This is a genomic window from Acetobacter sp. DmW_125128, assembly GCF_008704325.1.
Taxonomy (GTDB): Bacteria; Pseudomonadota; Alphaproteobacteria; order Acetobacterales; family Acetobacteraceae; genus Acetobacter; species Acetobacter oryzifermentans.
In genome coordinates this window covers 57,324-108,382 of the sequence record NZ_VHOP01000001.1, presented here as the reverse complement: position 1 = coordinate 108,382, position 51,059 = coordinate 57,324, and the positions used below count along the sequence as shown (strand labels likewise).

Here is a 51,059-nt window from a genome sequence, read left to right as displayed (position 1 = left end):
AACAGGGAGGTTACGCCATTGGTTGTGGCGTCCAGACCCGTCAGCAGGCCATCAGCAATCGTGGTCACGCCGCTTGTTGCAGCAGGAACCAGAGCATTAACCGTGCTGTTCACGCCGCCAAGAATGGTAGCCAGGCCAACATCCAGACCAGCCAGTGTGTCTGTCAGTGTGGTACCCAGAGCATCGCCCAGCGTACCGCCAGCAACCATAGCGATTTCGGAATCGTTCAGAGTTTTCATAGGTTTTCACCTTAGACCAAGAAAGTTGTGCCATTGCGGCAAACCTATATTCTGGCAAAATATATTTTCTGACAATAGTATAGTAAAGTAAATAACAGAAGAACACTTAAGAAATTAGACAAATAAAAAATTATATATTACACAATGCGTATTTATTTTGTTCACTAATACTTATCAAAAATAAATAATCAAATCAGGTATGTGATTTTTGCATTCATGAGCGCAGATAAAAAACTCTTACATTTTGATGTGTTTTCATGAAATTTATATGGTGATTCTCAGATGTCAGATTCAAATACTATAGAAATTACCTTACCAGATCAGGATGTCTCTCTTTCTGGTGCATCTGCAATGACGGGTTCTAATTATTATAAAATTAGCAATCCATCTGATTATCATTTTACATTAGATCTTTCGATTACCACATCTGATTTATACGCAACGTATGATCCAACAAATAAAGAAACAATTATCAGCACGGATCTTAACGCAGGTAGTGGTTATACAAACCAGAACCTTTACGTTGTGATACCAGATACAGCTACAGTTAGTAATCCGTTAAACATTACGCATAGCTTATCTGGGGCGTATCAAGTTACAAATATTACAACAGATGGGACGTATAGCGATACATTTGCGTGTTTTTTGAAAGATTCATTCATAAAAACAGAAAATGGATATGTGCCGGTGCAGGATATTGTCCCCGGTAGAATGATTTCTGTTTTTATGGATGGTAAAGAAGAACAAAAAGAAGTTGTATGGGCCGGAACAGCACGTGTTGTTGTTAATGGCAATTTGCCAGAAGATCAGGCCGGATATCCTGTACGTGTTTTAAAAAATTCTATTTCAGAAAACGTACCTTTTAAAGATATGTTGATAACATCTGAACATTGTCTGTTTGTGGAAGGAAAGTTTGTTCCTGCCCGTATGTTGGTAAATGGTCGATCCATTTATTATGATACAAGCGTGACATCTTATAATTACTACCATATTGAAACGGACAAACATTCCGTTATCATGGCAGATGGTATGCTGACTGAAAGCTATCTGGATACAGGAAATCGTCGTAACTTCCAGTCGGCTGGCAAAGTTATCAGAATTGGTGGCAAACAGAAAAACTGGCAGCAAGATGCCGCTGCGCCATTGGGTGTTCAGCGTGAGTTTGTTGAACCAATTTTTCAAAAAATTGAAGAAAGAGCAAAAAATCTGGGAATTGAAAATCGCGCAGAACCAAAGGTTCTTATTGAAGATCCAGATATTAAGCTCATTACAAATGCTGGGGCGACTATTTACCCTTTCAAAAAATCCGAGAACACTTACAGCTTCATGCTCCCAGCAGGGGTGGAAAGTGTGCGTGTGGTTTCTCGCTCCAGCCGTCCTTGTGATTCTATCGGCCCGTTTGTAGATGACCGTCGCCAAATGGGTGTTGCTGTTGGCAAAATCCATTTTGGTTCTATCCGGGCATCACAGCAGGTTACGGAGCATCTGGCGGCCTCTAAGCCAGAAGGGTGGCATGATATGGGGTGGCAAGATTGCGCATGGACAGATGGCAATGCCCTTTTGCCACTGCTTAACATTGCTACAAACAAAATGGGTATTCTCAGTTTAGAAATTCGAGCATCCGGCCCGTATGTTGTGTGTGTCGATCAGCAGGAAGATGTAGCGCTGTCAGCATAATTTCTGCGGCAAGGTTTTTGCCCGGCTTAACAAAAAAGCCCCAGCATCCTAAAAATGGATGCTGGGGCTCTAAATAAAACTTCGTTAGAAAAAGTGGAAGGCTTTAAGCTTCTAATCCACCATCTACCGGAATGGCCGCGCCTGTAATGTATTCAGCCTGTGGGCTGGCAAGAAAGGCAACTGTAGAGGCAATATCCGCCACCGTGCCATAAGCACCGGTCGCCACAAAGCTGCTGATCAGTTTTGCAACTTCGCCTTCAGCCGGGTTCATGTCCGTATCAATTGGGCCGGGTTCTACCACGTTGGCTGTAATGCCTTTTGGCCCAAGATCACGCGCAACAGCCTTGGCAAAACCGCGAAGCGCAGCTTTTGTTGTGGCGTAAAGAGAAATACCGGGGAAGGGCGCGCGTGCACCAAAAGCAGAACCTATAAAAATAAGGCGGCCACCTTTTTGCATGTGCTTTGCGGCTTCTGCTGTTTCAATCATAACAGCACGCACATTCAGGTTGAGAACTTTTTCAATATCTTCAACGCTGGTTTCATGAATTGGGCCGTAAGGGAACATGCCCGCATTGCACACAAGCGCATCAATACGGCCAAAATCTGCAATGGTTTTGGCAATAACAGCCTTGTTGCCTTCTACCGTGGCTCCGTTGGCTTTAATGGTGATTGCCTTGCGGCCCAGTGCACGCACCTTTTGGGCAATTTTTTCAGCAGCATCTGCACTGTTGGCGTAAGAGAGGGCAATATCGTAGCCATCTTTTGCCAGAGCCTCAACAATAGCGGCACCAATGCCTCGGCTTCCGCCGGTTACAAGCGCAACACGGTTGCTCATAGTTTTTAACCTTTCTTTTGTTTTGTGTGGGCAGGATCAGGGTGCGTTCAGGCCCAGCATCAGCCGGATGTTCTGTAACGCGGCACCAGATGCCCCTTTGCCCAGATTATCCAAACGGGCCGTAAGCAACGCCTGCCGGTTTTGGGTATTGGCATGCACGCGCAGTTCCATTCTGTCGCTTCCAGCAAGGGCTTCGGCAGAAAGTTTTGGCTCTGCGGCCAGCACACGCACATGGTCTTGCCTTGTGTAATGTTTTTCCAGAATGTTGTGCAGGTCTTCCCCGCTCACGTTTCCGTTCAGATCATCCAGATGCAGCGGAATGGAAACAATCATGCCGCGTGCAAAGTGCCCAACAGATGGCACAAAAACCGGCCTGCGCTTAAGCCCCGCGTGCTGGTGAATTTCGGGTACATGCTTATGCTCAAGCTTCAGGCCATACAGTTCAAATGCTGGGCCGCCATCGCGCTCATGTGCTTCAATCATGCTGCGGCCCCCGCCAGAGTATCCGCTAATGGCGTTAATGCACACGGGGTAACGTGCGTCCATAACGCCAGCATCAAGCAATGGGCGCAGCAGGGCAATGGCCCCTGTGGGGTAACAACCGGGGTTGGCAACGCGGGGGGCAATGGCAATGGCTTCAGCCTGTCCGACTTCTAGTTCGGGAAAACCATAAACCCAGCCGGGTGCTGTGCGGAAAGCTGTGCTGGCATCCAGAATGCGCGGCGCCGCATCGCCTAACTCGGCAGCCATTTCAACAGCCTCGCGCGATGCATCATCGGGCAGGCACAGCACAACCAGATCTGCGGCCTGCATGGCTTCCTTACGGGCGGCCGGGTCTTTCCGCTGTGCGTGATCTATGGAATGGAGTGTGACAGGCAAAGGGGCAAGGCGTTCGCGAATTTCAAGCCCTGTTGTGCCGGCTTCACCATCAATAAAGATTACGGGTTTCTGTGTCATGCCTTACCTCATTCTGGTTCTGGCGGCAGATTAGGCTTTCTGGCTGCTGCCGCATAGACGGCGCGGCTGTTTATGGCAAAATGCTATCATATCTTTTGCACCGGGCTGCGGTGTATGTATGCAAACCAAAGGCAGAAACAAGCATGGTCATTTCACCTACGCCAAGGCAACCGGCAAAAACTGCAAAACAGGGCAGCAGCCAACAGGCCGCATACGAACTGCAACGTCTGCTCGCCCTTATGGCCCGCTTGCGAGACCCCAAGGAAGGCTGCCCGTGGGATAGAGAGCAAACGCATGAAACCATAGCTCCCTATGCCATTGAAGAGGCGTATGAAGTGCTGGATGCCATACAAAAACAGGATTGGAATGCGTTTCCTGATGAACTGGGAGATCTGCTGTTACAGGTGGTGTATCAGGCCCAGCTTGCACAGGAAGAAGGGCAGTTTGATTTTGCAACCGTAGCACGCATGATTACGGAAAAGATGATCCGCCGCCACCCGCATGTGGTGTTTGGTGCCGATGTGCTGGAAGATCAAACCGTAACTGATTCTCCTAAGCCAAAACAGGATATTCCCGGCCAGTGGGAAATGCTAAAAGAGCAGGAACGCCGCCGCAATGCCGGGCAGAAGAATGGCAGAGGGGCAGCAGTGCCAGGAGCCTTGGCCGGTGTGCCGCCAGCATTGCCTGCATTATTGCGCGCTTCCAAATTGGCTGCGCGGGCCGCCCGTGTGGGGTTTGATTGGCCAGATATTTCTGGCGTAGTGGCCAAGGTTCATGAGGAAATTGAAGAGTTTTCTGTTGAACTGAAAGCTGGCAACCGTGAACGCATGCAGGATGAGCTTGGCGATGTTTTGTTTTCTATTGCCAGTTTGGCACGGCGGCTAAAGCTGGACCCGGAAGCCTGCTTGCGCCAAGCGTGTGACAAATTCACCCGTAGGTTTGAAGGGGTAGAGGCTGTTCTGGCAGAGCAGGGGCTTTCTATGTCTGACCAAAGCGTAGAAGTGCTTGATGATATTTGGGAAAGTGTCAAAAAATTAGAAGCAGAAAACAAAAAATAATGCCTGCCGCGGGTGGGCTTGGCATATCCCTCATGTGGGGCAGCCTGTTACGGCATGCCCCGTGCATTATAGAGTATTAGTCTGTCAGGCTTTGGCCTTTTTTTGTGAGGTCACTGCACAGCTTTACGCGCTTGGAAAGGTCAAGCGTGGCAATATCAAAGGGTTTGGAAGTGCTGTTTTGCAGTAGCCCTTGCCCGCCCAAAGAGTAACCTTGATCGTTTCGTACATCAGGCCGTTTGGAAAGATTGCGTGCAACGCTGCGTGGTGTGGTGCCAGAGGCATAATTTTTATGCACGCAATAGGAAAGCAGTCCCGCCACATTTCCGGTGCTTGCGTTTTCTATTGATGGCAGGCCGCCTTCTCCCAAAACGCCGGGAGTGGAGGTGGTAGAGGTGCCCGAGACATTGCCCACAACCTGCGCACCATTAGTAGGGGCAGAAGCCGGATGAGCTGGATCTGTTACCGGAAGGGAACCGGCAGGAGTGGCAGGAAATGTGGTGCCTGCTGGAAGATGAGAAGGCATGTCCTGTGCTTGTGTCATGCTTGCGGCGCTTAGCCCCAGAATACAGCTTGCAGCCATTATTGTTTTTTTAGTGGAGAACATTTAGATAGCCCTTTCAAAATTTTCCATACAACAGGTCTTATTCAAAAAGTGCCGCTATCTTTTTGTAATAAAAGCTCAATAGCGGGTTCTGCCTACTAGAATGCACCAGAGTGCGAAAAGTTCTTTTTGAGTGTCATCCACCAGATATTTCCGTGGCGTTGCTGTCATGATGTTTTTGAAAAGTTTGTGCTGTAAAAAGGAAAGGCCCGGCAGAACCGGGCCTTTCTGAAACATATAAATATTTTGTGAAGCCGGGCCTCAGGCTTTTGGGGCCTCAGGCTTTGCATCCTGTGCCAGATATTCCATCAGACGGCGAGAAAAGGCATTTACATCCTTGGGTGTCTCACCATTCTGGATACTGGCAACATCCAGCAGGATATGGGCCAGAGTATCTACTTTTTCCCCCGCTTTTACCTTTTGCGCCAGCGTGTGCACGATAGGATGAGCCGGGTTGAGTTCCAGAATGGGTGCAGCTTCTGGCATGCTCTGCCCACTGCGTTGCATGAGCTTGCGTAATTGTAGATCAGGCCCACCTTCTGGCGCACTCAACACCATTGCGCTGGAAACCAGACGGTCTGTGGCACATACGTCTGAAACATCTTGCCCTAGTGCGTCCTTCAGAGCTGGAATCAGAGTTTCCATATCTGCTTTTTCGGCTGCTGTTTCTTCTGGCGCGCCAAATTTTTCCAGATCAGTCATACCCTGTGCCACGTTGCGCAGGGTTTTGCCCTCATACGTGCCCAGACGATCCGGCCAGAAGGAATCCACTGGGTCAGACAACAGTAGCACTTCCACACCGCGCGCCTTGAAGCCTTCAATCTGAGGAGATGCTGCCAGCACTTCTGCGCTGTCACCCGTTACGTAGTAGATGGCATCCTGTTCTGGCTTCATGCGGCTGACATACTCATCCAGAGATGTCAGACCATCCACGGCGCTGGAACGGAAGCGGCTGAGTGCGGCAACTTCTGTACGGTGTGTGGGGTCATCCCACATGCCTTCTTTCAGAACTGGGCCAAAGTTTTCCCAAAATGCAGCGTAGCTTTCGGCATCTTTGGCGCGGGTTTTGAGTTCACCCATCACCTTGCTTGTAACAGCCTTGCGGATACGGGCCAGAACAGGTGTGGCCTGCAACATTTCGCGTGAGACGTTAAGCGGCAGATCTTCCGTATCTACAACACCCTGCACAAAGCGCAGCCATGGCGGCAGAATTTCGGCTTCATCGGTAATAAACATGCGGCGCACATGCAGGCGCAGCTTGCTTTCACGCGTTTGTTCCGCAAACTCAAAAGGCCGCATGGAAGGGATAAACAGCAGGGCTGCAAATTCAATGGTGCCTTCTGCGCGCCAATGCAACGTATCCCATGGTTTATCAAAATTATGGGTGAGATGGCGGTAGAATTCTTCTAGCTGTTCTTCTGTAATTTCACTTTTGGGTTTTAGCCAAAGGGCCTTGCCTTCGTTGGCTGTTTCTTCTTTGCCATCATGCAGAATGGTAACAGGCCATGCAATATTGTCCGACCATTTGCGGATAACAGTTTGCAGACGGGTAGGATCCAGAAACTCTTCAGCGTCAGACTTGATGTGCAGGGTAATATCTGTACCCGGCTTGTCCCGCGTGGCGGGTTCCAGTGTGTAAGATCCACGCCCATCAGAAGTCCAGCGCCATGCTTCATCAGATCCGGCACGGCGAGAAACCACATCCACTTTATCCGCCACCATAAAGGCCGCATAAAAGCCTACGCCAAACTGACCAATCAGGCTGGGGCGATCTTCCGGTTTTGCGTTTTCAAGCTGCTGGCCAAAAGCACGGGTGCCAGAGCGGGCAATGGTGCCAAGGTTGTTAATCAATTCTTCCTTGGTCATGCCCGAACCATCATCGGTAATGGTTAACAGGCGCGCATCTTTGTCAGGGTTAATGTGAATTTTGGCATCTTCTGGCAGGGCGCGGGCACCATCTGTCAGGGCTTCAAAGCGCCTGCGGTCTGTGGCGTCTGCCGCGTTGGCCACCAGTTCGCGCAGGAAAATTTCTCTTTCAGAATAGAGAGAGTGGACAACCAGATCCAGCATCCGCCCAACTTCTGCACTAAACTCCCGCGTTTCGGCATTGGGTGTGGTGTTCTGGGTTGTTTCTGTCATGTTTACGTCCTGTAATGCATTGTTTGCTTTTATGTGATTATCAGATGTGGTGGTTAAGCCGTATTTTCAATATCCACCCCGTGAGATAATGCGCATGCTTCTTTTCTATAAACCGTGAGATGCGGGAAAGAGCTTCAACAGTTTTTCTGTAACACGCGCCAATGCGTTGGAGAGCGGAGCAAAGCCTGCGTGGCAGATGTGGGTTTCTTCATTCATGTACAGGCTTCTACGCATTTCAATTTGCAGGGCATGCAGGTTTTGCTGCGGTCTGCCGTAATGGCGAGTGATATATCCGCCTGCATAAGGCTGGTTGCGCGTGGTACGAAAGCCTAAATTCTGCAAGGTTTGTTCGGCTGCGCTGATAATATCTGGGTGGCATGTAGTGCCGTGGGCATCGCCCAATACAAAGTCTGGGCAGGCAGTTTCTGGCATATCGGGCATGGAATGTAAGTCTAGCAGCAGGCAGATGCCGTGTTTTGCGCGTGTTTTTTCCAGCATATCGGCCAATGCTGCGTGGTAAGGCATCCAGTAATGGCGGATGCGCAAGGCGGCTTCCATAAAGGGTAGACGGTGCCAGTAAATGGGTTTTCTGTTACCTACGATGCGCGGAATGGAGCCAAAGCCAGCAAGACCACGCTCTGTAGGGCGCACAAAAGCGGGAATGGGGCCGTGAAACATGCGGGTATCCATATCCCACGCGCCACGATTTACATCGCAAAACACACGGGGGAAGGTAGCATGCAGCAAAGCGGGCCCTAGCGCGTGTGCCTGTTCTGCCAAAAGGTGAATATGGCTATCCTCTCCACTACGTAAGACAGAAAGTGGCTGACGGGCATTTTGCACAAAGGTTTCTGGATAAAACTGCCCGGAATGCGGAGATGCCAGCACAATAGGCGCGCCCACGGTACCTTGCACCTCAAACGGAGCAGGGGAGATGGCCCGGCCTGCCTGATCTGGCAAATCTGTCTGTGGTGCGTTTTCCAGCAAACGTGCCAAATGGCGAGGCAGCAGGGAGTGGGCAAGATTTTTCATGTTGCCGCTATTCTAAGGGGTTGCGTTTGCCACGCAAGAAGGATAAAAGGCGGCCCACGGTTACAGATGGGCGCATAGCTCAGCGGTAGAGCACTATCTTGACATGGTAGGGGTCACAGGTTCAATCCCTGTTGCGCCCACCATCTGTTCCCGGCAGTTTTCTGCGGATTTTTCAGAAAATCCATGCAACTCCTCCAATCCAAATTGGTACACAATAAACCGCTTTTGCGCATGTTATTTTACGGTGTGTGGTTACGCATTGGTTATTGGTTTTATGGGCTCGGAATGATGCGCGGGCCATCCCGCCACCACCTGATAATATCTTCCCGATACACTGGCGGCATGAGTTTGGCATATATCGTCACGGTATTGATGCTACTCCAGTCGCCGTCTGATTTCAGTAGCAGAAGATCCTTATGCACGCAGTAGTGCCATGACGCCCATGTGTGCCGCAGATCATGGGGTGTAAACTCCGGCACGAAGGCCCGCTTTGCCTTATTCTGCCCTTTTGGAGTCCATTCCCGAATTCGCCCAGGCAAACCGGCACGTTGGCAAGCTCCTGCCCATCCGTTTTTAATCTGGCCTCCATACTGGCGTCCAGAATCGTGGTAACGTTCCCCCGTTATGATCCCATGCACGGTTTTTTTCTCGGGCCTGAATACATAACCGTCCCGTAACTCTATAGATGATAGCCAGCAGATAACGGCTGGGCATAAATCAACATGTCTCTGCCGACCTTGCTTTTGCCAGACAATGGCACGTGCCCCGTGTAGGTTGACATCTTTCCATTGTAGATCCAGTGCCTCTGATAGACGGCACCCAGTCCCCAGCAAAAAAACGAATAATGGCTGCAAATGTGGTGCGGCATGCTGGACTAGCGCCGTTGCCTGCTCGGGCAACAGAAAACGCTTAATGGTGGTCGGTACGGAGATTGGCGCAAAGGCCGGTCGATCGCACCAGCCTTGTATTGCCCCAAACTCTAGGATTGCCTGTAATGGCGTTCTGACCGCTCGCTTCTTTGTGGATGGGGCTGACTTTTCTGCATCCTTCAATATTTTGGCATATGCGCCTCGAAGCGAGGCATTATTAATGCTGGAAAGTTTGGTATCTCCAAAGTATTCCACGAGCTTATCTACATAACGCCCTGTTGCTGCTGAACGTGGCGCATCTTTCATATATGCCGTGGCTGCATCGGCGAAAGTTATGACAGCGCGGGTTCCATAGAGTTTTTCCTGCCAGAACTCCGCCTCTCTTTTTGTCCGGTATTCTTCTGCGAGGCGGCGGTTTGTTGTGCCCGTACTTTCCAGTATTCGCTTACCCCCGACCGTCCCCCTGATAAAAAAGTTTTTCGCGTGGGAGAACGTGACGAGCTTGAGGGACATTCCATACTCTCGATAAGTCTTTGATAATCATCAGGGGAGAAAACAAACTTTTTCCCCCATCGTCTGTGCGTGGGGCCACCATTATATTCAGGGTGCTTCCGAAGATGCTCCAGAAGCCGAGTGCGACCAATTCTGCCGTTAAGGCGCGTCAGCACATCTTTGGTGGTCATAAGATCCGGCAGCGCTTCACCCATTCCCACCTCCTGTCGGTGGAGCGGGCAGGGGTTGCCATCCTACAAACCATTCATCAGGCATTCCCCCGTATCCGACAGGCGCAGCGACTGACCAACCCATATCAAATCCATCGTTAACGATACCTTCATGCCTAATCACTACGTACCTATCATTCCATCCAGATCTATTGTGAGCATCTGGGAAAATATCGGCTCGTGTTTTGGCCAGAATATCTGTTCTATTCCGTGGAGCCGTCTCAATCGGCCTCCAAGCCGCCGCGTCTGCTGCTGCGAGGGCGAGCGTAATCGCTTTGTGAAACTCTGCGGAAGCCTCTGGACTTTTGTTTTGATATTGGGGGAAAGATATGCCCTCTTTAAATTGGAATGTATTGCTCCACGCGGCTTCAACTGCCGCCTCAATCCGTGGGTCAGTCATTGTGATCCTCCAATGATAGGTAATGGCACAACCTCACCAGAATCAATGGACCGCAAAAGCGCCTCTGCCATTAGCCAATAATGCTCATCTCCGGGTAGGCCGTATTTCGTGTCTCTCAGCACTTCCGACCAAAGAAACCGTCGAACTACAGTCATACGCGGATCATTTTCGTAGTCCTTTCCCATCACCCCACCTCCCGCGCTGCGTCGATGGCTTGGCGGAAATGTTGACCTATGGCGCTCTTGACTTGGTCATACCCTTCAATGGCTTTTGGGTGCCATCCATTATCATCTGCCTCGCCTTCGCAATCTTCAAAGTGAGAGCACAAAGTAACTGCGAGATTATCACCTTTCATTAAAGGCGTTTCTAGTGACATGACGGTTTCGCAGGCTTTATCCACTCTCCGCCCGATCTCCGCCCGCACCCGCTGTTCTGCACGGCGCTCGGCTTCGAGTATGTAATTACGGGCTAAGGTGATGCACTCATCGATATCAATGTGCTGATTAAAGATGGCGCATGCTAACTGATAAATCTGCTCCTCTCTCGTTCTCATCGCGTATCTCCATCTAAAGCATCAGCCACCACAGCCCGAACTGCGTCCTGTAATGATGGGTATGGCCCCCACGGTTCGCGCAAAGATGTAGAGGCGTACCATCCATCTTCTTCTTCGACAAAACTGGGATGGTTCCTGACCTTTTCGATATCATCGAATAATTGGGTATCCGTCCTGCTCATGGCGCGTCTCCTAGGTTGCGAATTGCTTCAGCACATTCCTGCGCTGCACACATACGTTCGTCGGCATAAATTCGCTCATCGTCACTTTCTGCTTCTTCTCGATGAGCGTAGTAAGTATCGCTGACTTCGGTAGTCACCTTCACACACCTCTCCCGTTCCGCCGCCAACATCTCGTTTATCTGCGTGGGGGTAAGGACGGGACCAACGTATCGGTACCATTCTGGCGAGGTATTGAGGGCGCGCACTTGTTCTCCGCCGCCCCACTCTCTGCCATTCCAATGAGTGAGGGCGGTCTGGCCCGCTGCTCTACCCTCCATGACATGCCACCCATCCCGCTCAGGGTACATCGGCACGCCGGGGCGATTTGGGTCGGGCCAGTTTGTGGGGTCGGTCATAGCGCGTCCTCCATCAGATCAATAATGTCGGCAACGGTCATTCCTTTAATTTCGTCACTGTCTTCACACAGGTCTTCTAAAAACTCCTTTGTGATACGCAATCTATCTATGCTTACGTACGCGTCCTTATCGCGACCCGCATCATCTACCAGCATACAAAAATCGTTTGTATCCATTACGCTGTCTCTCCTGCGCGGGTGTTCCATGCGGTGATGGCCTCGCGCTCACTCTGGCAAGTTGGTCCTATTTCTAAACACTCGTCACATACGGCCCGATACCCAACGCATTCCATCGTTGCGGCTCTGCGCAATTTTACGACTGCGATGCAGCATACATCTGTACCTTCTGGGCAGCACTTTAATCCCTCGCTCATGCGTCCGGGCCTTTCAGGGCTTTGCGGGCGAGGTTTTCACGGTCGTACATTTCAGGTGTTGCTCCCAAAATACCAACCTGGTTAATTGCCTCGGATGCCTCGTAATACTCCCGAAACCGCGCAATCTCTGCATCACGCTGGGCGAGGGCGGCTTGGTGGTCTGTGTAAAACACAATCCCATCTGCCAATTTTAACGTGCCCTTGCCGAGATTAGGTGCCCCCGAAAACGACAAAATAAAATCATTATCTGTCGCAATTTTCCACTTGAGGCGTTCAGCATTTACATATGCGATAGGTTTCAGTTCATCGTCTGCAACAGGCGTGCCAATGGCGAGGAGAGCCCGTTCTTTCCCTTTCTTATATGGCTCTAAATCATGGATTTTTCGTTCATCTTCCCTACTCAACGGAAGCCGAATGAAAACGCCTGTGGGTTTCTGGTCGCTCATTCGCCCTCTCCCGGCAGCACTTCGCGGACGTGGATTGTTCTCACCCAATTCCAATGAGGTAATTCCTGACATTCACGCGCCGCCTCGCATTCTGTTTCGCGTGGGCGAGAAGCACCTATTGATCCATCTCCACGGCGATACTCATTAATCCAAAACTCCCGCGCTTCGGGGACTTCCTCGGCATTCATGAGGTCATCTGGCTTTGGCCTCACGATTGAAATAACAGAACCATCAGCTTCAAAACTTCCGGCTAAATCACAACCATCTATGATTGCGACAACGGGGTATTTCTCGCTGCCACCAGCCCGGGTTATTATCCGCACCGGCCTTCCATCCCGCGTGCAGAACGGCCCCTCATGATCTGGCGTGTAGGGGCCGAGAATTTTTAGTTTTTTGGTCATGCTGCGGCTCCTTCTACATCCCGCAGATGGAAGAACAGACGAGCGCAGGCTCGAACATCTACCATTGCATCATGTGCGCCTATCAGTTCTTCATTGAAGAAATGCTTGACGCACTCTTCCAGCTTCGGGGCCTTGGGTTTATTGATCCCTGCGGCAATCATGCGCTCTGTCGGTGGCAGATTTACCAGCGGAGCGGATGCATCCATTGTGCAGAACTTTTCACCTAGCAGGCACCAACCGCGCGGGACACGTGCAAACATAATATCAATGATCTGCACATCGAATTTGATATTGTGCGCGACAAGCAAGTCGGCCTTTTTAGTCAAATCATAGAAGGCAGCGGCAGCCACAGCCTCCCGCACACCGCAACGCTGCGCCATTTCCGTTGTGATGCCATGAACCGTTGCCGCCGCTTCCGGTATCGTCCACCCATCAGGGTGAACGATCAGGTTTAGGCTTGCGCGTTCCGTTCCATCATATTCTGTCAGCAGGGCTGCAAGCTGCACGCAATGCAGCTGCCGGTCGGAATTAAGGGGAGTGTGCCGGTCTGGAAGTCCAGTTGTCTCTGTATCAAAAAAGAGGATCATGCTGGCACTTCTTCTTTCGCGGTGCTGGTGCGAGACAGGGCGGATTGGAGGGCTGCATCAAGGGCATTAGCCGTATCGCTATCGCCGCGTTTGTCAGCCTCCTGAATTGCGTGTGATACCTGCGGCTCGATATCCTGCACCTGCTCCAGTGATTGCATCTGCGCGAGGCGTCCGATCAGATCAGGCGCGGCAATCTGCTGCGGTTCAACGCCGTGTGCAGCAGCGGCAAATTCATCGTCTGCGGCGATTTGGGGGGCATCTACATTGGCGCTGATATCAACTAGACTATCAATGCGTTCAATGGCAGATCGAAGCCTCTCCCCCTCTTTGTCTGTGGACATAGGAAGTCTCTTTGCAAGTCGGCGAATGACTGTTTTCCGAGCCATTTCATCTTCCCACGCCTTCCATGGTCCCCATTCCCATTTCTTGTTAGTATTTCTGATCTTTTCGATTTGTCCCCATGACATGATTTCACGGATTGGGTCAGAACCGTCCTTTAGGCGGGCGACAGCATAAGCTGCGACAATTTTTCCGCCCGTTTTCCCAAGATCGCGCTCATGCTCGATACGCTCCTCATCGCCAAGAACAACGCGAAAATGCTCTCCCTCGAATACGACTTGCGAAGAAATGCTGGCGATATCTCCACTATTGCGCGCCAGTTTCATTAGGCCAGCTACCATGGGCATCCATGACGCTTCGTTGCATGATTTTTTAGAACTCCAGCGTGATACGATTGCACCCTCCCGGCCATCTGGTAAAAGACCATCAGAAGCCGCCTGAATGCAGGCCATAAACAAAGATGCTGGCGAGCAGGTTAGTAGGTCAGGGTTTTTCCGAACAGCCAGCCTCACAACACGTTCGAATTTTTCAAATGTTACATGCGCAGGCAGCACAGATTTAACCTGGGGAATAATGGCCGCAAATTGCTCTGCGAATTCCTGAGGAGAGATTTTCTTTACGGCGGCTCTTGTATTTTGTTTCTGAGGGGCGTTCATCACGCAACTTCCTTCCGCTTAATTTCTGGTGGCTCGTAAGCGCCATGCTCGTTCTTGAATTCGTATTCTCTGACCAGCCATGCTGGTGGTGATGTGGTGAAAAAGCGCACCTTGCCATCAACTTCTGGCTGATATCCGGGCCAGCAGTTATTTCGGAGGCACCATGCAAAAATGCCCTTGGCCTGACGGTTAAGGGTGCGGCCGATTTCCAGAGACATTTCATCCATTTGGAAAAATGACAGCAGAAACGGGGCTGTTTTCTCCTGCACAACAAACCAGAACTCGCGTGGACGGTGGCCAGTAACGGCCTCATATCCATCCAGATACCACGCTGCCTGCTGGTGATATCCGCGATTGTAAATCTCTTTCATAAATGCATCTGGAGATCCGTTCGTGGCGGTCTTGTAGTCAAATATCCGAACAGCATTATTTGGTACGTAGTCGGGGCGCAGTCGGCACCAGATGCCGAACTCCTCATCCCGCCAGACTAATGACTGCTCTGCCTTACCCCCAGAGAACGCACGTGCGCCGAGACTGTCGCGCCAGACAACCGAGTGCATGGCGCGGATATCCTCAACCTCCCTAGATAGGAGTGGAATTCTCCCCTCTGCGTACGCGGCATCCCGCTCTTCCTTTGCCGCCTTTGTACGCCAGTCCGGGTGCTTGATCTCGCATACCTTCTGATCGAACAAATGCGGTTCTAAAACCATCAGGTGCCCTGCGCTCCCGATATCAAAGCAGCGCTTATTTTGTTGCGGCAACTGTTTTGCGGCTATGAATTTGGCAGGGCATGACGAGAGTAGATCACGAGCCCCAGAGCTTGAGAGGCTCATTTCTGGGCATGGATCGGCATGATACTGCTCGTTTGTTAGGTCATATATCCCAGATTTAGAAATAACCATCACGCAGCCTCCAACTCACGAAACGGATGCACACGCCGCACCGCCTCCACCGCATCGCGATGCTGCAATTCTAGGCGCACGTATTCGCGCGTCAGGTTGGAAAGCGCCCGCATTGCGATGTCGCGTTTTTCATGCGGGATATGTTGCAGGAGTAGTGAGTGCACGACTGCTTCGTGCTCATTCCACGCACTCATGCCGCGCACTCCGTAACTTTGCGCATGTCGTCATTATGCGACAGGGCGGCAGACTTAATGCTTTCCTTCCGCTTTTCGCGCAGTTCACGCACAGCACAGACCATATTATCGATAGCTTCTTCTGAGTATTCGATCATCGTGTCTGCAAAATCACGGTCTGAAAACTCATCCCGCTGCATACGCATGATGATCTGGCTATGTTGATCTATTGCTGCTTCATATTCGCGGATTTCACGCGCTACATGCGCCGGCACATCATCAGTATTAAACATGCCATCACGCACGGCGTTTGCGTACGTCTTGTTTGTGTAAGCCATTTTCTACTCCTAGCGTGGAGAAATATTCGGCCAATGCGGCCATGCAACCCGCTGCGGACAGCGGGAAACATTGCGGCATCAGTAGGGATAGGGCGCACCGAACAGGTTGCAGCCGATCATCACGACTAACTCGATCAGGTATTCAGCTATTTTGTGTCCGGGTTCTGTGAGGATAATGAGTGCAAACAGGCCGTAGAAAAACACAGCCAGACACACCAACTGCCCCAGCGCCGTAAACTGCAACCAGTCATATACATCCCGCGCACCGCTTCCGATGCGTTCGGGGATGCCGTCTTTGTGGATTGTTCCGGACATTATGCAGCCTCCTGTTCGACGTCCTGCCAAGAGGTTGCGCGCAACCGGATAAACTCAATGAGTAGCGCGTATTCTTTTCCAATTTGTGTATCGCCATGCCGCTTCTTTACGGCACTCTCAAATTCATCAAGCGTTCCGTCAAAACACACATGATCTGTATAAATCCCGCCATCCTTGGTGCGAAAATAGGTGAGAGTGCCGTTCTCGGAACCAACATTCGAGAACCAGCCAACATGAATACTCAAGGACACCCAAGCATCGCCGAACACCCGAGCATCGCCGTACACCCAAGCATTGCCGGACTGCTCTAGGTTGGTTTCTGTTTCGATAAAGCCGCCCAGATCACCTGCGGCCACGCCAATAGATGCGATGGCTACCAGCGCACGAATGCGGTGCAGCGTTCTGCCATCCCATGACGTTGTTGTTTCGTCTGTGAGTTCGTATTTCTTGGGAGCCGTCTGCTCGACTGTATCGGTCATTGCCCATCGCCTGTTCGGTTGTGATGGGTTATTATGTCGCTTATACCGACATGGCTTGTCAACAATAAATGTCGCAAATTACGACATAACCAGACAAAAAATATCCCGCCCAGTTACGAGCGGGATAAAAATGGGCCTGATTACCGTTGGGGAGCATAAGCCATCATGCGTTCTACACCAAACCACCTAGCCACAGAGAGGAGCGAGAAAGCCTGCCTAGTAATGTCGATCACGTAGTAAGAAATGCGTTTCATCTGACCTTACCCTCTTATTGGATAAGGGGAGGTTGGCAGGTGAGTGTGCCCGTGCTTGGGCGAGAAAAGGGCAGGGATTGGGCAGCTCAATATCGGTTAATGGGGTAGATTTTCCTCAACATCACGAGCCGAGATATTTAGTTTGTGAGCTATTTCATTAACTAACTGACTGCGCCTCTCTTTGGCCCAGATATCTTTGAAATCTATTATAGTTACCGCAAAAGGTGCATCAGCCCCAATTTTATTTCTCCAGACAAGCCCAAAACTGTCTTGATGAGAGACTGCTCTTTCTGGGTGCCCAACGGATAAATAGAGAACATCGGCAAATGGGTCGTATGATGTTTCAATTTTATTTGTCATCACCCCCTCCATCATCTTGTTCCCAGAGCATTTTTCCCGCGATAGGATCACTGGAATAAAAAGCCGTCTGCACGAAATTCCCGTCAGGCAACCCTGTTTTCACGGCAACACGAACGGGATGGTTTGTATCAGCCATAACGCGGCAGCCGACAAAAAGTAAGCCATTCTTTTTTGTTACATCTTGATGAACTGCCTTTGGATTTTGCACTGTATCGTAAACATCAGGGAAATCCACTTCGGAGTGTCTATCTTGAATATGCTCCCAAGTGGCTGTTCCCATAAATACAGATCCCTCTATATCTGGGTAGCCACAGGGAATTCGCATGAGATATCGTTTTTGGTCGGCCAAAACGTATCCTCACTCTTTATCCAAATCTAAAGTTGGGATTTCACCAAAATTTTTCTCATAATCTGACACAGCTTTAGATAATGCCTTCGCAAGTGATTTGGCTGCATTTGGGCTTAAATAAGCGAGGGATATAGGTTGCATTTGGGCATCAGGGCCAACTTCAGCATTATCCGTTCGAAGCATGGGGCGTGGACGAGCAAATAAGACCGTGAAGTCAAATGCCACAATCCCAACATACGATACGGAAGCATGGAAAGTATTTACAGTGGGAGGAAGTGGGGCGACCGGAATTTCTTCTTTCTTTTGTTCACTCATTTTTTGTCCTTTCAACATGATATTGCCGCCTTGCCGTTCCTGTTTCGTTCTGACATACTGCCCGAATGGCACGGGTAGGCAGAATCACTGGCGAGGGGTTAGGCGGCATCGGTATCGATGGCAGCCTGTATCAGGGCAAGCGCCATCCGCCTTTGCTTCTCGTTCATGTCTCGCCAGAGCCCGACCCAAGCAGCCTCCTCGGCATTATCGAGGGTTTGCGCAGGCGCGTGCGAAGAAGGAACGCCTCGATAAAGGTAGTCCATGCTAACCTGATAAAAATCAGCTAGAGCGCAAAATGTCTGAAATCCCGGCGCTTTCCCATTCTCAATTTCAGTCAGATGATTGCGGCTTATGCCAATGGCCTCTGCGGCAGCTGCCTGCACTAGCCCTTTTGCTCGCCGCATCGCCCTAAGGCGCTCGCCCATCGTTTTTGCGTGACTCATTAAAGCACCTTGGCACGTTATAAAAAATTATGAGTCGTCATGTGCGACGTTTTTTATTGACCAGAAATGTCGGTATGTGCGACATTATGCGCATGGAACCTAAAGAACTTTTCAAGAGAGCTGGCGGGTGCTCTGTGGTTGCCACGAAGCTCGGTTTACGCTCCCACTCAACTGTCCTTGGGTGGAAAAAAATACCTCCTCACCATTGTCCAGCTATTGAACGCGAATTTAGCATCCCCCGCGAAGAACTGCGGCCGGACCTGTTCAAGCGCGTCTCCACACAGGAGGCAGCCCAATGACTGCCGAGATCATTCCTTTCAAGATTGAGCGGCAGGCTGATGGTGAACTGCGCATCAGCGATGCTGAACTTGCCATGCGGCTGGGCTATACAGACCTTCGCGTGTTTCGTCGCCTTATCAAGAAACATAAGGAAAACCTAGAACAGCTTGGCGATGTGTTTTCAAAACGCACCGTTCCCTCTGGCGGCGGCAAAACCACAACAGCCTATCTTCTGGCGGAGCATCAAGCTCTGTTCATGGTCAGTCGCTCGGATATGCCTGTAGCAACGCAAATCATGATCGGCGTCTCGCGCGCCTTTGTCGAAATGCGCCGTGCTCATAGCCAGCAACCCATCACCAAAGACCTGCTTCGCCTGAACATCCTCTCGCCAGAAGTGCGGGTGTGGGAGAAGCGGTTTGAAAAGCCGTTTTTCGACAATCTGCACCGTGTCATGCATCTCAAAAAGCCCGGTCGGAATAATCATCCCAACTGCGGGCATTTTATCAATCGCTACGTTTACGAGTTCCTGTTTGGCAATCTCGGTCTTGAGGTTATCCGTGAGGCTAACCCGAATGCTCTGCGCACCAACAGCGTTGGCGAAAACGAATATCGCAGGGCCTACCGACATCACCAGATGCTCAAGGGCGAGCATATTCCAGCGTTCAAGCAGCATATTCGTACGCTGAATACTCTGCTTGGCGTTTCCACAAGCATTGGTCATTTCGATGACATCTTCAATGCAACATTCCCGAAACATCATACGCAGATTGGCTTCATGTTTAACGAATTACAGAAGCGCACCCCAGCACAGGAGGCGGGGCGATGAGCAGTTTTATCGGTTCATATCTAGCGCAAGCCATTCCCTGTGCTGGGGCTGCCTATAGAGAGGCGCAGCGCAATGCCGCATTTGGTCTAATAGGTATCCGCGCTGCCACGCTGGATTATGATGAAATGCCGGAACCTACCCGTGAGGCGGTAGCTCTTTGCCTTCGATCATATCAAGGACGCGCGTCATATTATCGTCTGAAAGAGCGCATTGCCGCCATTCTTGCCTTAGCCTTTCCTCTGCCAGCTTTGGTGCAGGAGTTGGTAATCCTTCGAGCAAGTCAGAAACTTTACGTGCGTATGACACAAGGTAAGAAATCTGGCGCTCAAGATCATTCCGCGAAAAATCGCTCATATCGAATCTCCATGGTGGTTGTGGCGATTGCCATGGTGATGGGGCTTCGGGTGCTGGTCAATCAGCGCTCGAAGCATGGCGGTACGGCATGAAGAGATCAGCAACACACGATGAAGCTCTGCGCTTGATAGACCTCAATGCGTTCCACAGGGCGCTCATTCGTAAGGCTTGTAATGTGAGTGATAGGGCCATTTCAGCATGGAAAGATGCCGAGCGGATTCCTAGTCCTTTCACAAAGTCTGTCGGACGCATCCTTGGTGTGGAGATTGTCTGATGGCGGGCAGCGTTAACAAGGTTATTCTGGTCGGCAATCTGGGCAAAGACCCAGATGTTCGTACCAGCCAGAGCGGTGCAAAGATTGTTTCCTTCTCTCTAGCCACTAGCGACACATGGAACGACCGCGCATCTGGTGAACGGCGTGAACGCACAGAATGGCATCGCGTAGTCATTTTTAATGAACGGCTGGCAGATGTGGCTGAACGTTTCCTGCGCAAAGGCCGCAAGGTTTATCTGGAAGGCTCCCTGCAAACCAGAAAATGGACAGGGCAGGACGGTAAGGAAAACTACACCACCGAAATCGTGCTTGCCGCTTATCGTGGCGAACTGGTGCTGCTGGATAGCCGCGACAGTGGCGATGCTCCACGCCAGCAGCAGGGCCGCAGCCAGAGCAACCAGAAGTCCGGCAGTTGGGATAGCCAGAAAAGCAATTCCCAACTGGACGATGACATCCCGTTCTGAGATCACCCAATGCAAGACGCATCAATCCCCAAACTTCTAGCTACATCCTGTAGCAAAAGTACGCGCTGCCCAACGGTAGCGTGGGGATTGAGCTGCGCCCAGATTATCGCACTGCGTACAATAGAGTTCCTGATGAATGGTATTCCATCTGGTGGCTCTGGATACGTGTCGCATTTGCGGGCTGGGGTATATTCCCAATACCCCGCCTGCCATTCCTTGAACTCCTTCTTCATCGTTTCTCCGATCTCCCGTTCTCACAAAACGGAGAATGGAGGAAAACGATGTGGAATGATCGGGCATTTAAGGGCCGAAATCGGTCCATTTTGGGCCGGGGCAAGTCTGTGATGAGCAGCGCATCGAGCCCGGTGAAAGAAACACTTCTTGCGATGATAGCGAGGGAATTCAAACCCTACCGCTTCGCGCAGGAAATGCTGGCACGTGCAGCGAACAAAACGCCACGCGCCGCTAAGAACTGGCTGTCAGGAACCAATGCGCCCGATGCTGAGGCGCTTATTGAGCTGATGGCCTCCTGTGACTCTATCGCTGACGAAGTGAATGCACTCGTTCAGCAGCGCCGCAAAGAGCGCGAAGGAGAGAAATGCCGTGGATTAAACTCAGGCTCTGCCGTTTCGCATGGTTCCGAACACACAGCGGACCACCTCCATCCGTCCACGTAACATGGGTTCATGTGTCTTGGTTTGATTGGGACACATGGGCGGACAAAATGGACCGCGCGTTGAAGGCGGCGAGGGAAGAGTTAAAGAAATGACCCCATTCCCAGTATCCGAAATCCGTAGCCGTTTAGCCGATGCGGTTGAACTGGCCGGTGGCCAAAGCGCGTGGTCACGTAAAACTGGTGTTTCCCGCTCAGTTGTTTCGGAAGTCCTGTCGCACAAACGCGACATACCAGAAAGCATTATCAACGCCCTTGGCTACATTGTTATGCCGATGTGTGTTCCTGCAAAAAGAGGAATGAACCGATGAACACAACAGAAATGGCAGGCCACAACAGCAATGACCCGGCAGTTGGTGGCATTGCCGCAGATCGGCTGCGCTCCATAATTGAACGCGTTGAGCGCATGGAAGAAGAGCGCAAGGCTTTGGCCGGAGACATTAAGGATATCTTTACAGAAGCAAAGTCCGCAGGCTTCAACGTGAAAGTTATCCGCCAGATAATCCGCCTTCGCAAGCAAGAGCCTGCGGATGTGGAGGAAGAAGAAACGCTGCTTGATATCTATCGCCGTGCATTAGGGATGTGATTATGAGGGCGTTTTCATTCGATCATCTTGCTGCCTTAGCCCCGCTAAATCGCACAGCCGCAGTGGTAGTGGGGCGAGGGACTGGGTGGGCTCCTGCAAAAAAGGTCATACATGATCATGATGCTTGGCAAGAAAACCCCCTTCCGGTCATCACGCCAGAGGGGGAGACTGCCCAAGCCATTGCCAAGGGGTTAATAGGCACCCGGCATGGGTATCTCACCGTTATTGGGTATGGTGGCAAACGGTCAAAATCCAAGTCTGCAAAAGCTGTATGGGTGGTTAGGTGCGACTGTGGCATGTACGGGCATCACAAGATGCGTGCCCTCAGTAACCCAGATAAATCGCGCATGATGTGCCCGAATTGTGACTACCTGCATGAGCTGAAGGCGGGGAATGTCCCATGAAACACGAAGAAGATAGGCTTCACACATTCATCTGGAAGGCCCTGCAGTTCATGCTGCCTGATGATGCCGTGGCGTGGAGCAATGAAAACCGCCAGTGTGGCCCGCGTGAAGGTTTTCGGCGCAAGCAGCGCGGCTGTGTGCCCGGTGTTCCAGATATGGTTGTGAACTGGAAGGGCAGGCCGCTCTATATCGAGATCAAGACACCCAAAGGCACGGTTTCGAAAGTGCAGCGGGATATGCACAAGCGCCTGAAAGCAGCCGGTGCAGCCGTGGCCATATGCCGGTCGCTAGAGGATGTTGTGTATTTTCTGGAAACACATGACGTGCCGCTGAAAGGGGCGGTGATGGCATGAGGAAATTTCCTGCATCCACAAGCATCTTTTCACCTGTGACCCCGTACCCAACGGGGCGCAACCCTGCTAATATGACGAAGGCCGCTGGTTCGGGGGAACCGGGCGGCCTTCTGACCAATTCTTGAAGGAAGCTCAAGACATGGCTGAAAGTTTCTGTACCATGCAAGAGCCGTTGACGCCAGAAGATTGCGATTTGAGAGGGTATGATTTCATGCCTCTTTATGGAAATCGTTACTTCAAGTCCTCTAGCTATATGCATGCAGCTTCTGAAAACCCCCGTGCCGGGATGGCCGCAATGAAGTTGTGGTGGGAGGCTTGGTATCAAGTTCCATGCGGAAGCTTACCCGATGATGATATTGAACTAGCAATGCTAGCAGATTTCGGGACAGACAAGCGTGGCTGGGCCAAAGCAAAAGAAATTGCCTTGCGTGGGTTTGTGAAATGCTCTGATGGCAGGCTTTATCATAAAGAGCTTTGCAAGATCGCGCTGGATAAATTTGACCTGCGCTTAAAGTCAGATGAAAAGCGTGAAGCTGATCGCGAACGCCTGAAAGCATGGCGTGCGAAACAGAAAGAGCGCGGTAATCAGCCAAATATCGAAACGCAGAATGAAACGCGGTCAGAAACTGTTTCTGAAACACATGATGAAACAACTAATGAAACGCACGGTGAAACAAATGACGAAACGCATTTCGTCGCAGGTAAGAGAGTAGAGAGTAGAGATATATCCTCACTACGTTCGGATACCCCCTGTAGTCCCCCTTCGGCGTCGAAACCTGATAGCCGTGGCTCTCGGATTGCTGATGGCTGGAAACCAACCGATGCCATGCGGGCCTTTGCACTCGGTCTGCACCTGAACCCAACGGACGTTGGCGAGCAGTTTCGGGATTATTGGATTTCCGTGCCGGGTGCTAAGGGCCGAAAGTCCGATTGGGAGGCGACTTGGCGGAACTGGTGTCGGAAAGAGGCTGAGCGCGCACCGAGGAAAATGATCGTCCATTCTCAGCAACCGTCACGCCAAGAGCGTGTTCGAGAGGCGTTTTCTGGGGCTCCGCGCTTGGAGGATTTGGGACTATGAGCGCCATAATCACAAAACCACTCGCTCCCGTTGAACCGTCCAGGGATTTCGTTGCGCTGGGTGAAGCGGTTATGCGTGGCGTTCCGATGTTGCGCCGAGACCTGACCCCTGAGCGTGTTGCCGAAGCCCATCGCATAGCCACGCAAGCCCTTGAGCCTGCTGGCCCTGTTTTGGTCACGGCATGGCTGAACAGCCTCTCTGAGGTGGTTGTGAATGCGCCAGACGTTGCTGGAATGGCTGGTGAAAAATGCAAGATCATTTGCGAAATATGCAGCGATTTACCCGCCGGTGTCTGGACGCGAGAGACGATGATGGCATGGGCCCGTTCTGGTGATCGCGGCAAGTTCTGGCCCGCACCGGCTGAGCTTTACGCCCACCTGCTGCCGTTCGCTGAGAAAATCCGTTGGCAGGTTCACGCAGCCCGCAAGGTGGTGAAGATGGCCGAGGCCGCCAAGGAAGCGCCACAGCGCCGCACGCCAGAGGAACGCGCCGCCGTTGAGCGTGCCGTCAACGCTTGGAAGGGTCGCCAGCCGGTGCAGCCCAAAGACGCCGTGCGGCGGATGCAGCCAGATCAGCCGAGCCTACGCCAACGCATCGCTGAGTGTCGCCGCCAGCTCGAAACGGCGGATGAGACGGCCCGTGCTTGGTTGGAGCCGTTCATCGCAAACCTAGAGGCACAGCATGCAGCGATATGCAGGAAAGAGCCACGAGGCTTCGCGCACAGCACGGTTTCATCTTAATTACGATAAATGACCGCATTGAATGTTTGAACACGCTCTGCGGGCAATGTGGGGGATTTTAGGGGTATGTCAAAAGTTAAGGATTTTCCGATGATAACCGTCAGGGTGCAGCCAAATAGAGGCCGATCTCACGTGTTGTGGACGGTTGAAACGATGGATGGAACGCGTGCAAATGGAGTTGCGTACAGCCCTGTTGACGCCATGAAAGACGCGACAGCATTTGTTGAGGCTATGTCTATGCCTCGGCTGGGTGGCCATTTCCGCAAGCGTGAATTGCGCGTTGTGGATGGTGGGAAGTGAAGTGCCAACTGGGTGCAGCAAAAATTCTGCTGGTAGGCGGCCCGCTGGACGGGGAATATCGGAGCCTGCCGTACGCATCAACCATATACGTTGTCAGGGTTAATCCTGCGATAGGGCCGCGCAAGAGGGGCATTTATGAGCTGGAGGTTGAGACGCTGGACGGCGGTGAGTTTTATTTTCAGGGGTGGGAGGATCTGAATGATAGGGATTGCAGGCGATAACCTAATCGGCTGGGACGAATGGTCGACAAACCGGCGTGCAGCCACACAGGAAACGCGCAACGATCTGCCGCCCATTCATGAGCCAGAGCCGGGGTTACTGGATGAAGAAATCCTGCCCCTGCGGGATGATTGGATGAGGGGGCCGAAAGGGTAAGTTTTCACTGTACTTTTTGAGCGGTTTGTGATTCTGTTGAGGCATGAAATGGCATGAAAACCTCCCAGATTTTCTCAAGCCCGGTAACGTAGAGATTTACACTCCGCCAATTAATTGGGACGTGGCTTGCGCGTTGCAGAATGTGCGGGCTGGCGTGCCGTTGACTGAGGCGCAACAGGAGTTGGTCAGAAATGCGAACAACTGACCGCACGCCACCTCGTATCGTGATAGGCCTGTGGCTGGCGCTGGCTGTTTTTGAAATTGTTGCAGGAATTGGTGGATAAAATGCAGACGGCAAAACCGCACTATATTATCCCGCGTGCACAGGATAACGGGCCCACGCCTGAGCGTGCAGCTAAATCCGTTTTCACACGTGGAAATCCACCGCGCGTGCTGACAACAGTGCAATCATTGCTCAATGCCGGGGATATCAGTCAGGACGACGCAAACGCAGGTGAGCGCTGGTATCGGGATTATATTTTTGCGTATGAAGGCATCATTGAGTTTCCGGAAAATCACGTGTCCGATACTACCGTAAAGCACGATGCAGTTTCGTGGCATGTTACACGGGCTGTAGCGCTAGATCGGATTTTAGACGTGCGTGATGCCCTCGGTGAGCGCGCTAACCAGATTCTGCGGATGATGCTCGTGGATGAGTTAAGTTTTCGGCAGATAGGAGAGACGTTTTTCCCGCGCCTGAACGCCACCGTGGCTCGCGGGAAAATGTCCGCACAATGCAGCATGCTGCTCCAGCAGCTTTCAGGATTTTATCAGATGCAAAAGCGGCGCAAAGAAAAGACTTGTACCCCGCATGCGGTTTATGTATAAACCTAATCACGATGCAATAATTGTATTAACAGCCGCCACAGTGCGGCTTTTTCTTTGCCCGGACAAATGCAGATACTCCAGCGTGGCGACATCGTGCGTTTCAAGCGCCGTGATGCTCTATGTGTGGGTATCGTGTCTGGGCTGTCGCTGATTTGCGACATCATGCCCGCAACAGAAAATATATGGCACCGCGCAGACTTGCCGCTGTCGATGCTGGAATGCGCAAACGCCGGGCTCCGTCCTGATGTGCGTATCAGGTGTTGGCCACGGTTTGGGTTGATGCGTGGGAATGTGTCTGGGCGGGCTTCCAATGCGCTGTTGATTGCAGTCGATGGACGGGTTCAGCGCGAGGCAATGTTGCAGCAGTTCGAAAACAGTTTCGGGGGCGGATATCCGGTAAAAACTGCATGGCGAACCTTACGCCAAAACAGCGGCGGTTCGTAGAAGAATACCTGTCGAACGGAGAAAATGCGACGGCAGCCTACCGTGCTGCATACAAGCCAAAGGGGTCTGCCAGCACTGTAGAGCGGAATGCTTATGCCGTTCTAAAAAACACCAAGGTTACACCAGTAATTCGAGAGGCACGCGCACGGGCTCAAGCGCGCATTGACAGGATTATGGAACGCTACGCAATCACGAAAGAAAATGTACTGCGTGAGTTTGCACGTATTGGTTTTTCAGACGTCACTGACATTGTTTCGGTGCAAGGTGGCCGGGTGCACGTAAAGAATACAGACGCTGTTCCTGAGGACGCGCGCCGCGCAATTTCTGAAATTAGCGAGTCCATCAATGAAAGCGGCGACCGCACCATCAAGGTAAAATCTCACAGTAAAATTGCGGCCCTTACTGCGCTGGCGAAACATCTAGGGTTAGATAAACCTGATCCACAGGATGATGATGCGATTGATGATATGGCGAATGATCAAGATCCAGAGCGAATAGACCGTGGTGAAAAAACTCCGGAAGGGTGAGCGCGCAAAACTTACAAACCCACAGTGGAATATTTATAAGCACGGCTGGCATCCTGATTGTCGTTTTCGGACAGCCGTTTGTGGCCGCCGGTTTGGTAAAACGTTTCTAGCTCAAGAAGAAATCCGGCGTGCTGTTCGGATGGCTGTCCAGAATGATGTGCATCCAGAAAATGAAATCTGGTTCGGTAGTCCGACGTTTAAGCAGGCAAAAAAAAATTTCTGGAACCGTCTGAAGCGGGCTATCCCTGAGAAGTGGTTACTCAAGCGCCCGAATGAAACCGAATGCAGTATGACCCTGAAATCGGGCCATATTATTCGCATTGTGGGTCTAGATAATTATGATGCGCTGCGCGGGTCTGGCCTGTATTTCTTTGTGGGCGATGAATGGGCTGACGTAAAGCTGGAAGCGTGGACAGAGACAATTCGGCCAATGCTTTCAACGGCTGGTGGCCACGCGTTATTCATTGGCACCCCCAAAGGATTTAATCATTTCCGTGATGAGTATTTGCGAGGCCAGCCGGGGCCACAGCACGAAAACGGTTGGTGGTCTTGTCTTTATACATCTCTTGCTGGGGGCAATATTCCGTCCGATGAAGTTCAAGCTGCTATGCGGGATATGGATATTCGGCAGTTCCGACAGGAATATGAGGCATCGTTTGAGACATATGCGGGGCGCGTACTATATGCCTTTAGCCGCGCTGGGAATGTAAGGTCATGCCCGCTTATTCTAGGCCAACCACTTTTGATAGGCATGGATTTTAATATCAATCCAATGTCGGCCACGGTCTGGCAAAAGTCAGGTGATGGCTGTTTGATGCAGGTAGACGAAATCGTGATGCCAACGTCAAATACAGATGAAATGGCGGATGAAATTATCCGGCGCTATAGACGTGATGGGCAGGTGTCACATATCACGATTTATCCTGACCCTGCGGGCGCTCAGCGGAAAACATCGGCGCAAGGGCGAACGGATATCAGCATCCTGCAAGCCAAGGGCTTTAATGTTTTGGCGTCTCCCTCTCATCCATTGGTGCGCGACCGGATTAACGTAACGAATGCGCTGTTCTGCACGGCAGATGATACCAAACGGGCGTTTGTAGATCCTAAATGCGTGAAATCGATTGAGGCGTATGAGCGCCAGACGTACCGCGATGGCACAAACGAACCAGATAAACGCAGTGGATATGACCACATTGTCGATGCCACGGGGTACCTTATGTGGGGTATTGAAAATCCACCTTCACCGGCTCGCTTCGTAACAAATAAACGGTTCTCACTGAGTAGATAATGGACTGGCAGGAACTACAGAAAACAATTCTGGTGCCGCAGCAGGTATCTGCGCGGGCTAAGAGGTTGCTGCGTCTGTCTGCTGTGCGTGATGGCACGATGTATGACGCGCTGCCATATCCATTTTCGGAAGAGTGGAATAACAATGAGTATATTCCACTCTCTCAGCGTAGGCCGTCTGTGCGTTCGCATCTGTGTGCGGTTGTAGTTGAGGATGCGGCCAGCCTGACATTTGGGGAAACACATTGGCCTACGCTGAAATGTGAGAATTCAGACACTGCCGATGCGCTCTCTAGAATTACGAGAGAATGTCAATTACCTGCGGTTCTGATGGAAGCTGTTCTTAAGGGATCGATTGGTTCAGTTGCGGTGCTAGTTGAGGCTGTTGGAGGCGCTTTATCGGTCTCTGTGCTGGATACGCCATATCTGGAACCTGAATGGGACGCTAAAGGCGATTTAGCGCGGGTTGTCAGCCAGTATCTCATTAAGGGGCATCAGGTGCGCGCTCTGGGGTATGACGTTCCAGACGGTAGTGATGGGATTGATTACTGGTATCGGCGGGAATGGACGCGAACCGCAAGCAGCGTTTATAAGCCGTGGCCTGCTTCTAGCGATGCCGATCCGGAAATAGATGCAGAGCGTAGCGGGCCGCCGCATGGTTTGGGTTTCGTGCCGATTGTGTGGGTGCGCAATCTAGCCCCCCCGAGTAATGATCCTGATGGGGTGTGCACTTTTGAGCGCGCGATTGATACGGTTATTGAGGGTGATTACCAGCTTTCACAAGTTGGGCGTGGCCTGAAATATTGCTCTGACCCTAAGCTGGTGATTACTGGTGTGGGAGGCGATACATCTGGGAATGATGGCGCTCCAGCTAGCGAAGGTGGCTCTGCGACGGCAATTGTTCTCCCGGAGAAAGCCAGCGCGAAAATGCTGGAGATCAACGGCAGCTCTGCTGGCACTGTGATGGAATACTGGCGCGAATTGCGTGCGCTGGTTCTGGAAATCCTGCACGGTAACAGGGCGCATGCTGATAAGATCAGTGCTGCGCAATCTGGCCGGGCTATGGAGATGATGTGTCAGTCGCTTGTGTGGCTCGCGGATCGGATGCGTCTGTCCTACGGCGAAGGCGCGTTGCTTTCGTTGTATCGGATGATCTGCGATTTTTCTCTGGCTATTGAAGGCGGTATCCAGATTGATGGCGAGCGCATCACACTGGATGATGCAGGTTTGGCGCTGGAATGGCCTCCGTATTTTCCTGCTACAGATGGCGAAATTTTGCAGTTGTCGCAGGCTCTTGTGACAGCGGTAAAGGGCGGCATTCTCTCAAATGAGAGTGCATGTTCGATATTTGCTGCAAAGTCTGGCTGCGCAGACCCGGCTACGGAGTGGGGGCGGGTGCAGGCAGAACTGCAAGACCCAACAATACAGGCTGCTCGAAGCGCGGATGCGTCAGAGATTAAAGTTGTGCGCACGGCGGCAGGTGTTGGGAAAACAGAGACACGTCAGGTTACGGCCTGACGCTTCCGGCTGATGCCGGTTTTTTAATCAAAAAGTGAGGGACTGATGTCCGATAATGCAAACCCGGCTGATGCTGGGAACGGTGGTGCTGACCCTAATACGCCGCGTGAATTGGCGCGTGCGCGTGCTGACATTGTGACTTTGCGCAATGAACTTAAGGCTGCGCGGGAAGATGGGGATGCAGTGCGCGCTGAGCGTGATGCGGCCATTAAAGCCCGTGATGGTTTCAAAGGGCAGCTTGCGCAGCAGAAGTCCGACTTTGAAGGTAAGCTGGCTGAGGCGCAGCAGGCTGTTGAAGCCGCGAAGACTGAAGCACAAACGGCAGTCGCGCAGTCCAAGACACAGGCGGATCAGGCTGTCATTCGGGCAGAAGCCAAGGCGCTTGCAACCAAGCTGGGCGCTGTTTCTCCCGATGATGTGGTGCGGCTGATTGATCTTTCTGAGGTCAAGATGGGCGAAAATGGGCAGATCGCAGGACTGGATGCTGTGATGGACGCAGCGAAAGAGAGCCGTGGCTATCTGTTCACTCAACCCGTTGAGCCCGGTACCAAAACCGGCACCACCAAAACGGCGCCAGACCCTAAGCCGGGTAAGGCTGAACCGTTTGATGCGCGCAAAGCAACACCAGAAGAAGTGGCGGCCAACGCACTAGCGGCTGGGCTTAATCCCAAACTTTTCAAAACATCCTAACCGACTGCCGATGCAGTCTCGCCCAGCGGCTGATGCTGCGGGCGCTGTAGCAATTACTCTGCAAACAGTGAGATAACGAAATGGCAATCGCCGATTTCCCCGCAGTACTACAACCTATTATCCAGCAGGGCTTTCTGGCTCGTGCGTTTGAGGCAAGCCTTGAATCCAAACTCGGCTTCCGCTCCATTGCTGATCGCATGGATTTCCCTGCCCGTATCGGTCAAACGATTACGGACACGCGACGTGGTTTGCTGGCTCCGGTTGAAGCGCCGCTGAATCCCGCCTCCAACACCAATTTCGATAATGGTATGTCTCCCACCGAATGGTCTGTGGAGCAGTACACTCTGGAGATTGCGCAATTCGGCAACACGATGGATCTCAATCAGGTCACGGAAGGTGTCGGGATTGCGAACCAGTTTGTCCAAAATGCGCAGGTTTTAGGTATTAACGCCCGGCAGTCCCTTGATCGTCTTGCACGCAACTCCCTGTTCGGCGGAGCGATTGGCGGCGTTGGTGGTTATCTGGGTGGGAATACCCGCGTAACCACGGCGCTTGCGGCGGCGGGCACAACCATTCAGGTTGACGATATTCGTGGCTTCCAGCGCGTCATGAATGATATGGGGCAGGTTATTCCGGTTTCCGCAACCAGCGGTATGACCGTTACCATTGGCTCCGGTTCTTACACGCTAACTAATGTTGCGGCAGATGCAACAAACGTCAGCAAGGCACCAGGCGGAATTTCAGGCACACTGACGTTCTCTGGCAATGTTGCGACAACTGACGCGACAGAGAATGCCGCTGTGGTTGCGGCAACTGCGCCGCTTGTGCTTCGTCCGAATGGCCGCGCAACAACAGCAGCTCTGCTGGCATCTGGTTCTAAGGACGCCAACGGCAATGTGGCGACAGGTGATTACCTGACCATTGACACCATGTTGGGGGCAGTCGCTGCGTTGCGTAACAACAATGTCCCAACGATTGACGGCTGCTTCAACTGTTTCTTGGACAATTCCCAGCTTCTTGGTTTGTTCCGCGATCCCGACTTTAAGCTGTTGTATCGTGGTCAGTATGGATCTGATGAATATCGGACGGGTCAGGTGTTCGAACTATTGGGCATCCGGTTTATCCCGACCACTGAGGCCCCGCAGCAGGCATCTTTGGGGCAGGGGCAGATTCACCGCGCTATCATTTGCGGCGCTGGGGCGCTGATTGAGGGCGACTATGCCAACATGGCACAGGCTTATGCCAATCTTCCGGGTGAAGTGGAGCATATTGACGATGTGTTGATGGTTACCCGTCCGCCGTTGGATCGGTTGGGGCAGATCATTGCGCAGTCGTGGTCGTGGATTGGTGGGTTTGCTCTGCCAACCGACCTGACTGCCAATACGACGATCATTCCCACGGCGACCAACAGCTACCTGAAGCGTGGCGTGGTGATTGAAAGCCTTGGCGCAACATCTCTGGGCGCTACGGCCTGATGAGCCAAGCGCGGCGTGGGGCGGCTAAACCAGCCGTTCCTCCTGCGCAGGACGAGAAGAAACCCGCTCCTGTGCAGGCTGTGCGGCTTCTGCGGCCTTTTGGCTTCATTGAGGAAGAATTCAATCGTGGCCGGTTCGAATGGAGCGCAGGGGAGGTTGTGAGTAACCCTGCGGAAATAGAACTGCTGCGTTCTCGTGGAGCGCCGCTGGAGACAGCATAATGGCAGATGCAACCGACCCTTTGACGGATGATGAACTTGTAGCGGTACGCCGCTTCATGGGCTATCCCGCAATGGGCGGCATCAATAGCAGCCAGCAGTCTTGGCGCTTCTTTCGGGTATATGGCTTCAATGAATGGCGCCTGCGCAACCTCGCTGATGCCGAAGTCGCACAAGTGCGACAATATGTGAAAGACATTGCCAGTTTGGAAACGGCCATTCTGACCGCCAGTGACAATCTGGATACGGATCAGGCTGCTGTGTGGACGCACAACAAGAACGAAGTGCAGGACAGGATGGGCCTGTTTAATCGGTGGCGGCGGCAATTGTGCCAGTTTCTTGGTGTGCCGCCGGGCCCCGGACTGCGTTCTGCAAATCGCGTGGTGATCTGAGGGAATATGACAACCAACAAAGTTCCGCCCCAGAGATGGGCACGGGTAGAAAATGGCGTTGTGGTGGACATCCGTTCAATTGACGTAGGAGAGCCTGCGCCGTGGAGGGATGGGCGCGCTATTCGTGTGACTGGCGTCCCGTGTGAAATTGGATTTATCGTAGACCATCATGGGAATGTGGCTCCACGAAATGGGGGGCGTACTTTATCCGAAGGTGAGGCTGCATACAGCGCGCCACGTGGCATTCCTGCGCCTCCATCTGGCGCGGTGTCTGTAGCTCTAGCGGCTGCAAACGTTCATTTATCTGAAGATGAAGAACGGCAGGAAGCTGAGCACGCAAAGCAGGAGGCAGGTGATGGCCAAGCTGACAACAGCACGCCGCAACCGGCTGCCTAAAAGTGCATTCGCTTTGCCCGGTTCTCGGCGTTACCCGATTGATACGAAAGCGCGTGCGGCCAACGCCAAAGCAAGAGCTACGCAGGAAGTGAAAAAGGGCAACCTTTCACCCTCCACCGCAGCCAAGATCAAAGCCGCAGCCAATAAGGTTATTCGGAAGAAGTGATGGCAAAAGCTCCCAGTCGTCCGACAAGCATGAATGCGTATCTGCGTTCGATGCAGGACAAAAAAGAAGACCGGTTTATGTCCGATTTAACAGGCATGACGATGCGGGATTTCAAGAAAACACCGCAGGCCCGCTCTATTGATCGTGATGTTGTGGCCCTGAACCGGCAGCGGGCAAACCGTAAATAATGGATCAGGCACGCCTACAGGCCAAGGTCGCCAAGGGTTACGGTAAAGCAGCACAGCGTGTTGGCGCGTTAACCACGCAATATCGGCCCATAGACCTTATTGATCCCATGGGCGCAGCAGCGTATGCGGCACTGTTTGCCGACTTTGCCTCTGATGCAGTATTTTCGTTCAAGAGACCGCCGCTTTGGGATAAGCCTACGGCTTTCGGGTTGTTCGATACGACCGATGTGCGGGCGGGTGATATTCTTGTTGCGCCTATGGGAACGTATTTCGTGGCACGGTTTGAGCCGTTTCGTCCAGCCGTGTGTGTTCTGACAAACCGTACTGCCAGCTTTACAGCAACAGGCCAGAGTGGGTCTGGCGTGACTGATGGCAGCTCAGGCGATGTTTGCACGCTCGCTGGTTATCAGGATGGATATAACGGTCAATCCTCTGACGGCTCTGGCTTGGCTGAGGCGTCTGGGTGGCCAGTAAGCATTATCCTGAAAAACAAGGGCGAGCGTGTTTCCAGTGGATTGCCCGGTAATCTGCGTTCCGGTCAGTTTGAGATGCTTGCGCCTATTATTCCCGGCTTTACGCCACGGCCCTACATGACGGTTACAGATGATATGGGCACGGAATATACGGTTGATGCTGTGGAACTCTCGCAATATGGCAACCGGCTCATGATTTCGGTGAACCAGATTTAATGGCTGATGTTGGCACCATTTCTAAGGCTCTAGCCTACACCATAGCGCAGATATTGTATCCCAATGGTATTGGCACGGGTGTTTCGCCGTTAACTGGTAGGCGTACGATTGTGCGGCGTGGGTGGCTGAATAATGCTGATTACACTGGCGCGTGCAGTATCAAGAATGGCATCGATTATGTGGGGGTGACGGCTTATTCAACAGCTTATCGCCAGATTGCCGAGCCTCTTGGTTGGCCATGGCGCGAAGGTGCGGTTAGCCCCTGTACTGTCACACTTGCGGCATCTGGCAATCAGGCCACTGCCAGTATTGCAAGTGGGTCTACGCCCAGTGGCGTTGTAGGGCTGCGCGTCATTCCAGATCGAAGCGGCGTGATCCCTGACAAAACCAGCGTAGCCTATGCCGTACAATCTGATGATACGCCGGAGTTGATTGCCCAATCTTTGGCTGGATTGATTGATGGAGCTTACGCCAGTGGGGCCACTGTAATCGTGCCCAACGCAGCTCTGGTGGAAGTGGCCACAGCAGGATATGGTCAGATTACACGCGTAACGCGCAGGCAGGAGCAGCTTTTTACAGTCTCCATTTTTACGAATGGAGGTAATGCGCGTGACATCTTGGGAAGTGCGTTGGATGCGGCGCTTTCTGCGCAGTCTTGGTTGGCCACGTTGGATGGGCAAAACGCTCTGATGCAGTTTGCTGGGGCCAGCGATGCAGACGCGATGCAGACTAGCAGCATTTTCCGGCGTGATTTCCGTTTCAAGATCACGTTCGACACCCTCAATATGCAGACAGCCGCGCAGATGATGTTTGGTGTGGGTTTGGCTCATACGGCAACGGATGTTGGCGTGGTGTTGCATACGTTTGGTGATGTGCCGGGCAGTGTTGGGGCTATTAGCACTGACGATATGGGCACATTTTACAAAGATGCAGCCGGGAACATTATATTCGCGGTTGAGCAGCCCTATGCGGGGTTAATGCTTAATCAGGCTGGCGATGTTGTCCTGCAGGACGCGGCCACCAATCTTGCCGGGCAACCGGCTTAAATCAGCGAGACAATATGACGGATACACAGGGAAGCGCGCCCGCTCAGCCGAGCGCGAAAACTGCTGTCGTGCCTGCTACACCCAAGCAGGGGGGCACGCTCTATCGCGTAACGCAACCCGGATATGGGTATGCGGTAGGCGCGACCATTTCAGATCCCAATGAAATCAAAAAGCATGGCGTAGATATCCGGCGCTTTGCTGTGCCCGTTGGAGGCGTGTGATGGCAAAAATTTACCAGCAAGGCGCGTTGAATACGACTTCTTTGAGCGTGCCTAATGTGTATGTTCAGATACAAGCGCCTGTAACGTTGCTGAATGGCGTTTCATCCAGTCGTATTGGCGTTGTTGGCACGGCCTCGTGGGGGCCGGTTAATACGCCTGTCGTGGTTGGTGGGATGCCAGATTATTTGCTCGTATTTGGAGCCAAGCAGGCGCTGGCCACAGATATGGGCGTGAACGTCAATATCTGCGTGTATCAGGGTGCTTCTGATTTCAGATGTGTGCGTGTGACCGATGGCACGGATAAAGCTGCCACGGGCACGATTTCAGGCGCTACGATTACGGCAGTCTACACCGGCACAGCAGGGAACGCGATTACTGCCACGCTGTCTCAGGGCACACTTAACGCGGCTATGTGGACATTGACTGTGACGCATAGCGTGTTGGGAACGGGCACGTATCAGGGCACGACGTGGGCCGATATTGTTGCGGCAGTCAATGCCGATGCATCGTCTCTGGTTGTCGTTACAGGCGGCACGACCCTTGCTGCTGGCAATGTCACGCTGGCGGGCGGTGCAGACGGCAGCACTCCTTCAGCAACAGCCTTCATCGGCACAGACGGCACATCTCGCACGGGTATGTATGCGCTGCGCAATCAGGGGTGCGCTATCGGCCTTCTGTGTGGATTGTCTGATACGTCTTCATTCTCTGCGCAGATTGATTTCGGGCTAGGTGAGGGGCTGTATATGATTGCGGCCCTACCATCTGGGACGAGTGTTTCTGCCGCCACTTCTGCGCTTTCCGGAGCGGGCGCCGACAGCTACGCCATGAAGGTGATGCACGGTGACTGGATCTGGTGGGATGATGACACTAACGGCAATATGCTGGTGTCTCCCGCCGCATTTGCAGCAGGTTTACTGGCAGCCCTTTCTCCCGAACAGTCAACGCTGAATAAGCAGCTTTACGGGGTCATTGGCAGCCAGAAGGCGGGTTTAACCAGTTCTGGAACGCTGCTTTCGTATTCTGATGCTGAGTTGTCGGCTCTGTTTGGGGCTGGGATTGATGTGATTTGTTACCCAGCACCGGGCGGGAACTATTGGGCTGTGCGCGGCGGCATTAACTGCTCCACATCTGCGGCGGTGAATGGCGACAATTACACGCGCCTGACCAACTATCTGGCGGAGACGTTCGCCACAGGTATGGGGACATATATCGGGCAGACGATTAACTCTGATTTATTCATCAGCATTGAAGCAACGCTTCTTGGTTTTCTGTCCAATATGCTGACGGAAGGTGTTCTTGGTAGCACTGATGGTAGCACTCCGTATTCGGTCGTGTGCGACACCAGTAATAATCCGGATAGTCGTATAGCCCTTGGTTATGTGCAGGCCGATGTGAAGGTTAAATACATGGGCATCCTGCGTTACTTCATCGTTAATTTGCAGGGCGGTCAGGGTGTGACTGTCACTGTCGCTTCTGGGGGCTAAGAAATGGCTACCAACCCATACAGTATTGGCCGGAATTGTCGGCTGACCCTTCTTTGGGCAGGCACCCGTATTGATCTGCGCGATGTGACCGGATTTACAGCCAATCAGGAAACCACAACCCAGCGCGCCGATCCGCTGAACAGCACGCCTGTTGAATTTGCAACGCCTAACGGCTGGCGGGGTAGCTTTACGATTGCCCGCGCCAACCGTGCCGTTGATGATTTGATTGCTGGGATTGAAGAAGGGTTTTGGTCGGCTGGCACGATCAATTCCGGCACTATTTACCAGTATATCAGCGAACCAGACGGCAGCACTTCCAAGTGGCAGTTTAGCCAAGTAGGGCTTTCACTTTCCGCTGGCGGCACATGGCAGAAAGAGGGGATTGTTTATCAGACCCTCAGCTTCTTTTCTCCAATCAGGACTAAAATTTCATGAGCATTCCAGCAGAAGTTAAAACAGCAGCAGGCAAAACTCTTTCCCTGAAAGAAATTGATCCGGGTAACATGCTGGATCTTATTGAAGCCGCAGGCTCTGCCGTGAGTTCTCAGTCCGCTGGTGCATGGCTGGGGTATGCGCAGATGATTTGTTCTGTCACCGCCATTGATGGCGTGCCTGTGCAGATGCCAATCACGAAAGACGAAGTGAAAGAACTTGCCAATGATATCGGCAATGATGGCGTAACTGCGCTGATGCCGATTTTTTACGGCAAGAAAAATGCCAGCACCGCTGAGGAAAAGGCCGCAGCAAAAAACTGAGTGAGCACCCCATTTTTAGGGAAATGCTTTTTCTCGTTCAAAATGGGGTGCCGTGGGATGTTTGCGGAACATGGAGCGATAAACGCAGGTTGGCCGCCTGCGTTGCTCTGCGCGAAATGCGTGGAGAAACGTTTGATTGGGAAGCGATGATGTTTATTGAGGTGCCAGATGGTGCGGCAGTTTAAGACCATTGAAGGCTTTATCGGCCATATGGCCACCAGAGCCGCGGCGGTGGATGTGGCCGTTCATCGTGGGGTGGAGGAGGGTGCGGCCCTTATACAGCGTGATACGAAAGAACAGATAGGCCATTACCTGGACGGCCCTGAGCCCGGTTTGCCGACTGCCCCACTAGCGGATAGTACCGTGGATGAGCGTATCAGGTTAGGCTTTACACCTGATGATCCGGGGTTACGAACAGGCGATATGCGTGAGAGCTACGGCATACGCATATCTGAGTCTGGGCCAGTGGTGCATGCCTCTGTTGGTTCTGACGACATTAAGGCGGTGGTGTTTGAGTTGGGGCGCATGGAGCAGAAAAATTACCAGCCGCCCCGCCCGGAACTTTCCGTGGCGGCTTTTCGGAATGAACACAAAATCGTACGGCGCATTGGGGCGCTGGCTGCTAGGGCAATGACCGGGTTGCCTTTGCCAAACCGCCGAGAAGGGGATGAGTGAGCCGGTTTAACGCGTAAGAACTGGCTTGGCGGCTTCATTGAGGGCTGCCTCAGCCCATTGGTTCATGCTCATACCTTGCAGCTCTGCTGCAATGGCAGCGCGGGCGTGAACCTCTGGAGAAAGGCGAAGCATGACTTTGCCACTATAAGGTTTTTGCGGGTCTTTACCGATTTCTGAGCAAGTGCTGATATAATCATCAACAGCTTCCTCAAACGCGGCCCGCAGTTTTTGAACGCTTTCACCTTCGAAAGTGATGACATCCTGAATGCCCGCAATGCGACCGGCAAAGACGCCATCTTCCGCAGAAAACTCAACGCGGGCATGGTAGCCTCTATAAGCCATTCCGCTCATGGTGTTACTCCTAAGTTGGTCAAAAAGTCCCGCACGGCACGGACTTGGTATGCCTTTGCTTCCTTGTGCGGGTGGGGGCGATGAACTGCCAGAACCTGCTTGCGGCAGACGAACTTCACGCGAGAACCATTACCTTCCATCACTGTGCAGCCAACGGCCACCAGAAGGGCTTCAATATCCATCCAGTTTAGGCTTGTGCTCACCGGGTTGGTGAAGATGGCTTTCAGGAGGCGTTCTTGCTTGCGGTTCATGATATTATAATGCGCTATCATCAAAAGAAATGCAAGCAAAATATGATATCATAAATACAGCATGATGTTCCCCAAAAATGAGACTCTGGACGCTCTCCAGTAGGAAAGAAATATGACTGTTGAAGCCTATAAAATCGGCGTCTCGCTCGTCGCGGATGCCACGCAGGTTGTTGGCCCTGTTGGTGAAATGATCCGTGCATTGGGGCAACTGGCATCTGCTCAGAAAGACGCGCAGATGGGCTTCAACAACATGGTTTCGTCTCTGGGCGGTGCGCGGCGGCTGACCGCTGGTATGGCCTCGGACATGGAGCGTGCAGCACGGGCAGCGCGCACGATTGCCTCGGCATCTTCTAAATTCCGTGTGCCTGTTGCTCCACAAACTGGCGAGAGCGGCGGGGGATTTGCGCCGTTTGTTTCGCCTGCGCCCTCTGGCCGTGCGCGTGCGGTATCTCCTATTCCGCCATCGGCTACCCCAATTACGGATGCCGGGGGCTCTTACGTTTCTCCGTATTCTGCTGCGGCTATGAATGTGCCGGGGGCTCCTGTTCCGCTATTGCCGCCCCCGCAAACTGGAACCGCGCTTATTCCGCTGCCGGGGCAGGGCGATAGCATGGGGAATACGCCCAACTTTCGGCGGCGCGACAATCCCGCTGATTACCGCCCCAACTGGACGCAGAGCGAACCTGCCCCCGGCACGGCGCTTATTCCGTACCCGGGAAACCTGCGTATGGATGGCAAGTGGATGGGTGGCAACCAGACCTATGGGCCGTGGAAGCCGATTTCTAATGCACCTGCTGGCTCACCCGCTGCGCAAATGGCCGAGCGTGGCGCAACCATAGCAGCCGCAGCACGTCTGCCCCATTGGGTGGGGCCTCTAGCCGCTTATGAGGGTGCGCATAGTGTGGCGCACTTTGCCGCGAACGGGTTTGATCAGGCTGCGGGGTATGACCAGACATTCCGGGGGATGAGTGGCGACCCTGTGGCCGCGCAGAATATGGGGGCTATTCAGGCAATCGCGCAGCAATCCATGAAGGATAACCCGTTTCTTGCGCCTAATGATGCTGCCCGGATTGCACAGGAATCGTACGAATTGTCTGGGGGCGAAATGGGAGAGTCGCCACACATTGCCAGCCTTCTAAACCGGGTTGATAAGTCCTTTCTTTTGTTGGGCAAGAGCCCGGAAGACGCCATGCGGGAAAGCATTGCGTTTATTCGAGCTCAAGATATCGCCAACAGATTTTACGATAAGAAGACGGGTCAGTTTTCGCTCGATCGCGCAGAAAAAAGTACGAATACAGCGTTGGCTATGGTTATTGCCAATCGTCAGTTCATGCGCGGGCAGAACTTTCTGACATTCGCTAAGTCAGCCGGTGCGGCAGGAATGCGTATGTCTGATGAAGGGATGCTGAATATGGCGCACTTTATCGACGTGAACCCAGCGAACGCTTCTACAGCCGTTAAATCTTTTGAAGATTTATTTCTCGGCAACCATACCCGCATGAAAGACAAAGATTTTGCGTATTTTAGCCAGAAAAAGTTCGGATTAGTTGGTCGCAACGGTCAGTTTGTCGATCAGCAAATGATTGCCGAAGATCCGATTGGATGGATTACGAAGCATATCTCTCCTCTACTTAGGACACACCCTGAGTTAATTGGATATCTCCAGCGCATGAACATTCAGGGCTTGGCTAATGAGACAACCGGGGCAGAGGGGAATATTGCTCGGCAGGCTGCCGCAGTAAGGCGCACAGATGCAGCCAAAACGCTTGATGCTCTGGCGAAAGGTCCGAAAGCCGCCCAGTTGGCGATGGATACTTCCTTCGAACGTCTAGAGTTTACAATAGGCCGTATTACTCAGGGACCGTTTGTGAAGTCCATCAATCTGCTGACCCAAACCTTTAACGGCATGGCAGACTTCGCTGAGAAACATCCTGACGATATCCGCATGTTTGCCAATGATGTTTATATGTTGCTGAATGTGGTTACAGGTATCGGCAATATGATTGGGAAGGTTATGGATACCTTGCCGGGCTGGGTTAGGCGCTTGATTGAGTCTGGTGCGACAGGAGCAGCAACAGGCGCTGCGGCGGGGTCTTTCATTCCCGGGCTAGGCACGGCTGTCGGCGCTTTTGGTGGGGGGCTTATCGGTGTTGCGGCAGATACAATTAATGAAGGTTACCTCCAAAGCAATAACATTGCTCGCAGGGTAAATGTAACTCCGACAGGTGCATGGACGCCCCCAGTGCAAATGCGCAATCAACCTACAACAATTCAGGAAGGTGACACGCATGTATCTGTTTACCTAGATGGTAAGCAGATCGCCGGGCATGTGCAAAGTGTGGTTAGGAAGGATTATGACCGCGAAATGCGGGCAAGTAATGCTATGCCAGATCCACTTTCAACGCCACGGGTGCCGGGTGTTCCGGGCTGGTGATGATTGTTCCCCAAGGGTTTGGTATTAGTGTCCTTTGAACGCAAAAAAAAGAGCGTAATATGGACGATAAATCTATGTGGAGGACGGTAATTGCCGCAGTTGCAATTACTACAGTCGGAAGTCTCTATTTTTATAATCAATACAAAAATGAACACGCCAGTTCGCTTGGACGCCCCCAAAACGAGCAAGTGGCTCCGCAAACAGAGGGGAGACCGCTTGTTTTTTCAGGTAATGTTTTGCCATTTACGATTATTGAAGCAGTACGTAACTATACGAATCCCAGCGTTCCTGACGCCCAAATTTCGGTTATGATTGAAGATGGTGGGCGCATGGAGGACTGGGCGGCTACAGCGGCTTACCTTGCGCGTTTAGCAACAAAAAATGGTGCCGTTACTGGGAAAGTAAGGATTTTCTTAAATAATCCATGGGGGGATAGGGCACCTACAGAATATAAAAATCTTGCAGATGCTTATTTTGATCTGCGGCCAGAAGGAGAGCGGGTAGGGAGCGGATTTGATGTTTTCCCTGCCACGGAAATCGCGCCTTGGCCTCTCATGGTATATGATGAGTATGTTAACGAACTAGCTGACGCCATCCCCACGGGGTTATCTGATAATGCTTTGGAGCGTTTAAATAAAAAGCAAGAAGAAGCGGCAAGAAAATTTGTGGTCAACCGCTACCATTTGCCCTCATCATGGCAATATCAACCTAAAAGCACTTATATGCTATCTCAGGATTCCATTGATGGGAGGCGTATTGGCATAACTACCATTGAGAATAAAAACGATGTAAATAGTGCTGAAGCTTGTTTGCAAAGCGACAATGGCACAGATTTGGTTCGTGGATGCATTAGGTCTGGAGATTTTTCTTATATTTTGCCGGACGAAAAGCGGCGGCCACCGATTAACTTTAACGCACGCAATCTGATTGCATCGGATATTTCATCTTCGGATTCATGCGAAAGCTTTATCAAATTCATAGATATGCACAAAAATTTATCGCCCGCCGACACAAGCCATAATAATGTGTTTTTAGGGACATTGATGTTTTCTGCGCATATAGATGCTGACACAATTGGAAATGATTATCCCCGCCTTTTAATAGGGTTCCTTGCTCAGTGTCACGCAAACCCAAAATTAGATATAACAAGCGCTATGCGTTTAGCGGCAGAAAAAGCGGGGATGTCTATTCAAGAATAGGATCGCTCAAGCCTTATCACAACCACTGATCCACACCCCCATGCCGTGAACAAGTGCCCCGATGGTGCTGGCTAAAGCTGAACGTGCCATCGCCGCACTTTGCTGTGGCTCCTGATGGGGCTTGCCCGTTGCGAGTGTGCGCAGGGGAATGGATCGTGCGACCGTCTACGTTTCTGTAGTGGCGGTGTTCTTCTAGCTGGTTTTCATCGGGCTCTTGGTATTGGTATGGCGCAGTTTGTGTCTGCTGGCCTTGGTATGTCGATGGATCAAATGCGAGAGCTGGGGTGGCGAATAATGACGCAACAAAAGCCCCAGCCAGTAACCGCTTAAATATCGATTTTTTCATTCGAATCTCCCTTCCCGCAGAGTTTGCCTGTACGGGGAGGGTGCGCAATCTTAATTAAGGCTCGCTAGCCTCTATTTGTCTCTGATGAGCGATGCGCTGATTGGTGTGGAGGAATAGGCCATTCATTTTTCCCCGCATGCCCCGGCTTGCCGTGCGCCATATGTTGCTTGGCTTACTGTATATTTCTCCCCTGCACTTGAAGATAATTGCTGAATCAGCCCCTTACATGAGAACCCTGACATTTCAAGATATTGCTTTGCAGACCTGACTGCATTTTCATTCCAGTCTACAGTCAAGCTATCCACTGCAATGGTAGCATCGGATACTGAATAACCATCGCCAGCGTCAGATGATAACTGCTGAATAAGGCCTGCGCGTGAAAAGCCAGACATGTCTAAGTAATTTTTGGCAGATCTGACTGCATTATTTTGGGCGGCTGTTAAGTTATTTTGCTCAGCAGGAGTGAAGTCCTGCGCCCAACTCACCCATGGCATCGTAAGAACCGCGATCATAAGCAGTAAACGTCTCAAACCACCCTCCCTAAAACCCCCGCACCATAGCCGTACGGGGAGGGGTTGGGGAGTCAGGGGTTAGAAGGGGATTTCGTCGTCTAGTTCTTGGTCGGAAGCTTTGGGTGCCTCATCGCCGCATGGGGTATAGTAATTCATGCCGCAATCCCAATCTCTTCCGTCCTCTGAGAAATACAATTTTCCCTTTCTATCTATTGCCCCAGACTCATCTGAGTTTGTTACAAACCAAACATAATCTTTCCCGTATTTTATATTTGCCATTGCCCCATGAGAGGCAATTACATCTTTAGCTAATATCCTTAAATCTTTTTCACAATCAAAGGCTTCATGAAGTTTTTCAAGGATATCCTTTGTAGATTCCCGATCATCTAGGGCGAACTTAATCAGGCGTTTTGCGGCTTCCTCGTTTGATGGAAGATTTTGAGCATTTCTAAACCTACGCACACGCCAAACCATCGCAGGCGGGAGAAGCTGCTCAACTAGGGTTTTATCTGGCGCTTTGCTTTCGTCTTTCTTGAGCCCGACCTCAAGAAGTCTCAGCATTTCTGCGTTGAGGGAGTTACCGCGATCGTTAGCGGACGCGGTAAGACGCTCATGAAGCTCTTTAGGTACCCGCAAAGAGAATCGGAGTGTGGTTTCTTCTTCCATGGCTCCGACATAGCTCCTTTTTTCTTTTTTGTCTTGACGCCATACGTGGCATCAAATAGATCATGTTGATGGCATCACTGTGATGCTGAATTATGGAGCTATGACGATACAGAAAGAAAAAATAGGCGTAAAAACGAGTCTAAGATTATCCGACAGTTTACACAAATGGTTGGAAATGCAGGCGAAAAATAACGCCAGAAGCTTAAACACCGAGATATTGTTCCGGCTAGAAGCTTCTAAATTACGTGAAGAAATCGAAGAAACAATGAGGGCAGCGGGTACAAGTTTGGCGACCGAACCCGCTGCTTCATTTAGCAAATAGGATATATTCGCTATGACGAATGATAGCATGTCAAGAAAGCCTTTTTCAATACCGGTGCACACTCACCAAGTTTGCGGGAAACCCGTGCGTTATTTCGCACCGGTAAACGGTAGCCTTGATTTCCCGTTTGTATCTCTTGACGATCTACTTAATGCGATGCCGATTCCAGATGATCAGAAGAGGATTGTCGCGGACAAGTTGGCTGTTGGTGAATACGCTGACGCAGTAAGGGGGCATAAATACCCATGGCGGTCAGGCCACGATTGTTCCTCATTACATATACAATGGCCTTATTCACGCCTTTACCGAAAATGGGCTTATCTCTCCGAGGTTCGGTGCTCAGATAACGATAGGATCATACTCAGCCTTTAAAAACATCAATAAAGGAATGTCTGCACAGGAGCGCGTGTCCGCATTGTTTTCGATTGTTAAGCAAGATCGCGATGATGATGTGACAATTGAAGGGGGTGCAGCATGAGCCAGATCACAATCAACAACCACGAAATCAACGTGGTCGAGTATAAAGGCCAGCGCGTCATTACCTTCAAGATGATGGATGAGCTTCATGGACGAGCAGAGGGAACGGCGCGCAAGCGGTTCAACGATAACAAAGACCGCCTGATGGAAGGCGAGGATTACTGGAAAGTTAGCGCGTCCGAAATTCGGACGCACAAAATTTTGCAGATTTCAGCTAAGGCTACAGAAGACGTAACCCTTCTCACCGAAGCGGGCTATTCCATGCTGGTGAAATCCTTCACGGATGATCTGGCTTGGCAGGTGCAGAAGGAGTTGGTGAAGGGATATTTCCGGGCGAAAGGGATGATCTCTCAGAAAAAAGAGATCGACCACGTTACTCGTATTCGCAAAGCTATCGCCCTGCATGGCTCGGCTCTGGCCTTCAATAAACGCCAAGGGATGGATCTGACGCAAGCGCGATTGAAAGCGGTGGCCACGGTTAAGGAGCAAATGGGCATTGATCTTCCCAAGGAACTGGGATGGCAACCACAGCCATTAGCTGTTCAAGAGCGCACAATGAACGCTACCCAGATTGGTGCAGAACTGGGCATCAAGAACACCCAAGTTAACCAGCTTCTTGCCGGTCAAGGATATCATACCGGTTTGCGTGACGCGAAGCAGAGGCGCGTTTGGAAGCCTACCAATAAAGGAATGCCTTTTGGGCGTTACGAAGATAAGGCAAAGGCGCATTCCGCAGGGACTGTGCAGCCTTGGGTTTGGTATCCTTCGATAGTCGAGGAACTGCGCCCTTTCGTCCCAACACCAGCGTAAGCGCCGTAACGGCCAGCCACCCTTTCGAGGGTGGCAACGCTGGTGTGAGGATGGACGCCATCGCCATAGGGGTAGCATTCAGGGCTATGCTGGTGATAGCTCCTAAAATCATGGAGGGGAGGCAAGATGCCACGCGAGAATTCATGCAACTGCGAATAAAGATGGCAGCTCACGCCCTAACCCAACTCTGGCACGATCTTGAAGAAGAAGAGCGGGTAGGCGTGAAGGCGCTAGCTTGAGGGAGAGGGGGCGCCCTTTTGGGCCGCCCCTTTTGGGGGTGCGTAGATTAAGTTGCTTTATGAGCCCATATATATGAGGCTGGAATTGCAATCGATTGATTCTCATATGCAATCTGAATTTCGGATTGGGGGTTTACTTCCTTTTGCGAAGAGCCATCCAAAGAGCGATTTTTAACTATATTGGCAACAAGTATGATTCCTTGCGAGTCTATATGTGCTACACTGCCAATGTAAAAGGCTCCAAATTGCCAATACTGAGTATCGTCACCAAGCAATGACACCTTATCTCCCACTGAAAGTGAGAGTTTTTCTATTTTTCTTGGGGCAAAGAAATACATCATAAATATCCTTTTTGGGTATTTAATTAATAATTATATCGAATACTATAGGATCTGATACCAAATATGGGAATTGGTATTGAGGTAGTCAATAAATATTTGATCAAGATCGGCCCAACGGATAGGGTTGAAATCAGAGTATGGCTGAACCTGTCCATCAATTTGGATGATTTCTCCTTCGCTTTTCGTGACACTTACAATTGTTTTTCCAATTTGATTTGGACTTTTAGGAAGTGATCCCCTCCAGTGATCAAAGTAATTATCCATCAATGATGTGTCTTCACGACGAAATTGTATTGTTGCCATTTTATCTTCTCCCATTTTGCCTAATGAAGGCTGTACATCTACATCCAGCCGTACTAAGGAGAACGAATGACCCATTCACATCTTTTCCCCGCAGTTCTCGTGGAATGGGAGGACAGCGCGCAGCCTTCCTCGGCGTGGGGCTGGGTGGATGAATTATCCGATCCCTCACCGGTGCTTTGTCAGACAGTGGGTTTTCTAGTGAAAGAGACTGAGCATTGCTTGATTGTAGCCTTAAGCATTGGGGACGCCACAAGTAAGCGTCCCCAAGCCAACGGCGTTATGCAGATACCGCGTTCAGCCGTTGTGCACCTTACTTATTTGGCCCTTTGTGAGCGGGCTCATGCCTCATAACAGAAGCGGCAAGCTGCTTTGCCTGCGCGGGTGTGGCGCGGCCAGAATGCAGCACCTTTCCAGCAGTTGTTTTCACAGAAGAAGAAGTGCTTGGTTTTACGGGGCCACGGGCACCGCCAGATTTAGTCGCCATAGTTCATCATCCTTTTTAAGGAAGTTTTTAAGGATGAACTGCCTTGACCTATGCTACTGTAATCCCCATAGAGGGGGCGCGAGCGTTAAGCAGCATAACCACACAGCAGTTCTGTTTGTGGTGGGAAGAGAGGGGTAGGTGCCTAATCCTGCCCCTCTTTCTGTATCTGATTTTACTTATGCCCGTACTTTTGTTACTTGAGCAAGGGTACAGAATTGAATTTCCACGTAGAAAAATACTTTCTTTTTAGAAAACTGGCAGAAAACCAGAGAGTCTCGGAGAAAAGAATTTTCTTTCACGAACATTCTGGCAACTAAATCTAGAATTATATTGCATAGCAGATACTTAAAATCTGATGGCAGCCCAAAAATAACATCTGAGCCTTTCACCAAACCTTCAGCCCGTACTACGCTGTCTCCACCATTCAAGATCAGATGCAGGAAAAGGTTCTGTCAAAGGAGGAAGCTTCGCCATGCGCCACCGGATGAATAAAAGATAATAATAAAGGGTGATACCGTTTCCGATATCACCCCTGTCACTTATTTGCGACGGAATGGACGAGGTAAGTGACCGAAACGCTTACCATTTTTTATTTCTGAGATGCGCCCCGGGTTCACATCAAAGTCCGCGGCAATGCGGTTTAGAAACTCACCCGAAGCAATCCGCTTAATAATTATGGTTGCTTCTGCTTCAGTCAGCGTTTTAGATGGCTGCCGAGGGTTGTAATTAGGGATTACACTCATCGCGTTTTCTCTTTTTGGATTAAGAGAACCGCCCTTGACGCATGTTACTTGCGTTGGCATTAAGCCCACGCTATTGGCTTAGCAACATTTCCGCGACGGTTCCAACTGGTAGCGGAATAAAAGGGGGATGGCCTGGCCGGGCTGTCCCCCTTCTTTTGTCTAACAGCATAAATAACAGTACTTTAATTAAGTACCTAGACTGAATCGTAAAATTTTTTACGCTTCGTTTCCAAAAGTATCATACTACGTGTCCCATTTTTTGAGACAAAATGTCTCACTTGCACCTGCAATATAATGCTGCGCGGATTAGTGACACCACTAATTACTTACTAATCGTCCTTGCATTCCTTCGTGGATTGTACGATTTTCTCGTTATGCGCTCTCTATTGCTTATCCTTCCCATTCTTGCTCTCTCAGCTTGTTCTCATCCGGGCACCCCGTACGGGCGTGATTGGGGGGAAACGGACGCACACTGCATGCGCCGGGTAATGAGCGCCCCGAACGCACGTGGGCAGTTTAGTTTTGATATGGCGGCAAGCGTGTGTGGGCGCATTGAAAACCTTGCTACGCATTCTGTATTCACGGCTAAATCTTTGCCGTTGGATTTGCGATCTGATTCAGAATTGCAGCAGATGGCGGAAAATCCCGACATTAATGTGAAGCACAGAGCGTTCGTGCCGCGTAATTCTACGCAGCCGTTGCAGACGTGGCCGGTGTTTTCAAATCAGGGTGTTGTGCAATAGGGCTTGTACCCGCATGCGGGTTATGCCATATATCGGTATATCGTCGTCTGTTTTGTATCAAGCCGCTCCCATATGGAGCGGCTTTTTTTGTTAGCGCCATGGTCAGCCTGCTCAGCATTGAAAACGTCATTGGCTCTATAGGGCGTTACGGGACAACTGCGCCTGTTACTCTGGGTAGTGTGCCGCTGTATGGTATGGAAATTCCAGATGTTCTAACTAATGGTGGCCAACAAAGGCTTGAAGTGCATTGGTTGCCCGGTGGCACCAAGATTGTTGACCGACTAGGCAACGACCCGGCGCGGTTCTCATGGAATGCGCGCTTCACGGGCCCGAATGCGCTGGCACGCGCACAACTTCTCGCGCAGATGCGTGATGCGGGACAGCCGGTTCCATTTACGGGCCCAGGCATCAATGAAACGGTTATTATTGCTGAATATGCCTTTGATTATTCGCTTAAGGGCGCGATCATTCCGTATCGTATTCAGCTAGAGCGCCAGTCTACTTCGGCTGCATCTACCAGCACATCAACATCTGCACTTTCATCGCTGATCGGAGATGACGCGGCTAGTGCGTTTTCTGATGTGACGAGTGCAATCAGTGATGGCGCACAAACTCTTTCCAATATTTCTGCGCAAGGGCAGGCTGTTATCGGTCAGGTAATCCCGTTGGCAAATATGGTCGGCGCGGGCAGTGCTTTGGCATCCGTTAGTGATCAGTTGACTATGGTGCAGGGGCTATCGGGCGCGGGTATCAATCTGGCCTCTGCGCCCGATAATGTGGCGTCAATCGTGACAGGTTTAAAATCTACTGGTGCCAGCCTTTTGACCACCATTTCGCAATCTGGGGCGAATATTTCGGGAATTTCTATCCAGAATGGCCCTAGTCTTTCAGTGCTTACGGCCAATGCAGGCTTGCAAAGTTCTGCCGTTGATAGTGGAGCTTTGGTTAATCGCGGCTATGCTAACACTTTAACCGCTGGAGACAGTAGCGGAAACTGGCAACTTGTATCGGCAGCGGTGTAGATGGCGAATACTATTAAAGTAAGCGCGGCAGATGGTACTTTATACCACGTGGCCTGCCGCGAACTGGGAGATGCCACGCAATGGTGGCGGATTGCGCAATTGAACGGGCTAATTGATCCTGATCTTTCGCCTTTCACGATGCCTGTAACGCTCACGCTGCCTACACCTGATCAGACCCAGAATGCGGGCATTCCTGATTATACATCATGAGCGACATTACACAGGCGGTAACCGTTGTTGGTTCTAGTGCTGCTAATTGGTGCCGCGCGCCTCGTTGTAGGGTTCTGATTGACGGAAAATCCCGACAGGAAACACAGGCAAAACAGTTCTCCCTGATGAGAACACGATATTCTCGTGCGGACACTCTTACGCTGACATTTGCTGTTGACCGTCAGTTTTTGGCTTCAGCCAGAACGGGCGGTGTCGCCGGATGGTTTGATCAAGCGGGTGTGGCGAACGGCAAACCGGGGCCTGAAATCGATATTACACTGCAAATGCAGGACGCTGCTCTAGGTGGCGCGCAATGGGCGACGGTGTTTCAGGGAATGGTGACAACGGTTTCTTATGAACCGCTTATAGCCACGCTTGATATTGAATGTCGGGATTATCTAGCGCGGCTTTTGGACATGCGCGTTCTGGATGCATGGATGAACATGACGGGGCCGGAAATTATCAAGGATATGGCTTCTCGTGCAGGCCTAACGGCTGATGTGTCAATCTTTGGCAGTATGCAGGGGCAGTTTCGGCAGACAGAACACAAGCGTCATTCTGGGGTGAGTGGTAATCGCTTCCGCAGTGCTTTTGATCTAGCCCGGTATATCGCCAATAGTTCACAGGCTGATCTATATGTAGATGGCACGATGCTTGTGTGCAGACCGATGCTTTCGCCTTCGTCTGACGGTGCCGTTGTTCATAAATTGGCTTATGTAGATAGAAGTTCCAATGCTGCCATTCAGGCCGGATGCGGGAACCTTACTCTCAGGCGCGACTACCAGATTGCTAAGGGCGTGATGGTGCATGTTTTGTCTTGGGACAGTCGGCAGCGTACGAAGGTGGAATGGTATTTCGGCCCTGATGGAGGATCTGCCCGTAAGGCATCGGAATCTGGGAACCTGCATAGTTTCCAGTTTCCGGGGTTGCGTATGGATGAAGTGCAGGCCCGCGCTGAGCAGCTTTACCATGAAATTATCGCGCATGAGCGTGTGATTTCTTACGAAGCGCCGGGAATTATCGCCTTAGAGCCTCGGCAGTTCATGTCTCTGACTGGTACAAATTCCACATGGGATGGAACGCATGCCGTGGATGCAGTGACAACATCGTACGGTGAGGGCGCAGGCTTTCGGCAAAATGTGACATTGCGCAACCGCGATGTAACGCAGGACGAGACGCAGGAATATGATTGATAGAAGGCCAATGGCGTTTGCTGCTGGGGGCACTTATGGGCAGCAAGAAAACGGTCTGATCTCAGCAGTTGACCCGGTTACATATGACGTAAAGGTCAAGGTGATGCCAGGGGGCGTAGAAACGGGTTGGCTGCCGTTTGCCGCTGTGCAGGTCGGAGACTTGTGTATTTCGTGCCCGCCGAATGTGGGCGCACAGGTGCATTTGCTGCCGGTTTGCGGCGACCCTGAACATTCTGTTGTGGCCGCGCCTGTATTCTGCACTGTGATGTCGCCACCAGTATCGCCAGCGACAGGAAAGGTGGCTCAGCCGGGGGAATAT

79 protein-coding genes and 1 tRNA gene (2 of these 80 cut by a window edge) are annotated in these 51,059 nt (G+C 51.6%); 45 read left to right on the top strand and 35 right to left on the bottom strand.

Going from position 1 to position 51,059, the window contains the following annotated elements; translation table 11 throughout:
* Positions 1–239, bottom strand: the 5' portion of a protein-coding gene (locus FKW19_RS00660) for a hypothetical protein (RefSeq protein ID WP_006116875.1). Its footprint begins 22 nt before the window's first position; 239 of the gene's 261 nt are visible here — the first part of the coding sequence; its start codon is at positions 237–239; its stop codon lies beyond the left edge, outside the window.
* A 282-nt stretch (positions 240–521) separates the two neighbouring features.
* Here FKW19_RS00660 and FKW19_RS00655 point away from each other — a divergent pair, with 282 nt between their 5' ends.
* Positions 522–1,916 carry a Hint domain-containing protein gene (locus tag FKW19_RS00655; RefSeq protein WP_089178471.1) on the top strand — a complete coding sequence of 465 codons (1,395 nt, stop codon included), beginning with the start codon at positions 522–524 and terminating at the stop codon, positions 1,914–1,916.
* Between the two features lie 103 nt (positions 1,917–2,019).
* Here FKW19_RS00655 and FKW19_RS00650 read toward each other — a convergent pair whose 3' ends face one another.
* Both FKW19_RS00650 and argC read right to left on the bottom strand, forming a co-directional pair.
* On the bottom strand, positions 2,020–2,751 hold the full coding sequence (locus FKW19_RS00650; RefSeq protein ID WP_089178472.1) for an SDR family NAD(P)-dependent oxidoreductase: 732 nt from the start codon (positions 2,749–2,751) through the stop codon (positions 2,020–2,022).
* A 36-nt stretch (positions 2,752–2,787) separates the two neighbouring features.
* Complete coding sequence (argC, locus tag FKW19_RS00645) at positions 2,788–3,708, bottom strand: N-acetyl-gamma-glutamyl-phosphate reductase (RefSeq protein ID WP_089178473.1); 921 nt, start codon at positions 3,706–3,708, stop codon at positions 2,788–2,790.
* A gap of 143 nt (positions 3,709–3,851) precedes the next feature.
* On the opposite strand from argC, the gene mazG reads away from it, so the two are divergent.
* A complete protein-coding gene (mazG, locus tag FKW19_RS00640; protein WP_089179869.1) occupies positions 3,852–4,766 on the top strand; it encodes a nucleoside triphosphate pyrophosphohydrolase in 915 nt (304 codons plus the stop codon).
* Positions 4,767–4,842: 76 nt separating this feature from the next.
* On the opposite strand, the gene FKW19_RS00635 is transcribed toward mazG, so the two are convergent.
* The 3 genes from FKW19_RS00635 to FKW19_RS00625 form a co-directional block, all read right to left on the bottom strand.
* Positions 4,843–5,370 carry a DUF2501 domain-containing protein gene (locus tag FKW19_RS00635; protein WP_089178474.1) on the bottom strand — a complete coding sequence of 176 codons (528 nt, stop codon included), beginning with the start codon at positions 5,368–5,370 and terminating at the stop codon, positions 4,843–4,845.
* Positions 5,371–5,628: 258 nt separating this feature from the next.
* Complete coding sequence (gene htpG / locus FKW19_RS00630; protein WP_089178475.1) at positions 5,629–7,506, bottom strand: molecular chaperone HtpG; 1,878 nt, start codon at positions 7,504–7,506, stop codon at positions 5,629–5,631.
* 105 nt (positions 7,507–7,611) lie between these two features.
* Positions 7,612–8,538 (bottom strand): N-formylglutamate amidohydrolase, encoded by a 927-nt coding sequence (locus FKW19_RS00625; protein ID WP_150395940.1) that lies wholly within the window; start codon positions 8,536–8,538, stop codon positions 7,612–7,614.
* Between the two features lie 68 nt (positions 8,539–8,606).
* Between FKW19_RS00625 and FKW19_RS00620 the strand changes: the two genes are divergently transcribed.
* Positions 8,607–8,681 (top strand) — tRNA-Val (locus FKW19_RS00620).
* Positions 8,682–8,810: 129 nt separating this feature from the next.
* Here FKW19_RS00620 and xerC read toward each other — a convergent pair.
* From xerC to FKW19_RS00530, 19 genes are all read right to left on the bottom strand, one after another.
* A complete protein-coding gene (gene xerC / locus FKW19_RS00615; RefSeq protein WP_238331239.1) occupies positions 8,811–9,713 on the bottom strand; it encodes a tyrosine recombinase XerC in 903 nt (300 codons plus the stop codon).
* A 26-nt stretch (positions 9,714–9,739) separates the two neighbouring features.
* Positions 9,740–10,114, bottom strand: a complete 375-nt coding sequence (locus FKW19_RS15605) for a hypothetical protein (RefSeq protein ID WP_238331238.1) — start codon at positions 10,112–10,114, stop codon at positions 9,740–9,742.
* Positions 10,115–10,713: 599 nt separating this feature from the next.
* On the bottom strand, positions 10,714–11,082 hold the full coding sequence (locus FKW19_RS00610) for a hypothetical protein (RefSeq protein ID WP_089178480.1): 369 nt from the start codon (positions 11,080–11,082) through the stop codon (positions 10,714–10,716).
* Positions 11,079–11,264, bottom strand: coding sequence for a hypothetical protein (locus tag FKW19_RS00605; RefSeq protein WP_089178481.1), 186 nt, complete (start codon positions 11,262–11,264; stop codon positions 11,079–11,081). Before FKW19_RS00605 ends, FKW19_RS00610 begins: the two co-directional genes overlap by 4 nt.
* Complete coding sequence (locus FKW19_RS00600) at positions 11,261–11,659, bottom strand: hypothetical protein (protein WP_089178482.1); 399 nt, start codon at positions 11,657–11,659, stop codon at positions 11,261–11,263. The genes FKW19_RS00605 and FKW19_RS00600 overlap by 4 nt, the downstream gene beginning before the upstream one ends.
* The gene (locus tag FKW19_RS00595) at positions 11,656–11,835 is read right to left on the bottom strand and encodes a hypothetical protein (RefSeq protein WP_089178483.1); all 180 of its coding nucleotides are present in this window, start codon (positions 11,833–11,835) and stop codon (positions 11,656–11,658) included. Before FKW19_RS00595 ends, FKW19_RS00600 begins: the two co-directional genes overlap by 4 nt.
* A 193-nt stretch (positions 11,836–12,028) precedes the next feature.
* The gene (locus FKW19_RS00590) at positions 12,029–12,478 is read right to left on the bottom strand and encodes a hypothetical protein (RefSeq protein WP_089178484.1); all 450 of its coding nucleotides are present in this window, start codon (positions 12,476–12,478) and stop codon (positions 12,029–12,031) included.
* The gene (locus tag FKW19_RS00585) at positions 12,475–12,879 is read right to left on the bottom strand and encodes a hypothetical protein (RefSeq protein ID WP_089178485.1); all 405 of its coding nucleotides are present in this window, start codon (positions 12,877–12,879) and stop codon (positions 12,475–12,477) included. Before FKW19_RS00585 ends, FKW19_RS00590 begins: the two co-directional genes overlap by 4 nt.
* Positions 12,876–13,466: a 3'-5' exonuclease gene (locus tag FKW19_RS00580; protein WP_089178486.1), complete on the bottom strand. Its 591-nt coding sequence runs from the start codon at positions 13,464–13,466 to the stop codon at positions 12,876–12,878. Before FKW19_RS00580 ends, FKW19_RS00585 begins: the two co-directional genes overlap by 4 nt.
* The gene (locus tag FKW19_RS00575; protein ID WP_089178487.1) at positions 13,463–14,461 is read right to left on the bottom strand and encodes a recombinase RecT; all 999 of its coding nucleotides are present in this window, start codon (positions 14,459–14,461) and stop codon (positions 13,463–13,465) included. Before FKW19_RS00575 ends, FKW19_RS00580 begins: the two co-directional genes overlap by 4 nt.
* Positions 14,461–15,294, bottom strand: a complete 834-nt coding sequence (locus FKW19_RS00570; RefSeq protein ID WP_166442494.1) for a PD-(D/E)XK nuclease-like domain-containing protein — start codon at positions 15,292–15,294, stop codon at positions 14,461–14,463. The genes FKW19_RS00575 and FKW19_RS00570 overlap by 1 nt, the downstream gene beginning before the upstream one ends.
* Before the next feature lie 68 nt (positions 15,295–15,362).
* On the bottom strand, positions 15,363–15,557 hold the full coding sequence (locus FKW19_RS00565; protein ID WP_123809119.1) for a hypothetical protein: 195 nt from the start codon (positions 15,555–15,557) through the stop codon (positions 15,363–15,365).
* On the bottom strand, positions 15,554–15,874 hold the full coding sequence (locus FKW19_RS00560) for a hypothetical protein (protein ID WP_089178489.1): 321 nt from the start codon (positions 15,872–15,874) through the stop codon (positions 15,554–15,556). The genes FKW19_RS00565 and FKW19_RS00560 overlap by 4 nt, the downstream gene beginning before the upstream one ends.
* Positions 15,875–15,952: 78 nt before the next feature.
* Positions 15,953–16,189, bottom strand: coding sequence for a hypothetical protein (locus FKW19_RS00555; protein WP_089178490.1), 237 nt, complete (start codon positions 16,187–16,189; stop codon positions 15,953–15,955).
* Complete coding sequence (locus FKW19_RS00550; protein ID WP_089178491.1) at positions 16,189–16,668, bottom strand: hypothetical protein; 480 nt, start codon at positions 16,666–16,668, stop codon at positions 16,189–16,191. Before FKW19_RS00550 ends, FKW19_RS00555 begins: the two co-directional genes overlap by 1 nt.
* Positions 16,669–17,018: 350 nt before the next feature.
* Positions 17,019–17,282 (bottom strand): hypothetical protein, encoded by a 264-nt coding sequence (locus FKW19_RS00545; RefSeq protein WP_089178492.1) that lies wholly within the window; start codon positions 17,280–17,282, stop codon positions 17,019–17,021.
* Positions 17,272–17,562 carry a hypothetical protein gene (locus tag FKW19_RS00540; protein ID WP_123809120.1) on the bottom strand — a complete coding sequence of 97 codons (291 nt, stop codon included), beginning with the start codon at positions 17,560–17,562 and terminating at the stop codon, positions 17,272–17,274. Before FKW19_RS00540 ends, FKW19_RS00545 begins: the two co-directional genes overlap by 11 nt.
* Before the next feature lie 78 nt (positions 17,563–17,640).
* Entirely contained in the window at positions 17,641–17,964 is a 324-nt protein-coding gene (locus FKW19_RS00535) for a DUF3467 domain-containing protein (protein ID WP_089178494.1), read from the bottom strand.
* Positions 17,965–18,044: 80 nt separating this feature from the next.
* Complete coding sequence (locus FKW19_RS00530) at positions 18,045–18,389, bottom strand: helix-turn-helix domain-containing protein (protein ID WP_089178495.1); 345 nt, start codon at positions 18,387–18,389, stop codon at positions 18,045–18,047.
* Between the two features lie 29 nt (positions 18,390–18,418).
* Between FKW19_RS00530 and FKW19_RS16040 the strand changes: the two genes are divergently transcribed.
* The 4 genes from FKW19_RS16040 (at position 18,419) to ssb (ending at position 20,586) form a co-directional block, all read left to right on the top strand.
* Positions 18,419–18,688 carry a YdaS family helix-turn-helix protein gene (locus FKW19_RS16040; RefSeq protein WP_089178496.1) on the top strand — a complete coding sequence of 90 codons (270 nt, stop codon included), beginning with the start codon at positions 18,419–18,421 and terminating at the stop codon, positions 18,686–18,688.
* Positions 18,685–19,494 carry a P63C domain-containing protein gene (locus FKW19_RS15600; RefSeq protein ID WP_238331237.1) on the top strand — a complete coding sequence of 270 codons (810 nt, stop codon included), beginning with the start codon at positions 18,685–18,687 and terminating at the stop codon, positions 19,492–19,494. The genes FKW19_RS16040 and FKW19_RS15600 overlap by 4 nt, the downstream gene beginning before the upstream one ends.
* Complete coding sequence (locus tag FKW19_RS00515; protein WP_089178497.1) at positions 19,491–19,940, top strand: hypothetical protein; 450 nt, start codon at positions 19,491–19,493, stop codon at positions 19,938–19,940. Before FKW19_RS15600 ends, FKW19_RS00515 begins: the two co-directional genes overlap by 4 nt.
* A gap of 181 nt (positions 19,941–20,121) precedes the next feature.
* Positions 20,122–20,586, top strand: coding sequence for a single-stranded DNA-binding protein (gene ssb, locus FKW19_RS00510; RefSeq protein ID WP_089178499.1), 465 nt, complete (start codon positions 20,122–20,124; stop codon positions 20,584–20,586).
* A 2-nt stretch (positions 20,587–20,588) separates the two neighbouring features.
* Here ssb and FKW19_RS00505 read toward each other — a convergent pair whose 3' ends face one another.
* Complete coding sequence (locus FKW19_RS00505; RefSeq protein ID WP_089178500.1) at positions 20,589–20,819, bottom strand: hypothetical protein; 231 nt, start codon at positions 20,817–20,819, stop codon at positions 20,589–20,591.
* Between the two features lie 111 nt (positions 20,820–20,930).
* Here FKW19_RS00505 and FKW19_RS00500 point away from each other — a divergent pair, with 111 nt between their 5' ends.
* From FKW19_RS00500 to FKW19_RS00370, 29 genes are all read left to right on the top strand, one after another.
* On the top strand, positions 20,931–21,263 hold the full coding sequence (locus FKW19_RS00500; RefSeq protein ID WP_150198623.1) for a hypothetical protein: 333 nt from the start codon (positions 20,931–20,933) through the stop codon (positions 21,261–21,263).
* A 34-nt stretch (positions 21,264–21,297) separates the two neighbouring features.
* Complete coding sequence (locus FKW19_RS00495) at positions 21,298–21,570, top strand: helix-turn-helix domain-containing protein (protein WP_238331236.1); 273 nt, start codon at positions 21,298–21,300, stop codon at positions 21,568–21,570.
* On the top strand, positions 21,567–21,845 hold the full coding sequence (locus FKW19_RS00490) for a DUF2312 domain-containing protein (RefSeq protein ID WP_238331235.1): 279 nt from the start codon (positions 21,567–21,569) through the stop codon (positions 21,843–21,845). The genes FKW19_RS00495 and FKW19_RS00490 overlap by 4 nt, the downstream gene beginning before the upstream one ends.
* A 2-nt stretch (positions 21,846–21,847) precedes the next feature.
* A complete protein-coding gene (locus FKW19_RS00485) occupies positions 21,848–22,249 on the top strand; it encodes a hypothetical protein (protein ID WP_089178501.1) in 402 nt (133 codons plus the stop codon).
* Entirely contained in the window at positions 22,246–22,602 is a 357-nt protein-coding gene (locus FKW19_RS00480) for a VRR-NUC domain-containing protein (protein WP_089178502.1), read from the top strand. Before FKW19_RS00485 ends, FKW19_RS00480 begins: the two co-directional genes overlap by 4 nt.
* Positions 22,603–22,741: 139 nt before the next feature.
* Positions 22,742–23,680 (top strand): DUF1376 domain-containing protein, encoded by a 939-nt coding sequence (locus FKW19_RS00475; RefSeq protein WP_089178503.1) that lies wholly within the window; start codon positions 22,742–22,744, stop codon positions 23,678–23,680.
* Entirely contained in the window at positions 23,677–24,420 is a 744-nt protein-coding gene (locus tag FKW19_RS00470; RefSeq protein WP_089178504.1) for a hypothetical protein, read from the top strand. The genes FKW19_RS00475 and FKW19_RS00470 overlap by 4 nt, the downstream gene beginning before the upstream one ends.
* 90 nt (positions 24,421–24,510) lie before the next feature.
* Positions 24,511–24,720, top strand: coding sequence for a hypothetical protein (locus FKW19_RS00465; RefSeq protein ID WP_123809121.1), 210 nt, complete (start codon positions 24,511–24,513; stop codon positions 24,718–24,720).
* Between the two features lie 198 nt (positions 24,721–24,918).
* Positions 24,919–25,095 carry a hypothetical protein gene (locus tag FKW19_RS15295; RefSeq protein WP_162870733.1) on the top strand — a complete coding sequence of 59 codons (177 nt, stop codon included), beginning with the start codon at positions 24,919–24,921 and terminating at the stop codon, positions 25,093–25,095.
* Positions 25,096–25,380: 285 nt separating this feature from the next.
* The gene (locus FKW19_RS00460) at positions 25,381–25,923 is read left to right on the top strand and encodes a hypothetical protein (RefSeq protein WP_089178506.1); all 543 of its coding nucleotides are present in this window, start codon (positions 25,381–25,383) and stop codon (positions 25,921–25,923) included.
* 66 nt (positions 25,924–25,989) lie between these two features.
* Positions 25,990–26,367: a hypothetical protein gene (locus FKW19_RS00455; RefSeq protein ID WP_089178507.1), complete on the top strand. Its 378-nt coding sequence runs from the start codon at positions 25,990–25,992 to the stop codon at positions 26,365–26,367.
* Positions 26,331–26,894, top strand: coding sequence for a terminase small subunit (locus tag FKW19_RS00450; protein ID WP_089178508.1), 564 nt, complete (start codon positions 26,331–26,333; stop codon positions 26,892–26,894). The genes FKW19_RS00455 and FKW19_RS00450 overlap by 37 nt, the downstream gene beginning before the upstream one ends.
* Positions 26,869–28,182 (top strand): hypothetical protein, encoded by a 1,314-nt coding sequence (locus FKW19_RS00445; RefSeq protein WP_089178509.1) that lies wholly within the window; start codon positions 26,869–26,871, stop codon positions 28,180–28,182. Before FKW19_RS00450 ends, FKW19_RS00445 begins: the two co-directional genes overlap by 26 nt.
* The gene (locus tag FKW19_RS00440; protein ID WP_089178510.1) at positions 28,182–29,699 is read left to right on the top strand and encodes a phage portal protein; all 1,518 of its coding nucleotides are present in this window, start codon (positions 28,182–28,184) and stop codon (positions 29,697–29,699) included. Before FKW19_RS00445 ends, FKW19_RS00440 begins: the two co-directional genes overlap by 1 nt.
* 45 nt (positions 29,700–29,744) lie before the next feature.
* Positions 29,745–30,389 (top strand): phage scaffolding protein, encoded by a 645-nt coding sequence (locus tag FKW19_RS00435; protein ID WP_089178511.1) that lies wholly within the window; start codon positions 29,745–29,747, stop codon positions 30,387–30,389.
* Between the two features lie 80 nt (positions 30,390–30,469).
* Positions 30,470–31,864: a DUF4043 domain-containing protein gene (locus FKW19_RS00430; protein WP_089178512.1), complete on the top strand. Its 1,395-nt coding sequence runs from the start codon at positions 30,470–30,472 to the stop codon at positions 31,862–31,864.
* Entirely contained in the window at positions 31,864–32,085 is a 222-nt protein-coding gene (locus tag FKW19_RS00425) for a hypothetical protein (protein ID WP_019089336.1), read from the top strand. Before FKW19_RS00430 ends, FKW19_RS00425 begins: the two co-directional genes overlap by 1 nt.
* Positions 32,085–32,474: a hypothetical protein gene (locus tag FKW19_RS00420; protein WP_089178513.1), complete on the top strand. Its 390-nt coding sequence runs from the start codon at positions 32,085–32,087 to the stop codon at positions 32,472–32,474. The genes FKW19_RS00425 and FKW19_RS00420 overlap by 1 nt, the downstream gene beginning before the upstream one ends.
* Before the next feature lie 6 nt (positions 32,475–32,480).
* Complete coding sequence (locus FKW19_RS00415) at positions 32,481–32,870, top strand: hypothetical protein (protein ID WP_089178514.1); 390 nt, start codon at positions 32,481–32,483, stop codon at positions 32,868–32,870.
* Entirely contained in the window at positions 32,830–33,036 is a 207-nt protein-coding gene (locus FKW19_RS00410) for a hypothetical protein (RefSeq protein ID WP_089178515.1), read from the top strand. Before FKW19_RS00415 ends, FKW19_RS00410 begins: the two co-directional genes overlap by 41 nt.
* On the top strand, positions 33,036–33,224 hold the full coding sequence (locus FKW19_RS00405; protein ID WP_123809122.1) for a hypothetical protein: 189 nt from the start codon (positions 33,036–33,038) through the stop codon (positions 33,222–33,224). Before FKW19_RS00410 ends, FKW19_RS00405 begins: the two co-directional genes overlap by 1 nt.
* A complete protein-coding gene (locus tag FKW19_RS00400) occupies positions 33,224–33,913 on the top strand; it encodes a hypothetical protein (RefSeq protein ID WP_089178516.1) in 690 nt (229 codons plus the stop codon). Before FKW19_RS00405 ends, FKW19_RS00400 begins: the two co-directional genes overlap by 1 nt.
* Positions 33,913–34,959, top strand: a complete 1,047-nt coding sequence (locus FKW19_RS00395; protein WP_089178517.1) for a hypothetical protein — start codon at positions 33,913–33,915, stop codon at positions 34,957–34,959. Before FKW19_RS00400 ends, FKW19_RS00395 begins: the two co-directional genes overlap by 1 nt.
* A 14-nt stretch (positions 34,960–34,973) precedes the next feature.
* Complete coding sequence (locus FKW19_RS00390) at positions 34,974–35,180, top strand: hypothetical protein (protein WP_089178518.1); 207 nt, start codon at positions 34,974–34,976, stop codon at positions 35,178–35,180.
* Positions 35,180–36,664: a phage tail protein gene (locus tag FKW19_RS00385; RefSeq protein WP_089178519.1), complete on the top strand. Its 1,485-nt coding sequence runs from the start codon at positions 35,180–35,182 to the stop codon at positions 36,662–36,664. The genes FKW19_RS00390 and FKW19_RS00385 overlap by 1 nt, the downstream gene beginning before the upstream one ends.
* 3 nt (positions 36,665–36,667) lie before the next feature.
* The gene (locus FKW19_RS00380) at positions 36,668–37,099 is read left to right on the top strand and encodes a hypothetical protein (protein ID WP_089178520.1); all 432 of its coding nucleotides are present in this window, start codon (positions 36,668–36,670) and stop codon (positions 37,097–37,099) included.
* A complete protein-coding gene (locus FKW19_RS00375) occupies positions 37,096–37,419 on the top strand; it encodes a hypothetical protein (RefSeq protein ID WP_089178521.1) in 324 nt (107 codons plus the stop codon). Before FKW19_RS00380 ends, FKW19_RS00375 begins: the two co-directional genes overlap by 4 nt.
* Before the next feature lie 23 nt (positions 37,420–37,442).
* Positions 37,443–37,604 (top strand): hypothetical protein, encoded by a 162-nt coding sequence (locus FKW19_RS15290; RefSeq protein WP_162870734.1) that lies wholly within the window; start codon positions 37,443–37,445, stop codon positions 37,602–37,604.
* A complete protein-coding gene (locus tag FKW19_RS00370) occupies positions 37,588–38,094 on the top strand; it encodes a hypothetical protein (protein WP_089178522.1) in 507 nt (168 codons plus the stop codon). Before FKW19_RS15290 ends, FKW19_RS00370 begins: the two co-directional genes overlap by 17 nt.
* A gap of 6 nt (positions 38,095–38,100) precedes the next feature.
* Here the strand turns inward: FKW19_RS00370 and FKW19_RS00365 are convergent, their stop codons facing one another.
* Both FKW19_RS00365 and FKW19_RS00360 read right to left on the bottom strand, forming a co-directional pair.
* Entirely contained in the window at positions 38,101–38,445 is a 345-nt protein-coding gene (locus tag FKW19_RS00365) for a type II toxin-antitoxin system HicB family antitoxin (protein WP_089178523.1), read from the bottom strand.
* Positions 38,442–38,696, bottom strand: a complete 255-nt coding sequence (locus FKW19_RS00360) for a type II toxin-antitoxin system HicA family toxin (protein ID WP_089179873.1) — start codon at positions 38,694–38,696, stop codon at positions 38,442–38,444. Before FKW19_RS00360 ends, FKW19_RS00365 begins: the two co-directional genes overlap by 4 nt.
* Positions 38,697–38,808: 112 nt before the next feature.
* Between FKW19_RS00360 and FKW19_RS00355 the strand changes: the two genes are divergently transcribed.
* Positions 38,809–41,130 carry a hypothetical protein gene (locus FKW19_RS00355; protein WP_089178524.1) on the top strand — a complete coding sequence of 774 codons (2,322 nt, stop codon included), beginning with the start codon at positions 38,809–38,811 and terminating at the stop codon, positions 41,128–41,130.
* A gap of 59 nt (positions 41,131–41,189) precedes the next feature.
* Complete coding sequence (locus FKW19_RS00350; RefSeq protein ID WP_087635441.1) at positions 41,190–42,329, top strand: hypothetical protein; 1,140 nt, start codon at positions 41,190–41,192, stop codon at positions 42,327–42,329.
* 16 nt (positions 42,330–42,345) lie between these two features.
* Here the strand turns inward: FKW19_RS00350 and FKW19_RS00345 are convergent, their stop codons facing one another.
* From FKW19_RS00345 to FKW19_RS00335, 3 genes are all read right to left on the bottom strand, one after another.
* A complete protein-coding gene (locus FKW19_RS00345; protein WP_089178525.1) occupies positions 42,346–42,675 on the bottom strand; it encodes a DUF3761 domain-containing protein in 330 nt (109 codons plus the stop codon).
* A 122-nt stretch (positions 42,676–42,797) separates the two neighbouring features.
* Complete coding sequence (locus FKW19_RS00340) at positions 42,798–43,205, bottom strand: Ltp family lipoprotein (protein ID WP_199798458.1); 408 nt, start codon at positions 43,203–43,205, stop codon at positions 42,798–42,800.
* 60 nt (positions 43,206–43,265) lie between these two features.
* Entirely contained in the window at positions 43,266–43,853 is a 588-nt protein-coding gene (locus FKW19_RS00335) for an Arc family DNA-binding protein (RefSeq protein ID WP_089178526.1), read from the bottom strand.
* Positions 43,854–43,953: 100 nt separating this feature from the next.
* On the opposite strand from FKW19_RS00335, the gene FKW19_RS15510 reads away from it, so the two are divergent.
* Both FKW19_RS15510 and FKW19_RS00325 read left to right on the top strand, forming a co-directional pair.
* Positions 43,954–44,175 (top strand): hypothetical protein, encoded by a 222-nt coding sequence (locus tag FKW19_RS15510; protein WP_193561039.1) that lies wholly within the window; start codon positions 43,954–43,956, stop codon positions 44,173–44,175.
* 474 nt (positions 44,176–44,649) lie between these two features.
* On the top strand, positions 44,650–45,462 hold the full coding sequence (locus FKW19_RS00325) for an ORF6N domain-containing protein (protein WP_089178528.1): 813 nt from the start codon (positions 44,650–44,652) through the stop codon (positions 45,460–45,462).
* Between the two features lie 286 nt (positions 45,463–45,748).
* Here the strand turns inward: FKW19_RS00325 and FKW19_RS00320 are convergent, their stop codons facing one another.
* The 4 genes from FKW19_RS00320 to FKW19_RS00310 all read right to left on the bottom strand — a co-directional run bounded on the left by FKW19_RS00320 (position 45,749) and on the right by FKW19_RS00310 (position 47,632).
* The gene (locus FKW19_RS00320) at positions 45,749–46,042 is read right to left on the bottom strand and encodes a hypothetical protein (protein ID WP_089178530.1); all 294 of its coding nucleotides are present in this window, start codon (positions 46,040–46,042) and stop codon (positions 45,749–45,751) included.
* A gap of 42 nt (positions 46,043–46,084) precedes the next feature.
* Positions 46,085–46,420, bottom strand: coding sequence for a hypothetical protein (locus tag FKW19_RS00315; RefSeq protein ID WP_089178531.1), 336 nt, complete (start codon positions 46,418–46,420; stop codon positions 46,085–46,087).
* A gap of 235 nt (positions 46,421–46,655) precedes the next feature.
* A complete protein-coding gene (locus FKW19_RS15285) occupies positions 46,656–46,829 on the bottom strand; it encodes a hypothetical protein (RefSeq protein WP_162870735.1) in 174 nt (57 codons plus the stop codon).
* 539 nt (positions 46,830–47,368) lie between these two features.
* Positions 47,369–47,632 (bottom strand): hypothetical protein, encoded by a 264-nt coding sequence (locus tag FKW19_RS00310; RefSeq protein ID WP_123809123.1) that lies wholly within the window; start codon positions 47,630–47,632, stop codon positions 47,369–47,371.
* A gap of 428 nt (positions 47,633–48,060) precedes the next feature.
* Here FKW19_RS00310 and FKW19_RS00305 point away from each other — a divergent pair, with 428 nt between their 5' ends.
* The 5 genes from FKW19_RS00305 to FKW19_RS00285 form a co-directional block, all read left to right on the top strand.
* Positions 48,061–48,315, top strand: a complete 255-nt coding sequence (locus tag FKW19_RS00305; RefSeq protein WP_238331234.1) for a hypothetical protein — start codon at positions 48,061–48,063, stop codon at positions 48,313–48,315.
* 98 nt (positions 48,316–48,413) lie between these two features.
* Positions 48,414–49,337 (top strand): hypothetical protein, encoded by a 924-nt coding sequence (locus tag FKW19_RS00300; RefSeq protein ID WP_089178535.1) that lies wholly within the window; start codon positions 48,414–48,416, stop codon positions 49,335–49,337.
* A complete protein-coding gene (locus FKW19_RS00295; RefSeq protein ID WP_089178536.1) occupies positions 49,338–49,547 on the top strand; it encodes a hypothetical protein in 210 nt (69 codons plus the stop codon).
* Positions 49,544–50,740 (top strand): hypothetical protein, encoded by a 1,197-nt coding sequence (locus FKW19_RS00290; RefSeq protein ID WP_089178537.1) that lies wholly within the window; start codon positions 49,544–49,546, stop codon positions 50,738–50,740. Before FKW19_RS00295 ends, FKW19_RS00290 begins: the two co-directional genes overlap by 4 nt.
* Positions 50,733–51,059: the 5' portion of a phage baseplate assembly protein V gene (locus tag FKW19_RS00285; RefSeq protein WP_089178538.1), read on the top strand. 324 nt of this gene lie beyond the right edge of the window; only the first 327 of its 651 coding nucleotides appear in the window; it begins with the start codon at positions 50,733–50,735; the stop codon falls past the right edge of the window. The genes FKW19_RS00290 and FKW19_RS00285 overlap by 8 nt, the downstream gene beginning before the upstream one ends.

Bases quoted from the DNA above. Each gene is read 5' to 3' on its own strand.
- FKW19_RS00415 (WP_089178514.1), top strand. From the start codon at position 32,481: ATGACAACCAACAAAGTTCCGCCCCAGAGATGGGCACGGGTAGAAAAT.
- FKW19_RS00590 (WP_089178484.1), bottom strand. From the start codon at position 12,478: ATGAGCGACCAGAAACCCACAGGCGTTTTCATTCGGCTTCCGTTGAGT.
- FKW19_RS00300 (WP_089178535.1), top strand. From the start codon at position 48,414: ATGGTCAGCCTGCTCAGCATTGAAAACGTCATTGGCTCTATAGGGCGT.
- FKW19_RS00345 (WP_089178525.1), bottom strand. From the start codon at position 42,675: ATGAAAAAATCGATATTTAAGCGGTTACTGGCTGGGGCTTTTGTTGCG.
- xerC (WP_238331239.1), bottom strand. From the start codon at position 9,713: ATGAAAGATGCGCCACGTTCAGCAGCAACAGGGCGTTATGTAGATAAG.
- FKW19_RS00490 (WP_238331235.1), top strand. From the start codon at position 21,567: ATGAACACAACAGAAATGGCAGGCCACAACAGCAATGACCCGGCAGTT.
- FKW19_RS00465 (WP_123809121.1), top strand. From the start codon at position 24,511: ATGATAACCGTCAGGGTGCAGCCAAATAGAGGCCGATCTCACGTGTTG.
- FKW19_RS00535 (WP_089178494.1), bottom strand. From the start codon at position 17,964: ATGTTGAAAGGACAAAAAATGAGTGAACAAAAGAAAGAAGAAATTCCG.
- FKW19_RS00625 (WP_150395940.1), bottom strand. From the start codon at position 8,538: ATGAAAAATCTTGCCCACTCCCTGCTGCCTCGCCATTTGGCACGTTTG.
- FKW19_RS00370 (WP_089178522.1), top strand. From the start codon at position 37,588: ATGGTGCGGCAGTTTAAGACCATTGAAGGCTTTATCGGCCATATGGCC.
- FKW19_RS00305 (WP_238331234.1), top strand. From the start codon at position 48,061: ATGAGCGCCCCGAACGCACGTGGGCAGTTTAGTTTTGATATGGCGGCA.
- FKW19_RS00605 (WP_089178481.1), bottom strand. From the start codon at position 11,264: ATGAGCAGGACGGATACCCAATTATTCGATGATATCGAAAAGGTCAGG.
- FKW19_RS00460 (WP_089178506.1), top strand. From the start codon at position 25,381: ATGCAGACGGCAAAACCGCACTATATTATCCCGCGTGCACAGGATAAC.
- FKW19_RS00530 (WP_089178495.1), bottom strand. From the start codon at position 18,389: ATGAGTCACGCAAAAACGATGGGCGAGCGCCTTAGGGCGATGCGGCGA.
- FKW19_RS00375 (WP_089178521.1), top strand. From the start codon at position 37,096: ATGAGCATTCCAGCAGAAGTTAAAACAGCAGCAGGCAAAACTCTTTCC.
- FKW19_RS00450 (WP_089178508.1), top strand. From the start codon at position 26,331: ATGGCGAACCTTACGCCAAAACAGCGGCGGTTCGTAGAAGAATACCTG.
- FKW19_RS00315 (WP_089178531.1), bottom strand. From the start codon at position 46,420: ATGGGTCATTCGTTCTCCTTAGTACGGCTGGATGTAGATGTACAGCCT.
- FKW19_RS00585 (WP_089178485.1), bottom strand. From the start codon at position 12,879: ATGACCAAAAAACTAAAAATTCTCGGCCCCTACACGCCAGATCATGAG.
- FKW19_RS00440 (WP_089178510.1), top strand. From the start codon at position 28,182: ATGGACTGGCAGGAACTACAGAAAACAATTCTGGTGCCGCAGCAGGTA.
- FKW19_RS16040 (WP_089178496.1), top strand. From the start codon at position 18,419: ATGAGTCGTCATGTGCGACGTTTTTTATTGACCAGAAATGTCGGTATG.
- FKW19_RS15285 (WP_162870735.1), bottom strand. From the start codon at position 46,829: ATGGCGACTAAATCTGGCGGTGCCCGTGGCCCCGTAAAACCAAGCACT.
- FKW19_RS00420 (WP_089178513.1), top strand. From the start codon at position 32,085: ATGGCAGATGCAACCGACCCTTTGACGGATGATGAACTTGTAGCGGTA.
- FKW19_RS00365 (WP_089178523.1), bottom strand. From the start codon at position 38,445: ATGAGCGGAATGGCTTATAGAGGCTACCATGCCCGCGTTGAGTTTTCT.
- FKW19_RS00595 (WP_089178483.1), bottom strand. From the start codon at position 11,835: ATGGATACAAACGATTTTTGTATGCTGGTAGATGATGCGGGTCGCGAT.
- FKW19_RS00635 (WP_089178474.1), bottom strand. From the start codon at position 5,370: ATGTTCTCCACTAAAAAAACAATAATGGCTGCAAGCTGTATTCTGGGG.
- FKW19_RS15290 (WP_162870734.1), top strand. From the start codon at position 37,443: ATGCTTTTTCTCGTTCAAAATGGGGTGCCGTGGGATGTTTGCGGAACA.
- FKW19_RS00475 (WP_089178503.1), top strand. From the start codon at position 22,742: ATGGCTGAAAGTTTCTGTACCATGCAAGAGCCGTTGACGCCAGAAGAT.
- FKW19_RS00505 (WP_089178500.1), bottom strand. From the start codon at position 20,819: ATGAAGAAGGAGTTCAAGGAATGGCAGGCGGGGTATTGGGAATATACC.
- FKW19_RS15605 (WP_238331238.1), bottom strand. From the start codon at position 10,114: ATGGGTGAAGCGCTGCCGGATCTTATGACCACCAAAGATGTGCTGACG.
- FKW19_RS00455 (WP_089178507.1), top strand. From the start codon at position 25,990: ATGCAGATACTCCAGCGTGGCGACATCGTGCGTTTCAAGCGCCGTGAT.
- FKW19_RS00560 (WP_089178489.1), bottom strand. From the start codon at position 15,874: ATGGCTTACACAAACAAGACGTACGCAAACGCCGTGCGTGATGGCATG.
- FKW19_RS00295 (WP_089178536.1), top strand. From the start codon at position 49,338: ATGGCGAATACTATTAAAGTAAGCGCGGCAGATGGTACTTTATACCAC.
- FKW19_RS00495 (WP_238331236.1), top strand. From the start codon at position 21,298: ATGGGCGGACAAAATGGACCGCGCGTTGAAGGCGGCGAGGGAAGAGTT.
- FKW19_RS00480 (WP_089178502.1), top strand. From the start codon at position 22,246: ATGAAACACGAAGAAGATAGGCTTCACACATTCATCTGGAAGGCCCTG.
- FKW19_RS00405 (WP_123809122.1), top strand. From the start codon at position 33,036: ATGGCAAAAGCTCCCAGTCGTCCGACAAGCATGAATGCGTATCTGCGT.
- FKW19_RS00320 (WP_089178530.1), bottom strand. From the start codon at position 46,042: ATGATGTATTTCTTTGCCCCAAGAAAAATAGAAAAACTCTCACTTTCA.
- FKW19_RS00425 (WP_019089336.1), top strand. From the start codon at position 31,864: ATGAGCCAAGCGCGGCGTGGGGCGGCTAAACCAGCCGTTCCTCCTGCG.
- FKW19_RS15295 (WP_162870733.1), top strand. From the start codon at position 24,919: ATGATAGGGATTGCAGGCGATAACCTAATCGGCTGGGACGAATGGTCG.
- FKW19_RS00470 (WP_089178504.1), top strand. From the start codon at position 23,677: ATGAGCGCCATAATCACAAAACCACTCGCTCCCGTTGAACCGTCCAGG.
- FKW19_RS00430 (WP_089178512.1), top strand. From the start codon at position 30,470: ATGGCAATCGCCGATTTCCCCGCAGTACTACAACCTATTATCCAGCAG.
- ssb (WP_089178499.1), top strand. From the start codon at position 20,122: ATGGCGGGCAGCGTTAACAAGGTTATTCTGGTCGGCAATCTGGGCAAA.
- FKW19_RS00355 (WP_089178524.1), top strand. From the start codon at position 38,809: ATGACTGTTGAAGCCTATAAAATCGGCGTCTCGCTCGTCGCGGATGCC.
- FKW19_RS00575 (WP_089178487.1), bottom strand. From the start codon at position 14,461: ATGAACGCCCCTCAGAAACAAAATACAAGAGCCGCCGTAAAGAAAATC.
- htpG (WP_089178475.1), bottom strand. From the start codon at position 7,506: ATGACAGAAACAACCCAGAACACCACACCCAATGCCGAAACGCGGGAG.
- FKW19_RS00565 (WP_123809119.1), bottom strand. From the start codon at position 15,557: ATGAGTGCGTGGAATGAGCACGAAGCAGTCGTGCACTCACTACTCCTG.
- FKW19_RS00325 (WP_089178528.1), top strand. From the start codon at position 44,650: ATGAGCCAGATCACAATCAACAACCACGAAATCAACGTGGTCGAGTAT.
- FKW19_RS00485 (WP_089178501.1), top strand. From the start codon at position 21,848: ATGAGGGCGTTTTCATTCGATCATCTTGCTGCCTTAGCCCCGCTAAAT.
- FKW19_RS00360 (WP_089179873.1), bottom strand. From the start codon at position 38,696: ATGAACCGCAAGCAAGAACGCCTCCTGAAAGCCATCTTCACCAACCCG.
- FKW19_RS00500 (WP_150198623.1), top strand. From the start codon at position 20,931: ATGAGCAGCGCATCGAGCCCGGTGAAAGAAACACTTCTTGCGATGATA.
- FKW19_RS00570 (WP_166442494.1), bottom strand. From the start codon at position 15,294: ATGAGCCTCTCAAGCTCTGGGGCTCGTGATCTACTCTCGTCATGCCCT.
- FKW19_RS00310 (WP_123809123.1), bottom strand. From the start codon at position 47,632: ATGCCAACGCAAGTAACATGCGTCAAGGGCGGTTCTCTTAATCCAAAA.
- mazG (WP_089179869.1), top strand. From the start codon at position 3,852: ATGGTCATTTCACCTACGCCAAGGCAACCGGCAAAAACTGCAAAACAG.
- FKW19_RS00540 (WP_123809120.1), bottom strand. From the start codon at position 17,562: ATGGGAACAGCCACTTGGGAGCATATTCAAGATAGACACTCCGAAGTG.
- FKW19_RS15600 (WP_238331237.1), top strand. From the start codon at position 18,685: ATGACTGCCGAGATCATTCCTTTCAAGATTGAGCGGCAGGCTGATGGT.
- FKW19_RS00650 (WP_089178472.1), bottom strand. From the start codon at position 2,751: ATGAGCAACCGTGTTGCGCTTGTAACCGGCGGAAGCCGAGGCATTGGT.
- argC (WP_089178473.1), bottom strand. From the start codon at position 3,708: ATGACACAGAAACCCGTAATCTTTATTGATGGTGAAGCCGGCACAACA.
- FKW19_RS00555 (WP_089178490.1), bottom strand. From the start codon at position 16,189: ATGTCCGGAACAATCCACAAAGACGGCATCCCCGAACGCATCGGAAGC.
- FKW19_RS00400 (WP_089178516.1), top strand. From the start codon at position 33,224: ATGGATCAGGCACGCCTACAGGCCAAGGTCGCCAAGGGTTACGGTAAA.
- FKW19_RS00545 (WP_089178492.1), bottom strand. From the start codon at position 17,282: ATGACAAATAAAATTGAAACATCATACGACCCATTTGCCGATGTTCTC.
- FKW19_RS00435 (WP_089178511.1), top strand. From the start codon at position 29,745: ATGTCCGATAATGCAAACCCGGCTGATGCTGGGAACGGTGGTGCTGAC.
- FKW19_RS00600 (WP_089178482.1), bottom strand. From the start codon at position 11,659: ATGACCGACCCCACAAACTGGCCCGACCCAAATCGCCCCGGCGTGCCG.
- FKW19_RS00380 (WP_089178520.1), top strand. From the start codon at position 36,668: ATGGCTACCAACCCATACAGTATTGGCCGGAATTGTCGGCTGACCCTT.
- FKW19_RS15510 (WP_193561039.1), top strand. From the start codon at position 43,954: ATGACGATACAGAAAGAAAAAATAGGCGTAAAAACGAGTCTAAGATTA.
- FKW19_RS00655 (WP_089178471.1), top strand. From the start codon at position 522: ATGTCAGATTCAAATACTATAGAAATTACCTTACCAGATCAGGATGTC.
- FKW19_RS00390 (WP_089178518.1), top strand. From the start codon at position 34,974: ATGACGGATACACAGGGAAGCGCGCCCGCTCAGCCGAGCGCGAAAACT.
- FKW19_RS00350 (WP_087635441.1), top strand. From the start codon at position 41,190: ATGGACGATAAATCTATGTGGAGGACGGTAATTGCCGCAGTTGCAATT.
- FKW19_RS00335 (WP_089178526.1), bottom strand. From the start codon at position 43,853: ATGGAAGAAGAAACCACACTCCGATTCTCTTTGCGGGTACCTAAAGAG.
- FKW19_RS00290 (WP_089178537.1), top strand. From the start codon at position 49,544: ATGAGCGACATTACACAGGCGGTAACCGTTGTTGGTTCTAGTGCTGCT.
- FKW19_RS00515 (WP_089178497.1), top strand. From the start codon at position 19,491: ATGAGCAGTTTTATCGGTTCATATCTAGCGCAAGCCATTCCCTGTGCT.
- FKW19_RS00550 (WP_089178491.1), bottom strand. From the start codon at position 16,668: ATGACCGATACAGTCGAGCAGACGGCTCCCAAGAAATACGAACTCACA.
- FKW19_RS00610 (WP_089178480.1), bottom strand. From the start codon at position 11,082: ATGAGAACGAGAGAGGAGCAGATTTATCAGTTAGCATGCGCCATCTTT.
- FKW19_RS00580 (WP_089178486.1), bottom strand. From the start codon at position 13,466: ATGATCCTCTTTTTTGATACAGAGACAACTGGACTTCCAGACCGGCAC.
- FKW19_RS00410 (WP_089178515.1), top strand. From the start codon at position 32,830: ATGGCCAAGCTGACAACAGCACGCCGCAACCGGCTGCCTAAAAGTGCA.
- FKW19_RS00385 (WP_089178519.1), top strand. From the start codon at position 35,180: ATGGCAAAAATTTACCAGCAAGGCGCGTTGAATACGACTTCTTTGAGC.
- FKW19_RS00395 (WP_089178517.1), top strand. From the start codon at position 33,913: ATGGCTGATGTTGGCACCATTTCTAAGGCTCTAGCCTACACCATAGCG.